This window comes from Curtobacterium sp. MCJR17_043, assembly GCF_003224315.2.
GTDB lineage: Bacteria > Actinomycetota > Actinomycetes > Actinomycetales > Microbacteriaceae > Curtobacterium.
On sequence record NZ_CP126259.1, the window covers coordinates 1 to 57,671 of the forward strand.

37 protein-coding genes, 1 tRNA gene, 16 pseudogenes and 1 riboswitch (1 of these 55 running past the window's edge) are annotated in these 57,671 nt (G+C 71.2%); of the genes and pseudogenes, 24 read left to right on the plus strand and 30 right to left on the minus strand.

What is annotated here, in order from left to right; genetic code table 11:
* Positions 1-1,335: 1,335 nt before the first annotated feature.
* The 5 genes and pseudogenes from DEJ15_RS00005 to DEJ15_RS00020 form a co-directional block, all read right to left on the minus strand.
* Entirely contained in the window at positions 1,336-1,809 is a 474-nt protein-coding gene (locus DEJ15_RS00005) for a hypothetical protein (protein ID WP_181419451.1), read from the minus strand.
* A 775-nt stretch (positions 1,810-2,584) separates the two neighbouring features.
* Positions 2,585-2,986 carry a hypothetical protein gene (locus DEJ15_RS00010; protein ID WP_110824131.1) on the minus strand — a complete coding sequence of 134 codons (402 nt, stop codon included), beginning with the start codon at positions 2,984-2,986 and terminating at the stop codon, positions 2,585-2,587.
* 389 nt (positions 2,987-3,375) lie between these two features.
* The gene (locus DEJ15_RS17150; protein WP_349814759.1) at positions 3,376-4,059 is read right to left on the minus strand and encodes an RHS repeat-associated core domain-containing protein; all 684 of its coding nucleotides are present in this window, start codon (positions 4,057-4,059) and stop codon (positions 3,376-3,378) included.
* Between the two features lie 1,099 nt (positions 4,060-5,158).
* Positions 5,159-8,377, minus strand: a pseudogene (locus tag DEJ15_RS00015) (DUF6531 domain-containing protein); the annotation flags it as partial.
* A gap of 182 nt (positions 8,378-8,559) precedes the next feature.
* Positions 8,560-8,841 carry a pyrophosphorylase gene (locus tag DEJ15_RS00020; RefSeq protein WP_110824133.1) on the minus strand — a complete coding sequence of 94 codons (282 nt, stop codon included), beginning with the start codon at positions 8,839-8,841 and terminating at the stop codon, positions 8,560-8,562.
* 211 nt (positions 8,842-9,052) lie between these two features.
* Here DEJ15_RS00020 and DEJ15_RS00025 point away from each other — a divergent pair.
* The 7 genes and pseudogenes from DEJ15_RS00025 to pstB all read left to right on the plus strand — a co-directional run bounded on the left by DEJ15_RS00025 (position 9,053) and on the right by pstB (position 16,846).
* Positions 9,053-11,220 (plus strand): annotated as a pseudogene (locus tag DEJ15_RS00025) (RNA degradosome polyphosphate kinase).
* Positions 11,121-11,546: pseudogene (locus DEJ15_RS17155) on the plus strand (NUDIX hydrolase); the annotation flags it as partial. The pseudogenes DEJ15_RS00025 and DEJ15_RS17155, both read left to right, overlap by 100 nt.
* A 178-nt stretch (positions 11,547-11,724) precedes the next feature.
* Positions 11,725-12,165 carry a SixA phosphatase family protein gene (locus DEJ15_RS17160; protein WP_349814760.1) on the plus strand — a complete coding sequence of 147 codons (441 nt, stop codon included), beginning with the start codon at positions 11,725-11,727 and terminating at the stop codon, positions 12,163-12,165.
* A 500-nt stretch (positions 12,166-12,665) separates the two neighbouring features.
* Positions 12,666-13,781: a phosphate ABC transporter substrate-binding protein PstS gene (gene pstS, locus DEJ15_RS00035; RefSeq protein WP_110824136.1), complete on the plus strand. Its 1,116-nt coding sequence runs from the start codon at positions 12,666-12,668 to the stop codon at positions 13,779-13,781.
* A 161-nt stretch (positions 13,782-13,942) separates the two neighbouring features.
* The gene (gene pstC / locus DEJ15_RS00040; RefSeq protein ID WP_110824137.1) at positions 13,943-14,893 is read left to right on the plus strand and encodes a phosphate ABC transporter permease subunit PstC; all 951 of its coding nucleotides are present in this window, start codon (positions 13,943-13,945) and stop codon (positions 14,891-14,893) included.
* A 19-nt stretch (positions 14,894-14,912) separates the two neighbouring features.
* Complete coding sequence (gene pstA / locus DEJ15_RS00045) at positions 14,913-15,992, plus strand: phosphate ABC transporter permease PstA (protein ID WP_110824138.1); 1,080 nt, start codon at positions 14,913-14,915, stop codon at positions 15,990-15,992.
* A 74-nt stretch (positions 15,993-16,066) separates the two neighbouring features.
* Positions 16,067-16,846: a phosphate ABC transporter ATP-binding protein PstB gene (gene pstB / locus DEJ15_RS00050; protein WP_110824139.1), complete on the plus strand. Its 780-nt coding sequence runs from the start codon at positions 16,067-16,069 to the stop codon at positions 16,844-16,846.
* Positions 16,847-17,661: 815 nt separating this feature from the next.
* On the opposite strand, the gene DEJ15_RS00055 is transcribed toward pstB, so the two are convergent.
* From DEJ15_RS00055 to DEJ15_RS00065, 3 genes and pseudogenes are all read right to left on the minus strand, one after another.
* A complete protein-coding gene (locus tag DEJ15_RS00055) occupies positions 17,662-18,096 on the minus strand; it encodes an anti-sigma factor (protein ID WP_502866131.1) in 435 nt (144 codons plus the stop codon).
* Between the two features lie 434 nt (positions 18,097-18,530).
* Positions 18,531-19,118 (minus strand): annotated as a pseudogene (gene sigK / locus DEJ15_RS00060) (ECF RNA polymerase sigma factor SigK); the annotation flags it as partial.
* 894 nt (positions 19,119-20,012) lie between these two features.
* Positions 20,013-20,643: pseudogene (locus tag DEJ15_RS00065) on the minus strand (DNA-directed RNA polymerase subunit beta).
* A 43-nt stretch (positions 20,644-20,686) separates the two neighbouring features.
* Here DEJ15_RS00065 and DEJ15_RS00070 point away from each other — a divergent pair.
* The 3 genes from DEJ15_RS00070 to DEJ15_RS00080 all read left to right on the plus strand — a co-directional run bounded on the left by DEJ15_RS00070 (position 20,687) and on the right by DEJ15_RS00080 (position 22,203).
* Positions 20,687-20,759: transfer RNA gene (locus DEJ15_RS00070), tRNA-Lys, on the plus strand.
* Between the two features lie 462 nt (positions 20,760-21,221).
* Entirely contained in the window at positions 21,222-21,722 is a 501-nt protein-coding gene (locus DEJ15_RS00075) for a TetR family transcriptional regulator C-terminal domain-containing protein (RefSeq protein WP_284175335.1), read from the plus strand.
* Between the two features lie 160 nt (positions 21,723-21,882).
* A complete protein-coding gene (locus DEJ15_RS00080; RefSeq protein WP_110824144.1) occupies positions 21,883-22,203 on the plus strand; it encodes a hypothetical protein in 321 nt (106 codons plus the stop codon).
* A gap of 187 nt (positions 22,204-22,390) precedes the next feature.
* Here the strand turns inward: DEJ15_RS00080 and DEJ15_RS00085 are convergent, their stop codons facing one another.
* Both DEJ15_RS00085 and DEJ15_RS00090 read right to left on the minus strand, forming a co-directional pair.
* Positions 22,391-23,191, minus strand: a complete 801-nt coding sequence (locus DEJ15_RS00085; protein WP_284175336.1) for an aldose epimerase family protein — start codon at positions 23,189-23,191, stop codon at positions 22,391-22,393.
* Complete coding sequence (locus DEJ15_RS00090) at positions 23,188-24,033, minus strand: DeoR/GlpR family DNA-binding transcription regulator (RefSeq protein WP_110824146.1); 846 nt, start codon at positions 24,031-24,033, stop codon at positions 23,188-23,190. Before DEJ15_RS00090 ends, DEJ15_RS00085 begins: the two co-directional genes overlap by 4 nt.
* Positions 24,034-24,096: 63 nt before the next feature.
* Between DEJ15_RS00090 and galT the strand changes: the two are divergent.
* Positions 24,097-25,195, plus strand: a pseudogene (gene galT / locus DEJ15_RS00095) (galactose-1-phosphate uridylyltransferase).
* Entirely contained in the window at positions 25,192-26,331 is a 1,140-nt protein-coding gene (galK, locus tag DEJ15_RS00100; RefSeq protein ID WP_110824148.1) for a galactokinase, read from the plus strand. The pseudogene galT and the gene galK overlap by 4 nt, the downstream one beginning before the upstream one ends.
* A gap of 301 nt (positions 26,332-26,632) precedes the next feature.
* Here the strand turns inward: galK and DEJ15_RS00105 are convergent, their stop codons facing one another.
* Positions 26,633-27,538: a tetrahydrofolate dehydrogenase/cyclohydrolase catalytic domain-containing protein gene (locus DEJ15_RS00105; protein WP_284175338.1), complete on the minus strand. Its 906-nt coding sequence runs from the start codon at positions 27,536-27,538 to the stop codon at positions 26,633-26,635.
* A gap of 15 nt (positions 27,539-27,553) precedes the next feature.
* Positions 27,554-28,847, minus strand: a pseudogene (glyA, locus tag DEJ15_RS00110) (serine hydroxymethyltransferase).
* Positions 28,848-28,914: 67 nt separating this feature from the next.
* Positions 28,915-29,000: riboswitch (ZMP/ZTP riboswitch) on the minus strand.
* Between the two features lie 38 nt (positions 29,001-29,038).
* On the opposite strand from glyA, the pseudogene clpS reads away from it, so the two are divergent.
* The 7 genes and pseudogenes from clpS to DEJ15_RS00140 all read left to right on the plus strand — a co-directional run.
* Positions 29,039-29,314: pseudogene (gene clpS, locus DEJ15_RS00115) on the plus strand (ATP-dependent Clp protease adapter ClpS); the annotation flags it as partial.
* Between the two features lie 9 nt (positions 29,315-29,323).
* Positions 29,324-29,857 (plus strand): DUF2017 family protein, encoded by a 534-nt coding sequence (locus tag DEJ15_RS19175; protein WP_502866178.1) that lies wholly within the window; start codon positions 29,324-29,326, stop codon positions 29,855-29,857.
* Between the two features lie 70 nt (positions 29,858-29,927).
* Positions 29,928-30,759: pseudogene (gene purU / locus DEJ15_RS00120) on the plus strand (formyltetrahydrofolate deformylase).
* A 143-nt stretch (positions 30,760-30,902) separates the two neighbouring features.
* Positions 30,903-31,178 (plus strand): annotated as a pseudogene (locus DEJ15_RS00125) (YrdB family protein); the annotation flags it as partial.
* Positions 31,175-32,338, plus strand: a complete 1,164-nt coding sequence (gene nagA / locus DEJ15_RS00130; RefSeq protein WP_181419454.1) for an N-acetylglucosamine-6-phosphate deacetylase — start codon at positions 31,175-31,177, stop codon at positions 32,336-32,338. The pseudogene DEJ15_RS00125 and the gene nagA, both read left to right, overlap by 4 nt.
* A gap of 355 nt (positions 32,339-32,693) precedes the next feature.
* Positions 32,694-33,125, plus strand: coding sequence for a peroxiredoxin-like family protein (locus tag DEJ15_RS00135; protein WP_284175341.1), 432 nt, complete (start codon positions 32,694-32,696; stop codon positions 33,123-33,125).
* Positions 33,126-33,178: 53 nt separating this feature from the next.
* Positions 33,179-34,153, plus strand: coding sequence for a GNAT family N-acetyltransferase (locus DEJ15_RS00140; RefSeq protein ID WP_110824155.1), 975 nt, complete (start codon positions 33,179-33,181; stop codon positions 34,151-34,153).
* 24 nt (positions 34,154-34,177) lie between these two features.
* Here DEJ15_RS00140 and DEJ15_RS00145 read toward each other — a convergent pair whose 3' ends face one another.
* Entirely contained in the window at positions 34,178-34,750 is a 573-nt protein-coding gene (locus DEJ15_RS00145) for an alpha/beta hydrolase (RefSeq protein ID WP_284175343.1), read from the minus strand.
* Between the two features lie 295 nt (positions 34,751-35,045).
* Complete coding sequence (locus DEJ15_RS00150) at positions 35,046-37,517, minus strand: GH92 family glycosyl hydrolase (RefSeq protein WP_220032656.1); 2,472 nt, start codon at positions 37,515-37,517, stop codon at positions 35,046-35,048.
* Positions 37,518-37,665: 148 nt separating this feature from the next.
* Between DEJ15_RS00150 and DEJ15_RS00155 the strand changes: the two genes are divergently transcribed.
* Positions 37,666-38,835, plus strand: coding sequence for a MalY/PatB family protein (locus DEJ15_RS00155; RefSeq protein WP_110824157.1), 1,170 nt, complete (start codon positions 37,666-37,668; stop codon positions 38,833-38,835).
* 11 nt (positions 38,836-38,846) lie between these two features.
* Here DEJ15_RS00155 and nagB read toward each other — a convergent pair.
* Positions 38,847-39,633: pseudogene (nagB, locus tag DEJ15_RS00160) on the minus strand (glucosamine-6-phosphate deaminase).
* Between the two features lie 84 nt (positions 39,634-39,717).
* On the opposite strand from nagB, the gene DEJ15_RS00165 reads away from it, so the two are divergent.
* Positions 39,718-40,197 carry an NUDIX hydrolase gene (locus tag DEJ15_RS00165; protein WP_110824159.1) on the plus strand — a complete coding sequence of 160 codons (480 nt, stop codon included), beginning with the start codon at positions 39,718-39,720 and terminating at the stop codon, positions 40,195-40,197.
* 119 nt (positions 40,198-40,316) lie between these two features.
* Positions 40,317-40,733: pseudogene (locus tag DEJ15_RS00170) on the plus strand (YdeI/OmpD-associated family protein); the annotation flags it as partial.
* A gap of 27 nt (positions 40,734-40,760) precedes the next feature.
* Here the strand turns inward: DEJ15_RS00170 and DEJ15_RS00175 are convergent.
* From DEJ15_RS00175 to DEJ15_RS00225, 12 genes and pseudogenes are all read right to left on the minus strand, one after another.
* Positions 40,761-41,624, minus strand: coding sequence for an NAD(P)H-hydrate dehydratase (locus DEJ15_RS00175; protein ID WP_110824161.1), 864 nt, complete (start codon positions 41,622-41,624; stop codon positions 40,761-40,763).
* Positions 41,617-42,363, minus strand: coding sequence for a histidine phosphatase family protein (locus DEJ15_RS00180; RefSeq protein WP_110824162.1), 747 nt, complete (start codon positions 42,361-42,363; stop codon positions 41,617-41,619). Before DEJ15_RS00180 ends, DEJ15_RS00175 begins: the two co-directional genes overlap by 8 nt.
* A 133-nt stretch (positions 42,364-42,496) precedes the next feature.
* Positions 42,497-42,646, minus strand: coding sequence for an LPXTG cell wall anchor domain-containing protein (locus tag DEJ15_RS00185; protein ID WP_110891115.1), 150 nt, complete (start codon positions 42,644-42,646; stop codon positions 42,497-42,499).
* 1 nt (position 42,647) lies between these two features.
* A complete protein-coding gene (locus DEJ15_RS00190) occupies positions 42,648-43,028 on the minus strand; it encodes an Ig domain-containing protein (RefSeq protein WP_284176252.1) in 381 nt (126 codons plus the stop codon).
* Positions 43,029-43,143: 115 nt separating this feature from the next.
* A pseudogene (locus DEJ15_RS17170) lies at positions 43,144-43,323 on the minus strand (ice-binding family protein); the annotation flags it as partial.
* Complete coding sequence (locus DEJ15_RS00195) at positions 43,272-43,802, minus strand: ice-binding family protein (RefSeq protein WP_284175346.1); 531 nt, start codon at positions 43,800-43,802, stop codon at positions 43,272-43,274. The pseudogene DEJ15_RS17170 and the gene DEJ15_RS00195, both read right to left, overlap by 52 nt.
* Positions 43,803-44,072: 270 nt before the next feature.
* Positions 44,073-47,121, minus strand: a pseudogene (locus tag DEJ15_RS00200) (alpha-mannosidase).
* Between the two features lie 46 nt (positions 47,122-47,167).
* Positions 47,168-48,067: a carbohydrate ABC transporter permease gene (locus DEJ15_RS00205; RefSeq protein WP_110824165.1), complete on the minus strand. Its 900-nt coding sequence runs from the start codon at positions 48,065-48,067 to the stop codon at positions 47,168-47,170.
* 2 nt (positions 48,068-48,069) lie between these two features.
* Positions 48,070-49,023, minus strand: coding sequence for a carbohydrate ABC transporter permease (locus DEJ15_RS00210; protein WP_502866132.1), 954 nt, complete (start codon positions 49,021-49,023; stop codon positions 48,070-48,072).
* Between the two features lie 100 nt (positions 49,024-49,123).
* Positions 49,124-50,480 (minus strand): annotated as a pseudogene (locus DEJ15_RS00215) (extracellular solute-binding protein).
* Between the two features lie 274 nt (positions 50,481-50,754).
* Positions 50,755-51,606 (minus strand): PhzF family phenazine biosynthesis protein, encoded by an 852-nt coding sequence (locus DEJ15_RS00220; RefSeq protein WP_110824168.1) that lies wholly within the window; start codon positions 51,604-51,606, stop codon positions 50,755-50,757.
* A 29-nt stretch (positions 51,607-51,635) separates the two neighbouring features.
* On the minus strand, positions 51,636-52,910 hold the full coding sequence (locus tag DEJ15_RS00225) for an ROK family transcriptional regulator (RefSeq protein WP_110824169.1): 1,275 nt from the start codon (positions 52,908-52,910) through the stop codon (positions 51,636-51,638).
* Between the two features lie 81 nt (positions 52,911-52,991).
* Between DEJ15_RS00225 and DEJ15_RS00230 the strand changes: the two genes are divergently transcribed.
* Both DEJ15_RS00230 and DEJ15_RS00235 read left to right on the plus strand, forming a co-directional pair.
* Positions 52,992-53,444, plus strand: a complete 453-nt coding sequence (locus tag DEJ15_RS00230; protein WP_110824170.1) for a GNAT family N-acetyltransferase — start codon at positions 52,992-52,994, stop codon at positions 53,442-53,444.
* An 8-nt stretch (positions 53,445-53,452) separates the two neighbouring features.
* Entirely contained in the window at positions 53,453-53,812 is a 360-nt protein-coding gene (locus DEJ15_RS00235; protein ID WP_110824171.1) for an MGMT family protein, read from the plus strand.
* On the opposite strand, the gene DEJ15_RS00240 is transcribed toward DEJ15_RS00235, so the two are convergent.
* The 3 genes and pseudogenes from DEJ15_RS00240 to DEJ15_RS00250 all read right to left on the minus strand — a co-directional run.
* Positions 53,809-54,222: a DUF805 domain-containing protein gene (locus DEJ15_RS00240; protein ID WP_284175349.1), complete on the minus strand. Its 414-nt coding sequence runs from the start codon at positions 54,220-54,222 to the stop codon at positions 53,809-53,811. The genes DEJ15_RS00235 and DEJ15_RS00240 overlap by 4 nt on opposite strands.
* Before the next feature lie 169 nt (positions 54,223-54,391).
* The gene (locus tag DEJ15_RS00245; protein WP_110824432.1) at positions 54,392-56,200 is read right to left on the minus strand and encodes an ABC transporter ATP-binding protein; all 1,809 of its coding nucleotides are present in this window, start codon (positions 56,198-56,200) and stop codon (positions 54,392-54,394) included.
* Positions 56,201-56,325: 125 nt separating this feature from the next.
* Positions 56,326-57,671 (minus strand): annotated as a pseudogene (locus DEJ15_RS00250) (ABC transporter ATP-binding protein); it runs 483 nt beyond the window's last position.

Consider the following 57,671-nt stretch of genomic DNA (forward strand, 5'->3'; position numbering starts at 1 on the left):
CCGCAGGCGTGCAGACCCTTGACCGATCTTGACGTCGTAACGCTCCCCCGCCCACGACTCCAGATGCTTTCTCCTCGGCTGCCTCGGCGGTGAGCCCTCCACTCAATACAAGCGTTCCACAATCCGGTGACCGGTACTCCACCTGGTTGGACGATGTGCCAACTCCCTGCAACGACCGACTTGAAGCGGAGCCGGCGTAGGCCGCCGTCACCTTGCAGTTGATCGTCGTGATGTGTGCGCGGTCGTAGTTCTCGAGCATCGCCGGCCCGATCGCGAACACGAAGAGCACGAGCATGAAGAGCGCCATCACGAGCAGCAAAACCAACCATCGCATCGGCCTCGACAACCTCCGCCCGCTGACCATCGACTGCCCGGAAAGCTCCACGTTTCCTCCTCTACTCGGTTACTCCCCTTGCCGTCGACTTCAGCGACGCGCCTCATGCACGTCGTCGATCAGGACACCGACCTTGCGTTCGCCTGCATGACCATAATCACCACGACGAACACCAATCGTCGCCGCTGACCTTTCCCGCTTCCGCTGTTCACCGCGTCCGGCGCTAGTGCACCTTCACGACCGCTGGAGTTCGCAGGACGCGAAGCACGCTTCGGAAGGACGCCTCTCCCATCTCGAACTCGTACTGCTGCCCGGCTCGAACTTCCGTGCGATCACATTGCGGTTCTTCGCAGTCACTCCACTTCGCACGACGAGCGCCCCGCGACAGACGGAGCGCACCACCACCCGGTCGTAGGACACTCCACGCCCCTCCCCGAGGTGGATGACCGCACCCCGCCCTCTGCTGAGATGACCCTGCCTCGCACGGCGATCGGATGTGTCCGGTCCCAGGCAGAGCCCCCGACTTGCACCACCAGGATCATGATCGGCATGAGCGCGAAGCGCCAGAACCCGGATCGCGCGCCTTCGCTTCGTGCTCCTCGTCGGAGGAACACCGTCAGGCACCCTGGTCCCACCATTCCTTATTCGTCGCCCGGCCGTCTTCAGTCAGCGGCTCCGTCGGTGACGCTACGCATCCCAAATGCAAGGGTCAGGGCCAGGGCAGGGCGAAGAATACGACCACGATCCCTGAGTTCCAGATTGCCGCGATCCGGGCCGTCCGGGCCATCTGGCTCGTTAGTCGCCGACGGTGTGGACTCAGCCGCTGAACATCTCCCAGGCAGCGTCGCCGATACCTCGGACAGCGACGCCGGACGCATTCGAGCCCCAAAAAAAGCGACCCTGCTGCTGCGTACTGAACAGTCCGTCAGCGGTTTGTGGCTGCGTATGAGGCATCTTCCCCAACTGTCGTCGGCTGTCACCCCTCGGCGGACGACGAGGGTTCAGGCTCGTTGGAAGTCCTGCACGAAGACCGCCTGACGGATGGTGTTCAGGAAGGGGTGCAGCCGGTACGAACCTGCACCGACATTGAACTTCCACGTCGTCCCGGGCGCGAAGCCGTCGGTGATTGATTCTTTGTTGTCCCTCGTCACGCCCCAGCGCAACGTCAACGTCCCGCAGCCAGAAGTCTCGATCACGACCTGATTGGTCGATGAACCGATGCCCCTGACCGAGTGCGACGAACCAACGCCGATCCGTGCCGAGAGCACTTTGCACGACACCTCGACCCGATGAGCCGCGTCGTAGACCTTCAGCGTGATCGGGCCGACGAAGATCACGAGCACTGGGACCAGGACGACCAGGACGACCAGGACGACCAGGACGACCAGGACGAGGATCCCGATCGCGACGAGACGATCACGTCGCTTCGAGCGACTCGGCTTCCCACTGGCATCGGTCTTCGTGAATACCGCCATGGTCGTTCCCCTCGCCGTTCGGATCAGCGGCGAACTGGGTGCAGCGGACCTGTTCGTCCGCTCGCGCCAGAGATCGCGCCGTTGATCCCGTCCTGCAGATAGTCTCGTGGATCCTTCCGAACGAGCACGTCGTTCACCACGCCGCCCGCCCCTCCCGCGACGTGGTCGACGACGGTGCTTCACCGGGCGACGTCCCGAGCCATGGCGTGGTCGCCGCTCTGGATGTGTCGTCCGGTGGGGATGGGAAGCCGGACCAAGCGGCGACCTCGGCGCAACAAGACATCAGCGCCTCGTCGCCTCTCGAGTACGAAGAGACCTGAGATGCCCTCCGAGCACTGCGCTGCCGAAAGCACTCAGGATGTAGCTGGGGATGAGGACCAACCAGATTCCGCCGATCTGGCGACTGATGAACATCAGAGCAATCATCGAGATCACCAGCACCGGCGTACCGATGCTCGCGCGGCAGAGATAAAAACCCCTCCGATGAAGATCAGACCGCCAGCGGCACCGGTCAGTGCGACGGGGAGAACGCCGCCAACGCGATCACCGACGGAAATAACGGGGAACAAGACTGCCGCCAGTACCGCAACAGATGCCAAAACGAGCGCACTTGACTGCTGGAAAGTGCCAGAGTCAAGCTTCGGACTCATCGTGCCGTTCCGATCCCGAAAATATCACGAATTGATCCTGGTCCCACCCCGGTCGCCACCCCAAGGTGGCCGACTTACTGAGTCGCTCAGCGCTTTCTCCTCGACTGAGCAGCGCTCCACTCGCTTCAAGCACGACGGTAGGAGAGCAACTCAGGCGAGGCCCCGAACAGCTTCAACAAACCGCGCACCTTGAGCGATCCATCCCCGGCCTCGAACTCGTACTCAGCTCCGGTCTCGAACCTGGATGCAACGTCGCGGCTGTTGTCCGCAGTGACGCCGGTGCGCAACACGAACTTGCCGCAATCGCTCGACTCGATGACGACTTGCGGGATGGACGCGCCGACCCCTTTCGCCGAGCGAGTGGAACCGGTGCTCGCTTTCGCGGAGGAGACCTCACAGGTCAACGTGACGTTGTGCGCGTTGTCGTATGACCGAAGCACCGCGGGGCCAGCGAGGAAGAACGCACTCACGAAGACGATCAGGAAAGCCCAGAGCAGGAACAATACCCATGCCTTGGTCTTCGACATCTTCCGTCTCGCTGCAGTCACCAATACGTCTCCCAAGAACTCGGTACGATCGCCCGTGCGTCCAGTTTGTCAGCCAGCGGAGTGAACGGGCTTCGTCGGCCCCTCCCCGCCGGACACAGCACCTCCGAAGAACGTTGTGCCGAAGTCCTGCGCGACACCGTCTCCGCCCGGGCGGACGGCCTCGTTCACGACAGCACCGACCCCACCGACGAAGCGGTCGGTGATGTCACCCGTCACGGCGTTCCACCGCGAGACGGCGCTGGGCAGCTCATGTCCGACCCATCCTTCGGGGACATCCGGGCCGATCGGCAGCTTCGAGACGAGAGGGCTGAGAGCGCTTGATGCAACGCTCGTTCCTGCGCCCACCCCGAACCCAGTCGCGGCGGCATTTACGTACCCCAAGGCGCTCTTGTCAGTGATCTGCGGGTCGATCGCATAGCTCCCGACGTTCGACGTTGCCCCCCGAAAGCCCCGACGCAACGGCAGCCCGACCTGTCGAGCCAATGGCTGTGGTCGCTGCTTGGCGGAGGGCAGGCTGCGAGATCCGAGCAATCTGCGGCGTGACGGCTTGCGTGATCTTCGGAGCCCACTGTGCAAGCTTCGCCGCGGCGCCACCGCCGACCGCCCCGGCGACTCCCCCCGATCACGGTGTCCAATCCGACCGCACCCCAATCAACCCTGCCGTCAGCTCCCTTGTTCGACTGGATCGAAAGCCCGCCGGAGAGGGCGGCTCCTGCACCAGCCGCCATCGCGATCGCGACGATTGGCCCGACCGGGGTCACCATCGACGCGATCGTCAGCCCGATCCCGACGCCGACCGCCACAGCTGCGATCTCGTCGGCGTGCTCATCCGCCCAGTCCTTGAGACCGCCCTGGTGCGCATCCCGGTACGCCTGCAGGTCCTTGTCCGTCGCCGGCCGCAGCCCGAGCGGGTCGACCGCGTGCAGCGGGTCGTTCCCCGCGTACGAGTAGGGGTTCCCCGACCACCCAGCTCCGACGACCGGCGCGAGCGGGTCCGTCGACAGGAAGCCCTTCGCCACGGGGTCGTACACCCGTGCCCCGAGCCACTCCATCCCCCCCGATGCTCAGGCTTCCGCCCGGGGTCAGCCCGACTCCGGACGGCAGCGCAGCGCCGCCGTCGATCCCGCTCGTCGATGCGAGGAGCGCCCAGGGATCGGTCGCGTCGGTCGCACGCGCCCCGCGCCAGTTCCCTGCTGTCCAGCTCCCGTCGACGGCGAGGATCCCGCCCGGGGCTTCCAGCACCGGCGTCGCGCCGACCGAGGTCAGGACCGGGACACCTGCTGCGGTGTCCCACCAGGTGTCGACTCCTCCGACTTCCGCGACCTCGCCCAGAGCGTCGGTCCACACCTCGAGCCGGCCGGTCTCGTCGTACGTCGCGTCCCGCTCGAAGACTCCGGCCAGGAACCCGAGGTCCGACCAGGCGTACTCGGTGGTCGAACCGTCCGGAGCAGTCCGCCGGACGCGCCGTCCGAGTCCGTCGTGCACGTACTCGGTCCGCGCACCGTCAGCACCGGTGGTGGCGACGAGTTGCCCGGCAGCGTCGTACTCGTGCCGGAGTTCCGCATCGTCGACGGTCTCGGCGACGAGGCGTCCTGCTGCGTCGTACCGCCAGGTCCGACCACGGCCGCCGTCGTCGAGTGCGCTGACGAGTTGCGCCGCGGCGTCGTGGACGTAGGTCCGGTGACCGTCCGCGCCGGTGATCGCCGCGATGCGGTCGTCCTCGTCGTGGTCGATGCGGGTCGTCGTGCCACCCTCCGGCGTGGTCACGGTGTGTTCGACGAGCGACCCGCGCTCGTACGACCACGACTGGACGACGTCACCGGTCGAGGCCTGGACGATGCGCCCGAGGGTGTCCAGGGTGAACGCGGCGGGCGCGAGTCCTTCCCGTTCGACGCCGACGACGCGGCCGGCGGCGTCCCTGCGCCATGTCGTGCGGTTGCCGTCGGGGTCCGTACGGGCAGCACGACGGCCGTCGACGTCGTACTCCCAGGACATCGCCTGCCCGCCCCGGCTCCGCCGGACGAGCAGACCCCGCCGGTCGAAGCACAGCTCGTGCTCGATGTCCCGACCAGGGCCACGCGTGTGGTCGGTGACGACGACGGTCCGTCGAGCTCTGTCGTGCGCGGTCTCCGCCACGAGGGCGCCGTCCACAAAGATCCGCTGTTCACGTCCTGCTGCGTCGTACGCCCACTCGACGACCCCGCCGTCGGGGTCCGTCTGCTGGATGCGGCGACCGGCGTCGTCGAGTCGTGCGGTGGTCGTCCTGCCCAACGGATCCGTGATGCCGATCAGCCGTCCGGCAGCGTCGTAGGCGTACCGGGTGACACCACCCACCGGGTCGGTCGCGCTGGTCAGGCGCCCGTCGGCGTCGTACGTGTAGGCGGTCACTCCGCCCAGGCCGTTCTCGGCCTCGACGAGCTGGCCCGCGGCGTCGTAGCGGAACCGACGTCGACCGTGACGTGCGTCGTGGACGGAGACGAGCCTCCCGGCCGCGTCCCAGCGGTAGCGAGCCGTTCCTTCTCCGGGTGCGGTCCGCGCGACGACGCGTCCGACGACGTCGTACTCGATGCGCTCGACGTCACCCGTCGGCAAGATCCGCGCGACGACCCGTGAGTCTGCGTCGTAGGTGATCGTCGTCCGCGCCCCGAGTGGGTCGGTGGCGGCCGAAGGCCGGCCACAGGCGTCGTACTCGTAGGTCGTCCGCCCACCGCTCGGCGACGTGATCGCGCTGATCCGGCCACTCGGGTCGCGCTCGATACGGGTGAGGCCACCCTCACCGTCCACCAGCTCGACCGGTCGGCCACAAGCGTCGTACGTCACGAGTTCGGAACCGGTCTCGTCGGACGTCACCTCGACGGGCCGTCCGAACTCGTCGGACCGGACGGTGGTCGTCGCGAACGCGTCCGACAACGTGGAGATGCCAGTGGCCGGGTCCTCCGAGAACTCCTTGCGGACTCCGGTGGGGTCGGTCACGGCGTGCAGGTCGCCGTTGACCCCGTACTCCCGGCGCCACACTGCGCCGGTGGGGTCGACGACGGACTGGAGGCGCGACAAGGCGTCGTGCGCGAAGGTCCAGGACGCGCCGCTCGGCAGGGTGACCTGCAGCGGGTTGGCCTGGTCGTCGTAGGTCCGGCGGGTGGTCCGTCCGAGCGCGTCGGTCGTGGAGGCGAGTTCACCGTCCGCCCCGTAGGCGAGGACGGTCCGCGCATCGATCGGGTCGGTCACGGCGCTGACGCGTCCACCCGCGGTGTACTCGACCGTCCACGTCGCGCCGTCGGGGTCACGGCGAGCGACGACCTGACCGGCGGCACCGTAGCGGTACTCCGTGCGGGCGCCGGTGGGGCTGATGGTCGCGACGGCGTGACCGGCGGCGTCCCGCTCGATCCGTGCGACGTGCCCGGCAGCGTTGGTCACGGCGACGAGCTCGCCCGACGCGTCGTGGTCGAGGCTGAGCGTGACACCGGTGGGGTCGACGACCCGGAGGAGCAGGCCGTGGTCCCACGTGAGTTCGGTTCGTCCGCCCATCGGGTCGATGACGACCGACGGGTCACGCTCGTCACCGTCGTACTCGTACGTGACGACGCTGCCGCTCTCCGTGACCACGGTCGTGACGCGGTCGGCGTCGTCGTAGCCGTACGTCAGGTCCCCACCGGTCGGCGTGACCGTCCGCGTACGGCGGCCTCGCGCGTCGTAGGCGTGCACGGTGACCGAACCGTCGCGTTCCGTCGCTGACACGAGGTTGCCGTGCGGGTCGTAGCTCATCGACTGTCGACGGTCATCCGAGTCGATGATCCCGACGAGTCGACCCTTCGGGTCCGCGATCCAGGCGTTCGAACGCGTCCCGTCCTGGTCGGAGACCACGGTCACGCGGCCGGGGAGGTAGGCGAACCGGACTCGGCGGCCGTGCGGGCTGGTCTGCTCGACGACACGACGCTGCGCGTCGTACACGTTGTCGACCTCGAGCACGCCGTCGGCACTCGTGACCGTCACGATGAGGTCGTCCTCGTCCCAGCCGTACGTCCTGGTCCCGAGCGGGGTCGCGGCCGAGACCAGGCGCCCTCGGTCGTCGTACCCGTACTCCACCCGACGTCCGTCGGAGGCCCGCAGCACGGCGACACGACCGTCGACGTACTCGATGTCCACGAAGCGACCGCGTTCGTGGCGGAGACGCACGACGGCGTCGGAAGCGTCCCGTTCCACCGCCACGGCTGTTCCGGGTCCGGCGCTCTCGCCGACCCAGAGACCAGTCGGGGTGAAGTCGATACGACCACCCTCGTTGTCCCGCACGACCAGGAGGTCTGCCTCCGTCGTGAGCCACCGGTTCTCGCCGACGCCGCGCGCCCAACCGGTGCCGGCCCGGGGGAAGCGGACGAGCCGGCCGTCGGCACCGACGAAGGACGCGCCCTCGTCGTCGAGGAGCAGGCGGGTCTCGAGGACGGACGCCCACCCCGGGCCGAAGACCCCGACCCGCTGGTCGAGGGAGTTGTACATGCGCGAGACCCTGAGGGACGCGGATGCGCCGTCGAAGGAGAGGTCGAGCTCTGGCTCGAGGAAGTTGCCGGTCGTCGTGTTGACCGGGTCCATCGAGTAACCGGTCGTCGGCTGCGCGCCGTAGGCGGTGGGCGGATCGATCTGCAGGTCGGTCCGGTTGGCCGACACGCCCGCGGCCTGCAGAGCTGCGCCGAGCGCTGCGTCGGACACGGTCGAGACCGCGCCTTCACCCCCGGCGGCGGCGAAGGCGTCGGCGATGGTCTTCGCCCAGGCGACGTCCTGGTCGTTGGCTGCGAGCCACCGCTCGAAGCCGGTGACGAGCCCGTCCGCGTTGATCGTGCCCCAGGAGCACAGGGACGCGAAGTCGGACAGCTTGCCCCGGAGCAGCCCGGGCTTCCCGGACAGCTCGGAGTTCAACGACGCCGAGCCCGTGGCGAAGGACCGGAGGTCTTCCGGCTTCGCGGACGACGTCCCGCCCCCGCCGCCGCCGGAACCCGGGGAAGGCGTCTGCCTCGGCTTCGGCTGCATCTCCGCGGGGCCGAACGGAGGCGCGGGCTTGTTCTCGATGTCCGGCGGGTTCCCGGTGCCGAACGTGTCGTCCCACCACTTCTCGAACCCGTTGCGTTCAGCCTGCTGCTCCTGCCACTCACGGGCCTGGCGACGCCGTTCGCGTTCTTCTGCGGCGAGCTTCTTCATCTGGTCGACCCACCCCGCGACCGTGCGCATCAGGTCTGAGAGGGTCGTACCGTCGCTCTTCGCGATCGTCGCGTTCTCGGTGAACAGCTGCGAGAAGTGGCCGCGGAACTCCTGCGAGGCCGTCGACACGTACGACTGACGACTCCCGATCTGACCGTCGATCGCACTCGCCGCGCCGCGCATGGCGCTGGCGAGCGCATCAGCGGTGGCGTCGTCGAACTCGATCGGATCGGTGTTGGCGTGCAGCTGTCCTGACACGGTTGTCGTCCCCCCCGGAAGAAGTGGTGCTGGTCGTGATGGTCCGCGTCGAACGCGGGAACCCGGGCCGTCGAACCAGTCGACGACCCGGGCGTTGTCGGTCGGTGTTACGCGCCGCCACCCGCGGTGAAGATGTCCTGCGAGATCTTGTCGAGCTGCGTGCGGAGCTGCTCGAGCTCCGTCTTCGCCTTGTCCAGCGCAGCCTTGGTCTCCGGCCACGTCGAACCACGGAAGTTCGACGCCAACGGGCCGTCCCACACGTTCGAGTCGGACAGGATGCGCCCCTGCGCATCGAGCTGCGAGATCTGGTCCGTGAACCCACCGTTCACGATGGACTGGATCTGACGGATGGCGGTCTTCGCCTGCTCGGTCGAAAGCACACGCGACATGGTGAACCCCTCTTCTCTTCGTACCTGCACCCCCCGCGCAGAAGATCCCCCCGGAGGCTCTGACGCGCACCACCATACCGAGTCGTCCACCCGCTCGTACCCTCCTGTGCACAGCTGATCCGCCGTCCCGACGACTGCCCGTTCACCCTCTGTCTCCACAGGCGCAACCCGGGCCGCTCCCGGTGCAGGGTGCTGGTGGCAGGATGTGGCCATGGACACCGAACCGCAGCTGGACGGCGACTCCGTCGCGAACGACCTCGACGACTTCGACGAGGTCGTGGAGATCGAGCACGAGTCGCTGCCCTCGGACCGGTACTTCGACCGTGAGCTCAGCTGGCTCCGCTTCAACCAGCGCGTGCTCGAGCTCGGTGAAGACCGGACGCAGCCGCTGCTCGAGCGTGCGAACTTCCTCGCGATCTTCGCGTCGAACCTCGACGAGTTCTTCATGGTCCGCGTCGCCGGCCTGAAGCGCCGCATCGACACCGGCATCGCGGTCCCCACCAACGTCGGTCGCGCGCCGAGCGACGTCCTGCGCGACATCGCGATGAAGGCGCACGAGCTGCAGGAACGGCACGCCAACGCCTTCATCGGGTCGCTCAAGCCCGACCTCGACGCCGCCGGCATCCACGTCGAGCACTGGTCCGACCTGGGCGAGGACGACCGCCTGCGGATGCGTGAGTACTTCAGCGAGCAGATCTTCCCGGTGCTCATGCCGCTCGCAGTCGACCCGGCACACCCGTTCCCCTACATCTCCGGCCTCTCGCTCAACCTGGCGGTGCGGGTGCGCAACCCGAAGTCGCAGCGGCAGGAGTTCGCGCGCCTCAAGGTGCCGCAGAACTACCCGCGCTTCATCAAGCTCCCGGACGACAACTCGGGGCGGCTGCGCTTCATCCCCCCTCGAAGACCTCATCGCGAACCACCTGCCGGACCTGTTCCCGGGCATGGAGGTCCTCGAGCACCACGTGTTCCGCATCACCCGCAACGAGGACGTCGAGATCGAGGAGGACGAGGCCGAGAACCTCATCCAAGCACTCGAGCGAGAGCTCCTCCGCCGTCGCTTCGGTCCGCCGATCCGGCTCGAGATCACCGAGGACATGGACCCGGTGACGCTCGACCTCCTGGTGCGCGAACTCGACATCACCGAGCAGGAGGTCTACCGCCTGCCGTCGCCGCTCGACCTCGGCGGGCTGTTCGAGATCGCCAAGATCGCCCGTCCCGACCTGCACTACCCGCGTCACGTCCCGACGACCCCGGTGCAGTTCCAGCCGGGCGAACCGAACACGAAGCCCGACCTGTTCCGCGCGATCGCCGCGCGCGACGTCCTGGTCCACCACCCGTACGAGTCCTTCGCGACCAGCGTGCAGGCGTTCCTCGAGCAGGCCGCAGCCGACCCGAACGTCCTCGCGATCAAGCAGACGCTGTACCGCACGTCGGGCGACTCCCCCCATCGTCGAGGCCCTCATCGACGCCGCAGCTGCCGGTAAGCAGGTCCTCGCCCTGGTCGAGATCAAGGCGCGCTTCGACGAGCAGAACAACATCACGTGGGCCCGCAAGCTCGAGAAGGCCGGCGTGCACGTCGTCTACGGCCTGGTCGGGCTGAAGACGCACTCCAAGCTGGTGCTCGTCATCCGCCAGGAGGGCGGGACGCTCAAGCACTACAGCCACATCGGCACGGGCAACTACAACCCGAAGACCTCGCGGATCTACGAGGACATGGGCCTCTTCACCGCGGACGACACGGTGGGCAAGGACCTGACGCGCCTGTTCAACGAGCTGTCGGGCTACGCCATCGAGAAGAAGTTCAAGCGACTGCTGGTCGCGCCGCTGCACCTGCGGAAGGGGCTGGTCAAGCGCATCCAGACAGAGGCGCAGAACGCCCGCGACGGGAAGCCCTCGGGCATCCGCATCAAGGTCAACTCGATGGTCGACGAGCAGATCATCGACGCGCTCTACCTGGCGAGCCAGGCCGGTGTCCCCGTCGACGTCTGGGTCCGCGGGATCTGCTCGCTGAAGCCCGGACTCGAAGGGGTCAGCGAGACCATCCGCGTCCGGAGCATCGTCGGACGGTACCTGGAGCACTCCCGGGCCTTCGCGTTCCACAACGACGGCGACCCGGTCGTCTTCATCGGCAGCGCAGACATGATGCACCGCAACCTCGACCGTCGCGTCGAAGCCCTGGTGCGGCTCACCGCTCCCGCGCACATCGACGAGGTCCAGGGGATGTTCGACCTGGCGATGGCCGAGACCACCAGTTCGTGGCACCTGGAGTCGGACGGCGAATGGACCCGCCGCTCGACGGACGAGGACGGTCGACCGCTCGACGACGCCCAGAACGTGCAGATGCGGACGATCTCGGCGCGGAAGCGCTCGACGCGGTGAGTGGAGGGCAGGCAGGCCCGGTCGTCGCGGCCGGGGCCGTGGTGTGGCGCGAGCAGGACGGCGTCCCGCTCGTGCTCCTCATCCACCGGGAGCACCACAAGGACGTCTCGTTCCCCAAGGGCAAGGTCGACCCGGGCGAGAGCGTGCCGGAAGCAGCGGTCCGCGAGATCGACGAGGAGACCGGGTACCGCGTACACCTCGGCGCTCCCCTCGGTCGCGCCGAGTACGTCCTGCCCAGCGGACGCGACAAGGTCGTGCACTACTGGTCGGCGCGGGTGAGCCGGAAGGAGTTCGAGCGGGCGGGGGTCTTCCGCCCGAACGACGAGGTGGCCGCCGTCGAGTGGGTGTCGATCGACGACGCCCGCGCGCGGCTCACCTACGAGCGGGACGTCGCGATCCTCGAGCGCTTCGCCGAGCGCGCGGCGGCAGGCGAGCACGACACCTTCGCCCTGATCGCCCTGCGGCACGCGAAGACCGTCCCCGGTTCGGACTGGGACGGGCCCGATGCGACCCGCCCCCCTCCTGCCGGTCGGACGGGCACAGGCGAAGTCCGTGGCGGCGCCGGTCGCGGCGTTCGGTCCGAAGAAGATCGTCAGCAGCACTGCCGCGCGGTGCCTCGCGACCGTCGAGCCGCTGTCCTCCAGGACGAAGCTCGGCGTCTCGAACACCGCCGACATCAGTCAGGACGCGCACGAACGTGGCACCGCCGACGTCAAGGGCGTCGTACGGAAACGCCTCGACAAGGGCAAGTCCGCGGTGCTGTGCTCGCACGGCCCCGTGCTGCCGGACATCATCTCCCGGATCGCGAACGACACCGCCGACGACCGGGCGCGGTTCGACCTCCGCCGGGCCGCCATGCTCTCGGTCGGGGACTTCGCCGTCATGCACATCGCCGGCCGCAAGCTCGTCGCGGTCGAGACGCACCGCAACACCGTCAGCGCCTGACGAAAGGCCCGAGCAGCCCGTCAGCGAGGAGTCCGCCGCCCGATCGGCGAGCCCGGCCGTCCGGCGGCCCGGCCACCGCCAGGACGTGCAGCCCGTCAGGACGGATGACCCGGAACCGGGCCGTCCGACAGGACGGGCAGCCTGGAACCAGCCGTCCGTCAGCACGGGCTGCCACCCGGCCGGGCCGTCGGGAAGCCGAAGAGATCAGCATGGCAGGACCCGCGTCCGGCACGGACGCCGACCATCGGGACCCACCTCAGCCGGTGACAGGCCCGCGGTGTCCCCCCGAGCCTCCCGGCCGGAGGGCAGCGTGCCCCTGATCCTGCCCGTGCACGCCGACCCGCGTCCGCCGACCCGCACCGGGTGAACCCCGCGTTCACCTCCCGTTCACCGGAGAGCGTCATCCCGGTCACCTCTCGTCCCTACAGTCGCTCCCGGGTCAGCACCGGCCCGGGGACCACACAGCGGTCCCACTGCACTCACCTCCCGAAGGGACCCCTGTGAACATCAAGCGAATCGGCTCGGTCGCGGCAATCGCGATCGCCGGCGCCGTCGTGCTCTCCTCCTGCGCGGCGAACGAGGACGCGGGCAACGGCGGATCGTCGTCGCCCTCCGCCGCCTCGGGTGTCGACTACTCGAAGCTCTCCGGCACCCTCACCGGCTCGGGCTCCTCCGCGCAGCAGACCGCCGAGGCCACCTGGGCCGCCGGCTTCCAGGAGCAGGCTTCCGGCGTCACGGTGAACTACACGCCCGACGGCTCCGGTGCCGGGCGCGAGAACTTCATGTCGGGTGCCGCTGACTTCGCCGGCTCCGACGCCGCGCTGAAGGAAGAGGAGCTCTCCGGCGAGTTCAAGAACTGCGCCGCGGACTCCAAGGGCATCGACATCCCCGTCTACATCTCCCCGATCGCGATCGCCTACAAGGTCGACGGCGTCTCGGACCTCACCCTCGACGCGAAGAGCATCGCGGGCATCTTCTCCGGCAAGATCACCAAGTGGAACGACGACGAGATCGCCGCGCTGAACGACGGTGTCGACCTGCCGGACTCGAACATCACGGTCGTCCACCGTTCGGACGACTCGGGCACCACACAGAACTTCTCCGAGTACGTCTCCGCGAACGCCGGTGACGTGTGGACCGAAGAGCCCAGCCAGACCTTCCCGTACGAGGTCGGCGACAGCGCGAAGGGCACCTCCGGTGTGGCCTCGGCGATGCAGGGCGCCTCGAACGCGATCACCTACATCGACGACTCCGGCGCCGGTGACCTCGACAAGGCCAAGCTCATGGTCGGCGACACGGCCACCGAGCTCTCGGCCGAGGGCGCTGCCCAGGTCGTCGCCGACTCCGACGTCGCCACGGGCCGCGAGGAGAACGACCTCGCGATCGACATCGACCGCAAGGACACCGCTGAGGGTGCCTGGCCGCTCGTGCTCGTCTCCTACGCCATCGCGTGCCAGGAGTACGAGGACAAGGACAAGGCCGACCTCGTGAAGGCGTACCTCGGCTACGTCGTGTCCGAGGACGCGCAGAAGGCCGCGGCGACGGAGGCCAAGTCGGCCGCCCTGTCGTCCGACCTCGCGGAGAAGGCCGCAGCGGCGGTCGCCTCCATCAAGTAAGTCCCGCTCGCGCCCGGACGCCGGTCCCACCCACCTGACCGGCGTCCGGGCTCTCGCCCGTCCCGACGCGAGCCGCCTCCGCGCCCGTCGCGATCCCCACGAACCACCTCTCCCCCCGAACCCTCGCGCTCACCCCGACGCGATCCTCCGACAGGAGCTCCATGACGACCGCACCGGTCCGAGACCAGGACACCGCCACCCCGTCGAAGCCCAAGGCCGTCGTCCGCATCGGCGATCGGGTGTTCTCCACCGCCTCCGTCGTGGCGGGCAGTCTCATCCTCTTCGTCCTCGCGCTCGTCGCGGCGTTCCTCATCTGGCAGAGCCTCCCTGCGTTCTCGGCGAAGGCCGGCGACCTGCCGAACGACGCCGCGAACTTCTGGGACTACGTCGGCCCGCTCGTCTTCGGCACGGTGTGGTCGGCGTTCCTGGCGCTCGTCATGGCCGTGCCGCTGTCGCTCGGCATCGCGCTCTTCATCTCGCACTACGCGCCGCGCCGCCTGGCACCGGTGCTCGGGTACGTCATCGACCTGCTGGCCGCGGTCCCGTCGGTCGTCTACGGACTGTGGGGCATCGTGGTGCTGGCACGGTTCGTCCGCCCGTTCTACGAGTTCCTCAACGAGCACTTCGGCTGGATCCCGCTGTTCTCCGGTCAGGTCTCCGGGACCGGGCGCACCATCCTCACCGCGTCGATCGTCCTCGCGGTCATGGCGATCCCGATCATGACCGCCGTCATGCGCGAGATCTTCTTGCAGGCGCCGACCCTGAACGAGGAAGCGGCCCTGGCCCTCGGCGCGACGCGCTGGGAGATGATCCGGATGTCGGTCCTGCCGTTCGCCAAGTCCGGCATCGTGTCCGCGATCATGCTCGGGCTCGGTCGTGCACTCGGCGAGACGATGGCGATCGCGCTGGTCCTGTCGGTGTCGACGAACATCACCTTCAACCTGATCGGGTCGCTCAACCCGTCGACCATCGCGGCGAACATCGCGCTGCAGTTCGCCGAGGCCTCGGGGACTGCGCTCAACGCCCTGGTCGCCTCCGGCCTGATCCTCTTCGTCATCACCCTGGTCATCAACATGCTCGCGCGGTACATCGTCCGCAAGCGAGTCTCCTGACGGGAAAGGTCGCACCCCGATGTCCCTCGCACTCCGTCAGCCCGCCGGCAACGTCTTCGCCAACGGGAAGCTCCACAAGTCCGTCCCGTGGCTGCTCCTCATCGGCAGCTGGGTCGCCCTCGGCCTGGTGTTCGCCCTGCTCGCCGCCAGCGGCGCCACGGAGGACTTCAACATCGTGGCCGCGGTCTTCCTCGGCACGGTCCTGTTCGACGTCCTCATCGTCGTCCTCTCCCGGATCGTCGAGGGTGGGCGGAAGGCCGTCGACCGGCTCATCACCTCGCTCGTCGTCACCGCCTTCGTGATCGCGGTGCTGCCGCTGATCTCCCTGCTCTACACGGTGCTCGCGAAGGGCCTGGCCCGCTTCGACGCCCAGTACTTCTCGTACTCGATGCGCGGGGTCATCTCCGAGGGCGGCGGCGCGGTCCACGCCCTCGTCGGCACCCTGGAGATCACGCTCTTCGCAGCGCTCATCAGCGTGCCGATCGGCCTCCTGACCTCCATCTACCTGGTCGAGTACGGCAAGGGTCCGCTCGCCCGAGGGATCACGTTCTTCGTCGACGTCATGACGGGCATCCCGTCGATCGTCGCCGGCCTCTTCGCCTACTCGCTCTTCGCGTTGATCCTCGGCCCGGGCTCGCGCTTCGGCCTGGTGGGCTCGATCGCCCTCGCGGTGCTGATGATCCCGATCGTCGTGCGCTCCACCGAGGAGGTCCTGAAGATCGTGCCGATGGAACTCCGCGAAGCCTCGTACGCGCTCGGTGTCCCGAAGTGGCTCACGATCGTGAAGGTCGTGCTCCCCACGAGCCTCGCCGGCATCACGACCGGTGTGATGCTCTCGATCGCCCGCGTCATCGGCGAGACCGCGCCGCTGCTCGTCACGGCCGGCTTCACCTCGAGCATGAACTACGACCTGTTCGGGGACCCGATGATGACGCTGCCGGTGTTCGCGTACACGCAGTACTCGCAGCAGGGCGCCAACCCGGTGCCGTTCGTCGACCGGGCCTGGACGGCAGCGCTGCTCCTCATCCTCATCGTGATGGTGCTCAACCTGCTCGCCCGCTTCATCACCCGCCTCTTCGCCCCGAAGCTCCCGCGCTAGCGCGGGACACCGGCATCCCCCCTCCACCCGACTTCCCGCCCCGGCGGTTCGACCACCCAACCAGAAGGATCCACGTGTCCAAGCGCATCGAGGTCGACGGCCTCAACGTCTACTACTCGAAGTTCAAGGCCGTCGAGGGCGTCGACATGACGATCGAGCCCCGCACCGTCACCGCCTTCATCGGCCCGTCCGGCTGCGGCAAGTCGACCTTCCTCCGCACCCTGAACCGCATGCACGAGGTCATCCCCGGTGCGTACGTCGAGGGTTCGGTCAAGGTGGACGGCGACGACCTGTACGCCCCCGGCGTCGACCCGGTCATCGTCCGTCGTCAGGTCGGCATGGTCTTCCAGCGCCCGAACCCGTTCCCGACGATGTCCATCAAGGACAACGTGCTGGCCGGCGTCAAGCTGAACAACAAGCGCATCTCGCGGTCCGAGGCCGATGACATCGTCGAGCGCTCGCTGCAGGGTGCCAACCTGTGGAACGAGGTCAAGGACCGCCTCGAGAAGCCCGGCATGGGCCTGTCCGGTGGTCAGCAGCAGCGTCTCTGCATCGCCCGCGCGATCGCCGTGCAGCCGGACGTGCTCCTCATGGACGAGCCGTGCTCAGCGCTCGACCCGATCTCCACCCTCGCCATCGAGGACCTCATCGAGGAGCTGAAGAAGGACTTCACGATCGTCATCGTGACCCACAACATGCAGCAGGCCTCGCGCGTCAGCGACAAGACCGCGTTCTTCAACATCGCGGGCACCGGTCAGCCCGGTCACCTCATCGAGTTCGACGACACCGCCACGATCTTCTCGAACCCGTCCGTCAAGTCGACCGAGGACTACGTCTCGGGTCGCTTCGGGTGATCAGCCGCCGGTCGGTCCGCTGACCACCAGCCGGGAGGCCCGGTGCACGTCCGCCACGGACGGCACCGGGCCTCCTGTCGTTGCGTCCACAGGCCCGGGCCCTGCGTCCCACGAGACACACCCGTTTGAGCGGCACGCCCCCCGTCGACACTCGACGCCCCCCGTCCCCACACGACGCCCCGTCTGCGCGGCACGCCCCGTCCCCACACGACGCCCCGTCTGCGCGGCACGCCCCGTCCCCACGCGACGCCCCCCGTCTGCGCGGCACGCCCCGTCCCCACGCGACGCCCCCCGTCTGCGCGGCACGCCCCGTCCCCACGCGACGCCCCCCGTCTGCGCGGCACGCCCCGTCCCCACGCGACGCCCCCCGTCTGCGCGGCACGCCCCGTCCCCACGCGACGCCCCCCGTCTGCGCGGCACGCCCCGTCCCCACGCGACGCCCCCCGTCTGCGCGGCACGCCCCGTCTGCACGACGCCGTCCCCACGGGACGCCCGCGTCTGCACGGCACGCCCCCGTCCGTACGAGACGCCCCCCGAGCGCAGCGAAGCGCCGCCGTTTTCGGCGGCGTCCGGCCCACTCGGCGGCGTCCGGCCCACTCCGGAGCGTCTGGCGCACTCGGCGGCGTCCAGCGCCCGGCGGCGTCCGGCTCACCCGGCGGAGTCCGGCTCACCCGGCGGCGTCCGACCCACTCGGCAGCGTCTCGCGTGCCTGGCGGCGTCTCGCCGCTCGGCGGACCGGCCGCACCACGAACGGACGGGAGGCTCCGCACCAGCTGGTGGGGAGCCTCCCGTCCGTGGCGCAGGTGCGCGGGCGCTCAGGCCTCCGACGTCGGCACGGCCACGACCGGCTCGGAGGTCGGCTGGTCCGACCCGCCCGCCGGCTCGACCGTGATGCCGATCGTGTCACCGGCGACCATGGTGCCGCGGAGCACCGCTGACCGAACGCCGCCGTCGACGTCGTGCATGAGCCCGGCTGCCTCGATGGTGCCGCCGGACTCCTGCGAGCCGATGTACCAGAGCTCGTAGGTCTTGCCCTTCGGCGCGGCCTTGACCCCGTCGAGGATGACCGCGGAGCGCCCGAGCTGCCCGGACCACACGACCGTGGCGGTCCCGCCGCCCTTGACCTTCGCCGAGCTGCGCTGGAAGTCCGGCGCCGCGTAGATCTGGTCGAGGCCGGAGGCAGCCTGCGTGGTGGCGGGGGGCGCCGCCGTCGTCCGAGAAGAGCGACGGGCCGACGCCGAGGCCGACACCGAGGAAGACGACGGCCACGGCGGCGGCGGCGCTGAGGGCGGCCGCGGGACGCTGGAACCAGCGGGCGCGGGCCTTCGTCGCGGCGCGACCGGAGTCGGAAGCGAGGTCGGCGACGGGCGCGGGCCGGGCCTCCTGGACGGGCTCGACGATGCCCTCCTCGTCGGAAGCTGACTGATCGAGCGCCGGCAGCTGCGGCGTCTGGGCGATCTTCGCCATGAGCGAGGCCTTGAGGTCGGCGCGGGGCGTGACCGGGGGGCACGGCGTAGGCGAGGGCGAGGGCGGTCTCGCGCAGCGAGTCGGCCTCGAGTCGGAGTTCGGGAGCGGTGCGGAGGGCCTGCTCGACCGAGTGGCGCTCCTCGTCACTGAGCGCGTCGAGGGCGTGGGAGCCGGTCATCAGCTCCGGGTCGTCGTGTCGTTCGGTCATGAGTTCACCCCCCATCTCGTCACGGAGTCGGATCATCCCGTCGCGGAGACGGGTCTTGACGGTGCCGATCGGCACCCCGAGTCGCTCGGCCATCTCGCTGTGCGAGAAGCCGCCGTAGTAGGCGAGTTGCACCGCCTGCCGCTGGAACTCGGTGAGTCGGGAGAGCGCCCGGCTGACGCGTTCGTGCTCGAGTCGGATCTCGACCGACTCGGAAACGGAGTCGAAGTCCGTCTCGAAGTCGCGGATGCCGATCTTCGTGTCCCGGTCGCGGGAGGACTGCGATGCCCGCACCCGGTCGACCGCTCGGCGGTGCGCCATCGTCAGCACCCAGCTGGCGGCACTGCCGCGGGCCTGGTCGAAGCGCGTGGCCTGCTGCCAGACCTCGAGGAAGACCTCCTGCGTGACCTCTTCCGACTGCGCCCGGTCCTTGAGGAGCCGCGTCACGAGTCCGAGGACCCGGCCGGACAGCTCGTCGTACAGGTCGGAGAACGCAGCCTGGTCGCCGGTCGCGACCCGGATGAGCAGGTCGTCCGCCGACACCGGTTCCGGGGCGGCGGGAGTCCAACCATCCATGTCGCCTTCCACGAGAGTGAGCATTGCAGGTTTTCCTCCTTCCCGGGTGGACGGCGTCCTCCGCGCGCACTGGACAGTGCGCTCGGCGACGGCGGTCGCGGTGGTCATCAGTCGGGTCCCGTTCGGATCGGGTGACGCAGCGGTCGCTACGCGGGTGGTGCCGTGTTCAGGTGCCGAGGCCCCGTGCGACCCACAGGGAATTGACCCGGGAGCGGGCCCGGGTCGCACGGGGACCTCGTGTGATCGTCGTGCGACGGTCACGCTGATGATTCGGCACCCTCGCGCCGTCGGTTTGGGTCAGGATCGCTTGGGATGTCCGCTGCGGTCGGCGGACAGTCTTGCGGGCGCCGCGGCGGTGGTCGGCGTGCTCTGGACGGGCGTCGGCCGCACCGCGCCGACGCGTCCGATGCAGGCCCGGATACGGGTGCTGACGGAAGGTCCGGTCACGGGTGCTGACGGGAGGCCCGGATGCGGCAACAGGCCGGGCACCGCGGGTGGGCGCGGGCTGGGCACCGCGAGTGGGTGCGGACCGGGCACCGCCACGGGGTGCGAGCGCGGCACCGCGACCGGTTGCGGGCTGGGAGCGCGAGCGGACCCGGAGCGCTGTCCACGGCGCGCGCGGTCGCGGATCTGTCCCCCCCCAGAGTGAACACCTGGGTACGGACGGGGAGGTGTCTCGTACACTTGATCTCGCCGGGCCGCAGCAAGCCCCGGGCTCCAATATTCGCCGCTCCGAGCGGCCTCGCGCCGAGAGGCGCTTCTGCGGCCCGGTCTTCTCATGTCCGGGCTCGGACCCGGGTGACCCGCGTCCGCCCGACGCGGCGGCGTCCTGACGGACGTCTCGACCGCCGAACGGTGCTCGTGTCCGTCACCGTGCAGTCCGACGACGCAGTGACCAGGCGGCTTGTCGGAGGGTGGTCAGTCCAGGCTGTCGCGACGCCACAGCGCCGCAGCGGCGGACAGGTCCTCGGCCAGCTCCGCGAGCCGGTACGCGCGCGTCGTCAGCGCCGATGCCCGCTCCTGGGCCGTGCGGTCCGAATCATCCGCGACCGAGGTCGCCCCCCGCGGCGGTCAGCCGCGCGAACGCGGCCCCGCGCTCGAGCGCCACCGCGAAGTCGCCCGTGTACAACCCGTGCAGGATCCGGTCGGACAGGGTGAGGATCTCCGCCGGGCCGGTCGGTTCCTCGGCACCCGCCACGGCCTGGTCGATCGTGCCGATGAGCTGCGTGCCGCGCTCGAAGAGGTAGGCGATCTCCTCGGGGTTCTGCCGGATGACGGTCCGCACCAGGTAGATGCGCCAGAGCGCACCCGGCAGGGTGTGTGCGCCGACGCGGGCCCACAGTTCGGCGATCGCGTCGATGCCGTGCACGTCCGTGTACGTGACCAGCCGCTCGACGACGGCGGGGTCCGGGTCCTCCCGCACGCGGTGGAGGAGCGCGTTCGCCGTGTCGTGCGCGACGCGGTTCACCAGCGCCGGGTCCTCACCGCCCTGGATGGCGGCGAACTCGGCGTCGGTGAACTGGACGGGTCGGTGGTGTTCACGAGGCACCGCGACAGTGTAGGCGCTGCTCTCCCGATACCCTTGGTCGCGAGGGCCTCTAGCTCAGTTGGTAGAGCACCGGACTTTTAATCCGAGGGTCGTGGGTTCGAGCCCCACGGGGCCCACCTCTGGTCGGGACGCCCACCGCCCTCTTCATCCGAGGGTCGTGGGTTCGAGCCCCACGGGGCCCACCTCTGGTCGGGACGCCCACCGCCCTCTTCATCCGAGGGTCGTGGGTTCGAGCCCCACGGGGCCCACCTCTGGTCGGGACGCCCACCGCCCTCTTCATCCGAGGGTCGTGGGTTCGAGCCCCACGGGGCCCACCTCCTCGTCGCCTCCCGTCCGACCGTGCCGCCCCGTTCTGGGGTCCGCGCCCGTCTCGCGAACGGGACATGATGCTCGTTGTGGGGGGTACCACGCCGCAGCGCGCCTGTGGTGTGGTGCTGTCATGCCCAGCGCCACCATGGACTCCGCACAGCACGACGACGTCTTCACCCGCACCCAGATCGTCGATGCGATGATCCGCGTACTCCACGAACTGCCCCTGCACGAGGTCACCCCCCGCTCGCGTCGCCGCAGAGGCCTCGATGAGCGTCGAGACGATGACCGGCTCGTTCCCGAGCTGGGACGGCCTCCTCCTCGCGAGCATCGACCGGTGGAACGATCAGCGCACGACGGGGCTGATGCCGATCGCCGCCGAGCTGGGCACGGTCCGGTTCCTCCGCGCGATCGTCATGAAGAACATCGAAGACCCGTCGCTCATGCGGTTCCTCACCGCGATGCTGAACATCGCCGCGGCACCGAACCACCCGCTCGCGCCGATGCTGCACAGCCGGTGGCGCCGGTTCCAGAGCTTCGTGCAGGAGTCCCTCGTGCAGGACATCACCGTCGGCCGCGAACCGCACACGATGGAGCCGGCTCGCGGTGCCGAGCAGCTGATCGCCACGTACGAGGGCCTGCAGCTGCAGTCGATGGTCCGTCCGGAGATGGACCTGCTCGAGTCCTTCGACCGAGCCGTGACGCGTCTCCGCGAGGGATGGTCCCGCGCCTACGTCCCGCCCGTGTGGGACCTCTCGCAGGCGAGCTGATCCCGGGGTACAGCTCGCCCCCCAGGTGATCCTTGGTCGCCGCACTGTCCACATCGGTGCCCCGCTCAGCAGTCTGTTGGATTCACCCGGATATGGTCGTTCTCGTTCCGCTCACCGCGGGACGTCAGCACTGAACGAACCACACCGAACGGGGTACACCGTGATCGAGCCCATCGACGCCACGCAGACCAGCTCCACCGGTGACGCGCGCCGCCTCGTGGAGCTCGCCGCCGCCACCGGGACGAGCATGAGCGACGAGCTCCTGTTGGACACCCTCCGACGCAACGCGAAGGTCAGCATCCGGCACATCCGTGCCGACTTCGCCGAGGTCGCGACCGGCACCGCCGTCCTCGGGTACGTCTGCCGACAGCGCAAGGACTTCCTCGCGCTGCGCGGTGACGACCCGGCATGGGCGCAGGAGATCGGCCGCTACCCGAGCGAGTCACTCGCGGTCGAGGCCCTGCGGATGCGTCGAGCCTGACCCGACCGCCGCAAGCGACCGGCCGGCCAGGCCGATCGCGTCACCCCGGTCAGGACCAGACGCGTCGGATCCCCCCACGAGCCGGTCCACGTCTCGTCGGCCTTGAGCCACCGCAACCCCTCCCCCCGAGTTGAGCGCGTCCGCGGGTGCGGTCATGGGCTCGACCGCCACGGCGAGCCCCTTCCCGTCACCGCGGGGGGAACTCGCGGGACGTGAAGACCTGCACGTAGGGGAACGACGCGTCCTGCCACAGCTCGACGCCGTCGCCCTCGGGCCCGTGCAGCGACGTCCGACGGATGCCGTCCGCGTCCGGCTGCACGTCCGTGTACGCCGTGTCCAGGTCCGCGTCACCGGCACGGAGCCCCTGGCGCAGGTCGACGTCCGTCCCCTCGACCGGGCGGGTGCCGTTCGGGATCTTCCGCTCGTCGACCGTGAAGGCGGTCGCGGCGTCGAGGCGGATCACCAGGTCCTCCGCCGGGGTGTCGCCGGCCCGGAGGTACGGGTGCGACCCGACCGCGAACGGCGCCGGGCGACCGGAGCGGTTCGTGATCGTGTGGGTGATGCGGATGCCGTCCTCCACGAGCTCGTGGTGCACACGCGTCTCGAGGGTGAACGGCCAGCCGTGCTGCGGGTGGATCGTCGCCTGCTGCTCGATCGACGACTCGGTCTGCTCGACGACGCGGTACGGCGCGAAGCGGAGCAACCCGTGCGAAGCGTTGCCGTACTTCGGCTCCGAGATGTCGAGCTGCTGCGCCGCCCCGTCCAGCTGCCACACGCCACCGGCCACGCGGTTCGGCCACGGCACGAGGACGATGCCGTTCGCCCCGGCCGGGGCCTCGCTCGCGGGGAAGGGCTCGGTGAGGTCGAACCCGGCGACCCGCAACTCGCGGATGCCGGCGGCGACCTCGGTGACGACGGCCTCGACGACGCCGTCGGGTCCCGCGTGCCGCAGGTGGTACTGACCGCCGGTGGGTGCCGCTGTGCTCATGGGTGCTGCTTCCTCTCCGATGTGCGGGTCGCGCCCGCTGGTCCGTCCGCGACCACCACGTGGACCCCGGCCGCCCGGATCCGGTCGACCGCGTCCGCGCTGGCTCCCGCGGTGACGACAACGTCGACGTCCTCCAGCGTGCTGACCACGCCGATGTCGGCCCGGCCGAACTTCGACCCGTCCGCGACCACGACGGTACGCCTGCCCGCCGCCGCGAGGACCCGCTTCGCCTCGGTCTCGGGCAGGTTCACGTTCGTCAGCCCGTGCTCGACGTCCAGCCCGGTCCCGCTGAGGAACACCAGGTCGGCGGACAGCATCGGCAGCACGGTGGCGTTGAAGGGCGCGACGAGCGAGTGCTGCATGGGCCGGAGCGTGCCACCGGTGACGACGACGGTGAAGCGCGGCACCGCCCGTTCGAGCGCAAGGGCGGTGGTGAGCGAGTTCGTCACGACGGTCAGGTCGACGAGGTCCTCGCGTGCGACGAGCGCCTCGGCGACGGCCGCCGGGGTCGTCCCGACGTCGAGGACGATGCACTGCCCGGAGCGCACGAGGTCAGCTGCGGCCCGGCCGATCGCGGCCTTCGCGGTGCTGTTCTCGACGGCCGTCACCTCGAGCGGACGCTCGCGTGAGCCGGCCCCGAGGCGGACCGCACCGCCGTGCACCCGGCGGATCCGGGCCTCCCGGTCGAGGGTGGCGAGGTCCTGCCGGACCGTCACCTCGCTCGTCCCCACCGCGGCGGCCAGGTCAGCGGTCCGGACCATGCCGCGGGCGCCGTCGAGGATCGCGACGATGCGCTCCTGGCGCAGCAGTGCGGGCAGCACGGGAGGCTCGTCGGTCGTCACGGGACGAGTTTCGTCTGCTTCCACTTGCTTTCGCAAGTCTTCGTACCGGAGTACAGTGATGCGGTGATCACGAAACGTGCGACGACGCTCGCGGACGGCCGCGACCTCTTCTACTTCGACGACGCGGACTCGACGCTCCCCGCCGAGCGGAGCATCGACCACCGCGTCCTCGACCCGCGGCCCGAGACCGCGCGGATGCGGCAGGACGTCCTGACCGGTGAGTGGGTCTCCATCGCGGCGAGTCGGCAGAACCGGGTGTTCCTGCCGCCGGCCGACCAGGACCCGCTCGCACCGCAGACCGCTGCGAACCCCTCCGAGATCCCGAGCCGGTACGACGTCGCGGTGTTCGAGAACCGGTCCCCGTCGTTCGGTCCGATGCTCGAGGCGGACGACGCTCCGGAGTCCCTCGAGTCCCTGTCCGATGTCGGTCTCGACCGTCAGCTCCGGAGCGTCGGCCGCTGCGAGGTCGTGTGCTTCTCCCCGGAGACGAGCGGCTCGTTCGCGTCGATCTCCGAGTCGCGGGCCCGGACGGTCGTCGAGGCCTGGGCCGACCGCACCGCGGCCCTCTCCGCCATGCCCGGTATCCAGCAGGTGTTCCCGTTCGAGAACCGGGGCGAGGCGATCGGCGTCACGCTCCACCACCCGCACGGGCAGATCTACGCGTACCCGTACGTCACGCCGCGCACGCAACGACTGCTCGCGTCGATCGAGCGCTTCGGGCCGGACCTGTTCGAGCAGCACCTCGCGAACGAGCGCGCGTCAGAGCGCGTGGTGCTGCAGGGCGAGCACTTCACCGCCTTCGTGCCGTTCGCCGCACGCTGGCCGATCGAGGTCCACATGCTGCCGCACCGCCACGTGCCGGACTTCGCCGGCCTGACCGAGGCCGAGAAGGACGAGCTCGCACACATGCACCTGCGGCTCACCCGCGGGCTCGACGCGCTGTACGACACCCCCCACGCCGTACATCGCCGCGTGGCACCAGGCGCCGGTGCACACCGCGCGCGACACCGTGCGGCTCATGCTGCAGATCACGTCCCCGCGTCGCGCGGCGGACAAGCTCAAGTTCCTGGCTGGCAGCGAGGCCGCCATGGGCGCCTGGATCGGGGACCTCGTGCCCGAGAAGGCGGCCGAGTTCATCCGAGGAGGGATCGAACGCGCATGACGTTCCAGCAGGTCTACGGGTACGAGCCGGCGGTGCGGTACTCCGCTCCCGGTCGCGTCAACCTCATCGGCGAGCACACCGACTACAACGACGGGTACGTGCTGCCCTTCGCGATCGACCGGCGCACGGTGGCGTCGATCGCCCAGCGCGAGGACCGGCTGATCCGGGTCGCATCGGCGTTCGAGCCGGACGCGGTGCACGAGCTCTCCCTCGACGAGCTGTCGCCCGAGAACATGGACGGCTGGTCGGCCTACGTGTTCGGCATCGCCTGGGCGCTCCGCGAGCAGGCCGGGGCCGACCTGTCCGACAGGACCGGCTTCGACGTGTTCATCGACTCGGACGTGCCCGTGGGCGCCGGCCTGTCGTCGAGCGCCGCGATCGAGTGCGGCGTCGCGCTGGCGTTCACCGACCTGTGGGAGCTCGGCCTCGACCGCAAGGTCCTCGCGAAGGTCGGGCAGTACTCCGAGAACCACGCCGTCGGTGCCCCGACCGGGATCATGGACCAGTCCGCGTCGCTCCTCGGCGAACAGGACGCGGTCGTGTTCCTCGACTGCCGCACGCTCGACACCGAGGTCGTCGACCTGGCGCTCGAGGCGAACGGCCTCGAGGTGCTCGTCATCGACACCCGCGTCGAGCACGCCCATGCGACCGGTGGCTACAAGGCCCGTCGGGACTCGTGCGAGCGCGGCGCCGAGGTGCTCGGCGTCCCCGCGCTCCGTGACGTGTCCGTCGAGGACCTCCCGCGCGCGCAGGAGCTCCTGGACGACGAGACCTTCCGCCGTGTCCGCCACATCGTCACCGAGGACCAGCGCGTCCTCGACACCGTGGAGACGCTCCGCGCGGACGGGCCCCGCGCGATCGGGTCCCTGCTGGTCGCGTCACACGAGTCGATGCGCGACGACTTCGAGATCTCGGTGCCGGAGCTCGACCTGGCCGTCGACACCGCGATGGCGAACGGTGCCGTCGGCGCCCGGATGACCGGTGGTGGCTTCGGCGGTTCGGCCATCGCGCTCGTCGACCGGGAGGCCCGTGAGCGCATCGCCGCGGCCGTCACCGCCGCCTTCGCCGACGCCGGGTACCGCGAGCCGACCGTGTTCACGGTGCACGCGGCGCAGGGCGCCCGGCGCGACGCGTAGCGGCGCGGCCGCGCGGCGCCCGGCGCGCGGAGCTGGCCGGGCGCGCTTCGCGCTGAGCGACAGTGCGCGGCCCGGCGGCCGCGCGGACTGTCGCTGACCGCGAAGGGCCATGCCGGCCGGCCGCGCCCGTCGGGCCGGCACCGGGCCTCCCGGCCGCCACGCTCCTGCGGACCGCGGCGTCACCTGTATCCACACAACGAGAACCGGCTCGCGCCACGGACGTCCGTGGCGCGAGCCGGTTCTCGTTGTGCAGGGCCGATCTGCGCCGACTGACGACGGCGGGCCTACCGCGTCCGCGCACCTACTTCAGGTGGCGCTCCGCGGCCTCGACGACGTTCTTCATGAGCATCGCGCGGGTCATCGGTCCGACCCCGCCCGGCGTCGGCGACAGGAAACCGGCGACCGACGCGACCGCGGGATCGACGTCGCCGCGGAGCTTCGCCTTCCCGGTCGCCGGGTCGACGATGCGACTGATGCCGACGTCGATGACCGCAGCACCGGGCTTGACCCAGTCCGGCTGCACGAGCCCGGCGACCCCGGCCGCGGCGACGATGATGTCGGCGCGGCGGCACTCGGCGGCGACGTCCTCGGTGAGCGAGTGCGTGAGGGTGGCGGTCGCCTCGAGCCGGGTGAGCAGCAGCCCGAGCGGACGACCGACCGTCAGCCCCTGCCCGATGATCGTGACGTGCTCGCCCCGGATCGGGACGCCGTACGCCTCGAGCATCGCGACGATGCCGCGCGGGGTGCACGGCAGCGGGGCGTCGATCGTGCCGGCGCCACCGGGGACGGCGAGCACGAGCTCACCGAGGTTCGTCGGGTGCAGGCCGTCGGCGTCCTTCGCCGGGTCCATGAGCTCGAGCATCGGGATCGGGTCGATGCCCTGCGGCAGCGGGAGCTGCACGATGAACGCGGTGACCCGCGGGTCGTCGTTCATCTGCAGGATCGCAGCCCGGATGTCGGCCGCACTCGCGGACGAGGGCAGGTCGATGCGGACCGAGTCGAGCCCGATCTGCGCCGAGTCCTTGTGCTTGCCGGCGACGTAGGAGACCGACCCGGGGTTCTCGCCGACCATGATCGTGCCGAGACCGGGACGGAAGCCGTGGTCGTGCAGGCGGTCGATGCGGACCTTCAGGTCGTCGAGCGTACGCGCGGCGAGGACGGTGCCGTCGATGCGGACGGCACTGCCCTCCCCCCGCCCAACGCTCACGAGGGAGCGCGGCGCTCACGCGTAGAGCGGGAACGCGTCGGTCAGGGCCTCCACCCGGGCCGAGAGCGCTTCGATGTCCGGGTTCGGCATGAGGGTCAGCGCGATGATGTCCGCCACCTCGGTGAACTCGGCGTCGCCGAACCCGCGGGTCGCGAGCGCCGAGGTGCCGATGCGGACACCCGAGGTGACCATCGGCGGACGCGGGTCGAACGGCACCGAGTTGCGGTTCACGGTGATGCCGACCTCGTGCAGCAGGTCTTCTGCCTGCTTGCCGTCGACCTCGGACTCGCGCAGGTCGACGAGCACCAGGTGCACGTCGGTGCCGCCGGTGAGGACGTCGATGCCCGCGGCCTTGGCGTCGTCCTGCGTCAGCCGCTCGGCCAGTGCCTTCGCACCGCGGAGCGTGCGCTCCTGGCGGTCCTTGAACTCGGGCGTCGCGGCGAGCAGGAACGCGGTGGCCTTGGCGGCGATCACGTGCATGAGCGGGCCGCCCTGCTGCCCCGGGAACACGGCCGAGTTGAGCTTCTTGAAGAGCGACTCCTCGTTGGACAGGATGATGCCCGAGCGGGGACCCGCGAGCGTCTTGTGCACGGTCGAGGAGACGACGTGGGCGTGCGGGAGGGGCGACGGGTGCAGGCCCGCGGCGACGAGCCCGGCGAAGTGCGCCATGTCCACCCAGAGCGTCGCACCGACCTCGTCGGCGATCTCGCGGAACTTCGCGAAGTCGAGCTGACGGGGGGTACGCCGACCACCCGGCGATGAGGACCTTCGGCTGGTGCTCGATCGCCTTCGCGCGGATGTCGTCGTAGTCGACCTCGAACGTCTCCGGGTCGACGCCGTAGGACACGGCGTTGTAGATGCGGCCGGAGAAGTTGAGCTTCATGCCGTGGGTCAGGTGGCCGCCGTGGGCGAGCTCGAGGCCCAGGATGGTGTCGCCGGCGGAGGCGATGGCGTGCAGGACCGCGGCGTTCGCGCTGGCGCCGGAATGCGGCTGCACGTTCGCGTACGCGGCACCGAAGAGGGCCTTCGCGCGGTCGATGGCGAGCTGCTCGGCGATGTCGACGAACTCGCAGCCGCCGTAGTAGCGCTTGCCCGGGTAGCCCTCGGCGTACTTGTTCGTGAGCACCGAGCCCTGCGACTCGAGGACGGCGCGGGGCACGAAGTTCTCGGACGCGATCATCTCGAGGGTGTCGCGCTGACGGCCGAGTTCCTGCTGGAGGACGGCCGCGATCTCCGGGTCGACCTCGGCGAGCGGGGCGTTGAAGGTGGTCCGGGCTGCGTCGGCGGACGCGGCGGCGGGGGGTGAGATCGGTGATGGACACGGGACTCCTCGTTGTCTGGCCGCCGCGCACACGCGTACGACGGGGTGGACGGGTGGGCGCGGCCCAGGCGTACGGCTGCGCTCCGTGTCAGGTGTCGCTCCCCGATGGTGACCCATCCAACGCCAGTCGCGACCGTTCGATCGTACCGAGGCCGCAGGTTCGTGTCACCCTTGTCCCCATGACCATGCTGAGTCCGGACCTCGACGAGCGCACGTCGGTGCGGGCCGACGTCCCGTGGACGACCGTGGTGTGGGACGACCCGGTGAACCTGATGTCGTACGTCACCTACGTCTTCGAGTCGTACTTCGGGTTCCCGCGGGCGAAGGCCGAGCGCCTCATGCACCAGGTCGACTCCGACGGTCGGGCGGTCGTCGCGACGGGGCACCGCGAGGAGATGGAGCGACACGTGGAGGCCATGCACGGGTACGGCCTGCAGGCGACCGTCGACCGGGCCCCCCGCCGCGTGATCCCCTTCGTCCGTCGCGCCGACGGCGTGCACCTCGGACTGGCCTCCGGCGAGCGCGCCGTGTTGACGTCCCTCGTGGAGCAGTTGCGCCAGGTCCTCGACCACGACCTGGCGACGGACCCGGTGGCGACGCGGATGTTCCCGGACGCCTACCCGGGGGGACGACGAGGCCAGCGCCGAGTTCCGCCGGTACACGCAGGACGACCTGCGCACCGCCAAGTCCGCCAACGCGGCCGTCGTGCACGAGTGGCTGACGGGCACCCGGGACGGAGCGCTCACCCGCGCCGACGAGCAGGCCTGGCTCCGGTCGCTGACCGACCTGCGGCTCACCATCGCGGACCGCCTGGGCATCGTGGACCGGGACACCGCGGACAACGGCCTGGACGGGGACGACGGCAGCATCGGCCTGCGGGACGTCTACGACTGGCTCGGGTACGTGCAGGAGCACCTGGTCGTCACGATCTCCTCCCGCTGACGGCCAGGAGGCCCGTTCCACCGCCGCCACGTGCCTCCCGTCCGGTCGCGCGCTGACGCGCGCACGCCCCCCGGTACCCTGATCCGGTGACGACCCCGACGCCCGAGACCCCCCACGCACTGGACCCTGACGCTGGTCTGCGACGACCAGCCCGGCATCGTGCACGCCGTCTCCGGAGCGGTCGTCGCGGCCGAGGGCAACATCACCGAGTCCCAGCAGTTCTCCAGCGCGGACACGGACACCTTCTTCATGCGCCTGCAGGTGATGGCACCGGTGGACCGCCAGACGTTCCAGGAGGCCCTCGCTCCCGTCGTCCAGCGCTACGGCATGCGCGTGCAGCTCGACATCGTCGGCCGGCCGATGCGGACGCTCGTCCTCGTGTCGAAGGCCGGCCACTGCCTCAACGACCTGCTGTACCGGCAGCGCGGCGGGCAGCTGCCGATCGACGTGCCGCTCGTGCTGTCGAACCACACCGACCTCGCCGAGCTGGCGTCGTTCTACTCGGTGCCGTTCGAGCACCGACCGGTGTCCGACGCCGGGTCGAAGGCCGCGATGGAGCGCCGGATCCTCGAGGCGGTCGAGGAGCACGACATCGAGCTCGTCGTCCTCGCCCGGTACATGCAGATCCTCTCCCCCCGAACTCTGCGCGGCGCTCGCCGGTCGTGCGGTGAACATCCACCACTCGTTCCTGCCCGGCTTCAAGGGCGCGAACCCGTACCGGCAGGCGCACGCCCGCGGGGTGAAGCTCATCGGCGCGACGGCGCACTTCGTCACGAGCGACCTCGACGAGGGCCCGATCATCGAGCAGAACGTCGTGCGGGTCGACCACACCAAGGAGCCCGCCGAGCTGGTGTCCATCGGTCAGGACGAGGAGTCCCGCACCCTGACCCAGGCCGTGCGCTGGATCGCCGAGGACCGCGTGCTCCTCGACGGCGCCCGCACGATCATCTTCAAGTAGGTCCGCCGATGCGCGACGCTCCCCCGCAGTCCGGTCGACCCTGGCGACGACCCCGTGCCCGCGCCGGCCCCCCACGCCGCATCCCCCCGGTGGACGTCTGGACCGTCCTCCGGTCCCTGGTGTGTGCCTTCGGCCTGCTGTCCCTGGCGTACTGGGGCTACCTGTCGTGGCCGTACCCGTTCCCGGCGGTGTTCTTCATCGTCGGCGCCCCGCTCTTCGCGGCCGTCGTCTGGTACCTCTTCCGGTCACCGCGCTCCCCGATCGAGACCGACGTGGTCGGGAAGACCGTCGTCGAGACCGCCCTCGTCGTCGCCGCCGGTGCCACCTGGATCTCGCTCGGCCACCCCGTCGTCGGGCTCGTGTTCGTCGTCGTCGCTGCGGTCAGCGGCGTGGTCGCGTTCCGGCGGGAGACCGCATGACCGACGCAGGCCGCGGGGACCGCGTGGAGGCCCGGACCACGCTGTTGCGCGCCGCCCGCCTGGTCGACGTGGCCGGGTCCGTCGAGGACGGATGGGTGCTCGTCGGCGGCGACACGATCCTCCAGGCCGGGTCCGGAGCCGCACCCGCGGCGGAGGAGGTCGTCGACCTCGACGACGCGGTCCTGACGCCCGGCTTCACGGACCTGCACGGGCACGGCGGCGCGACCGAGGCGTACGAGGACGAGTCCTTCACCCGTGCCCTCGCGGTGCACCGCTCGCACGGCACCACCCGGTCGGTCCTGTCGCTCGTCGCGAACCCCGTGCGCGCGTTGGTCGCGTCGCTGGCGCAGGTGCGTACCGTGATGGCGACGGACCCGCTCGTGCTCGGCGTCCACCTGGAGGGGCCGTTCCTCTCCCCGCACAACAAGGGCGCCCACAACGAGGACCACCTCATCGCGCCGACCCCGGCGGACGTCGACACCCTGCTCGAGGCCGGCGAGGGCGTCCTCCGGCAGATCACCATCGCGCCCGAGCTGCCGGGAGCGGTCGACGCCGTCCGCCGGTTCGTCGCCGCGGGCGTCACGGTCGCGGTCGGACACACCGTGGGGACGCTCGACCAGGCGCGTGCCGCCTTCGACGCCGGCGCCACCGTCCTGACGCACGCCTTCAACGCGATGCCTGGGCTACACCACCGTGCGCCGGGGCCGATCGGGGCGGCGGTGTCGGACGACCGGGTCACGCTCGAGCTGATCCTGGACGCGGTCCACGTGCACCCCCTCGTCGCCGCGACGCTGTTCCGCGCCGCCCCGGGTCGGGTCGCGCTCATCACCGACGCGATGGGTGCGGCGGGAGCGGCTGACGGCGACTACCGCCTCGGGTCCCTCGACGTCACCGTGACGGACGGGGTCGCGCGCGTCGCCGGGACGGACACCATCGCAGGGTCGACCCTGACGCAGGACGTCGCACTCCGGAACGCCGTGACCCTCGCCGGGCGGACGCTGCCCGAGGCCGTGGCGGCGCTCACGAGCACCCCGGCCGCGGCGATCGGGCTCGGGGACCGGCTCGGCCGACTCGCGCCGGGGTACGCGGCGGACCTCGTCGCGCTGTCGCCGACGCTCGAGGTGCGGCGGGTGTGGGGCGGCGGGCGCGAACTGCGCTGACGATCGGCGCTCCGGTCCGCGGACGTCTGTGACACTCCGTGACGGCATGCGGCGCCGGCCTCGACCCGGCTGCATAGGCTCCCTGCACCGGCGGACCCACCGCCGCCACCCGGAGGAGCACCGATGCCCGAGCAGTCCATCGCCGAACAGGTCGACACGTTCAACGAGGGCTTCATCGCCCAGATCGGCCCCGACCTGAGCGCGGTGTTCGACCGGGAGCAGGCGGCTCTCCGTGCAGCGGGTGTGCCGAGCACCGCCGCCGGCGTGGGCGACACCGTCCCCGACGCCGCGCTGCTGACGGCGACCGGCACCGACACGTCACTGGCCGCCGAGCTCGACGGCTCCCCCCGCCGTCGTGGTGTTCTACCGCGGCGCCTGGTGCCCGTACTGCAACCTGACGCTCCGCACGTACCAGCAGGACCTGCTGCCGGAACTCACCGCCCGCGGGGTCCGGCTCATCGCGATCTCACCGCAGACGCCCGAGGGCTCGGAGCAGGCGATCGCGAACGGCGAGCTGGCGTTCCCCGTCCTGTCGGACCCGGCAAATGCCCTGGCCGCGCAGCTCGGCATCGTCACCGAGCCGGACGGGCCCGCGCGGGAGGCGCACACGCAGCTCGGCTTCGACGTCGCCGACAGCAACGTCGACCACACGGCGCAGATCCCGTTCCCGTCGGTGTTCGTCGTCGACGGCGACCGGGTCGTCCGGTTCGCCGACGTGCACGTCGACTACACGACGCGCACCGAGGTGGCGGAGGTCCTCGACGCCGTCGACCGCGTCGCCGGGTAGCGGCTCGCCGGGTAGCGGGCGCTCGGACTTCGGGCCGCTCGTAGAGTGTGGCTATGGACCACTCCGACGTCGTGGACGCCCTCGGCACCTGGACACCGGACACGACGAAGGAGCGGGACCCTGCCTGGCGCGACGCGCTCGCGGGGTGGGTCGGACCGGCCCTCGACCTCGTCGGGGACGCCGCGTGGGGCGCGATGGTGCGGGACGCCGTCGGGCTGCCCGTGGCTGATCCCCTCGCTTGGGCCAACCGGCGGATCGACCTGCCGGGTGGCGGGTGGGCCGTCGCCGGCATCCGGTTCCGCGGGCGCGACGTCGAGAAACCCTTCGTCGACGTCATCGCGACGACGGCGACGCCGGACGGAGCGGGCCTCGACGACATCGCCGTCCTCATGGACCACTACGCCGCGTTCGCACCCCGGTGCCTGCGGGTCCACCTGCCGGGCGACGTCTCGACGCCCGGCGCCGCTGCTGCCACCCCGCGTGGTGCCACGCTGCGCGCAGACCTGCTGGTCGTCGCCGGCGGGGTCGACGAGATCACCGCGCAGCCGCCGACCCGTCGGTACGAGGACGTGACGCTCGTCCGGACGAGCCCCGAGGACGCCGCCGGACTGGTCGCCTCGGTCTACCGGGAACGCATCGCCGACCAGCCGACCTCCGCCGACTGGGCGACACCGGCCGACGCGGAGTCCCTTGCCGAAGCGGACGAGCAGGGCCTCCTGTTCGAGGTCGTCGTGGCGGGCACGGTGGCTGGCGTGGTCGCCGCCGAGCGGGACGACTCGTACGGGCTGACCGGGTTCAGCGTGCAGGAGATCGTGCTCGACGCCGGTCACCGGGGTCGAGGTCTCGGCACGGCGACCGGGCAGCACCTGGCTCGCGCGCTCCCGGCCAGCCCGACGGACGTCCTCTGGGGCCACATCCACCCCGGCAACCGTGCGTCCCTGGCGAACGCCCGGTCCATGGGTCGGCAGGTCGTGTCCTCGCTCGTCTGGGTCACGCCGTCCGGTGCGAGCGGCATGCCCGAGCGCTGAGCCCAGGAGCTGGTCCGGCCGCCCTCAGCGGTCGGCCGGCCCCGCCGTCCCGCGGATCCACGACGCGATCATCGCCGTGGCCGTCGAGAACTCCGTCAGCGCCGGACGGTTCAGGAAGGCATGGCGGGTACCCGGCAGGACGTGGTGTGCCACGTCGACACCGGCGGCACCGAGCTCCGCCGCGAAGAGGTCTCCCGAGGCCGCCATGTTGTCGTGCTCGGCGTTGATGAACAGCGCCCGCGGGAACCCCCCGACGTCGTGGCCGCCGGGGAAGGCGAAGCGGTCCGACAGCCCACCGCCCCGACCGACGTAGTTGCGGTTCATCACGTCCAACGCCCACGGCGCGTGGGTGATCCGCCGGTGCCGACGCGAGCGCCGCCGCGCGTCGTGGTGTCGGGGGTGGACCGGGTGGAAGAACCCGTAGGCGAACACCGCTCCGGCCGGCGGGGAGGACCCGTCGTCGAGTGCGCGGAGCGTCGTGGCGGCCGCCAGGCACGCTCCGGCACTCGCGCCGCCGAGGACCACGCCGTCCGGGGACCGGGCGGCGACCGTCCGGTACGCCTGCAGCACGTCGTCGAGGGGCAGCGGGAACCGCACCCGGGGGACGCCCCGCCCGCTGCCGGACCCATGCCAGGCCGGGGACCGGCGCCAGGCGGTGGTCCACCGTGGCCACCGGGACGCCGAGCCGGGCCAGTTCCTGCGCGACCGCGTGCGCCTCGGGCTGGTCGAGCCCGCCCCGGAAGAACCCGCCGCCGTGGAGCCAGAGGAGCGTCGGGGTGTCCGCGGTCCGGGCGGGGGGACGCCTCGTACCACCGGATCGGGACGGCGTGGTCGGACTGCCCGGTGGTGCCGCTGGCCGCAGGCCCCCCGGCGTGCGTCAGCTGGCGCCGCCTCACCGGTCGCGCGGCCGGTCGCGCTCCGCGGTCGCCCACGTCGTGTCGGCGGAGTCACCGACACGGAGCGACAGCGTGCCGCCCCGGTTGACGAACGATGCCGGCACCCACGACTTCGTGAGGGTCTTCCCGTCGAGCCGCGCGCCCTGCACGTACTGCTCCGTCCCCGAGGACCGGATCACGATCCGCTGCCCGCTCGACCGCCGGATGTCGACGGTGCTGAACGTCGGGCTCCCGATGAGCATCTCGGCCCGGCCGGGCGTCTGCGGGAACAGACCGATGGAGGCGAAGACGTACCAGGCGCTCATCGTGCCGAGGTCGTCGTTGCCCGGCAGGCCGCTCGGCCCGGTGCGGTAGGCGTCGTCGACGACGCGGCGCACGGTCTCCTGCGTCTTCCAGGGCTGCCCGAGCGCGTTGTACATCCACGGCGTGTGGATGTCGGGCTCGTTGGTCGGGTCGAACCGCGTCGCGTCGCCACCGGTCACGGCCCAGTTGCCCGAGGCGTCGTGGAAGAACGCGTCGAGCCGGGCGACCGCGGCGGCGTCCCCACCGAGGGCGGACGACAGCCCGCTGACGTCCTGCGGCACGAGCCACGTGTACTGCGCGCTCGTCCCCTGCGCGAAACCGGTGCCGGTCGACGGCGACCACCCGGGCGTCCACGACCCGTCGGCCTGGCGCGCGGCCTGGTACCCGACGGCCCCGTTGAACGTGTTCTCCCAGTACTTGCCCCGGGCGGCGAACATCCGGGCGTCGGAGCGCAGCCCGAGCGACGACGCCCAGTACCCGAGGGCGCTGTCGGAGATGGAGTCCTCGAGCGTCTCGGCCGCGCCGCCCCAGCACGAGCAGTCGTCGTTCGCGGCGTAGTGCCGCTGCAGGTACTCGTCGAGCGCGGGCCGCTGCGCCAGGCACTGGCCCGGGCACCCGATGTCGCTCTCGGCGTCGGCGTTCTCGACGGTCGCCTGCTTGCGGAGCGAGGCGTAGGCCGCACGGACGTCGAAGTTGCGGACGCCCATGGCGTACCAGGTGGCGAGGGTCGCGGCCGAGGGGTCGCCGGTCATCACGTGGGTCGGTGCGCCGAGGTGCAGCCACCGGTCCCACACGCCGCCGTTCTGCTCGGCGAACCGCAGCATCGACTGCGCCATGTCCCCGGCGACGTCCGGCCGCAACAGCGCGAGCAGCTGGATCTGCGCCCGGTACTGGTCCCATCCGGAGTACGTGCCGTAGACGGCGCGGTGTCCGCGGTCGATCTGGTGCACCCGCATGTCCGGCCCGAGGTACCGTCCGTCGCGGTCGTTCAGCGTGTTCGGCTGCATGAGTGCGTGGTACACGGCCGTGTACAGCTGCGTGGTGCGGTCCGCGGTGCCGCCGCCGACCCGGATGCGCGAGAGTTCGCGGTTCCAGGAGGCACGGGTGTCGGCCGCCACGCTGGCGACGGTGGCGTGCTTCCGCACCTCGGCGTCACGGTTCGCGACGGCGCCGGCGGCGCTGACGTACGAGATGCCGATCTTCGCGTGCACGGTGGCACCCCGGCGCGCGTCGAACCCGACCCACGCGCCGGAGCCGCGTCCGGCCCGGTCGGCGCCGGTGAGGTACCCCTCCCCGCCGGAGGCGCGCGTGCCTCCCGGCTGGACGGCACCGTCCTTCCAGGTGCCGGTGCTCGTGAACGGCTTGTCGAAGGTGGCCGTGAAGAACAGGCGGTAGTAGCTGCGCCGGTCGGGGTTCGTCGCGCCGCCGCCGTTCGCGCGGCGGCTGCAGAAGCCGCCGGTCAGGACGCTGCCGCTGACTGTGCGGGTGCGGGCGTCGACACGGGTGTCGGCGGCCTCGCTGCCGTTGATCGAGTTCGACGTGCGGAAGAGCAGGTTGGCGTCCTGCCCGGCCGGGAACGTGAACTCGCCGATGCCGGCGCGGGTGGTCACGGCGAGGTCGGTGCTGACGCCGTTGTCGAGCGTGACCCCGTAGCGGCCGGGGCTGGCGTGCTCCTGGTCGTGCGAGTACCCGGCGGCGTAGACGGCGTCGGTCGAGTCCGCGGAGGGCGAGGTCGTGACGGGCGTCGTGACCGGCATGATCGGCACGTCGCCCGCGGCACCCGGAGCGCAGCCGGCGCCGTTGAGGTGCGTGAGGCTGAACCCGCGCAGCCGGTTGACGTCGTACGAGTAGCCGTTCGCGACCGGGGTGGAGGTCTGGTCGCCCTTCGTGCCCGTCGGGCTCCACTGGAGCATGCCGAACGGTGCGGTGGCTCCGGGCCAGGTGTTGCCGTCGTGGTTGGTCCCGATGAACGGGTCGACAGACGCCGCCGGGTCGGCTCCGTGCCGGGAGGCCGTGGTCACGCCCGCCCCGGACGCTGCGGTCCCCGGGCTGGCTGCGGCCGGGGCGACCACCGCCCCGGTGCCGAGCAGTGCGGCGATCGTGGCAACCGCGGCGAGCGGGACCGGACGGAGGAGCGGGCGACGGTGCGCGCGGGAACGGGTCACGGTCGTGACGCTAGCCCCCCTCGGACGGGGGGACGGCACCACCGTCACCGGGAGGTCGGCGGCTGTTCACGTGGTGGTCGCCTCGAGCCGTCCGAGCCCGGGACCGGTCACCCTGGTCGCCGGACCCAGGTGCTGCGAGGATGACGACATGAGCGTCATGGTCTCCGTGTTCGATGCCCGCCGGACCCGCACGAGCGAGAAGTACACCGCGTTCGGCCCCGAGGTGCTGCCGATGTTCGTCGCCGAGATGGACTGCGCCCTCGCCGAACCCGTGCGGGACGCCCTGGTCCGGGCGGTCACCGACGGCGACACCGGGTACGTCGGGCATCACCGGGTGCTGCCCGAGGCCTTCTCCGACTTCGCCGCCGACCGGTGGGGCTGGTCGGTGGACCCCGACCTCGTCCGGACCACCACCGACGTCTCGGTCGCGGCGGTCGAGGTCCTCCGCCGGGTGATCGAGCCCGGGGACCAGGTCGTCATCATGCCGCCCGTGTACGCGCCCTTCTGGGAGTACGTCGGCGAAGCCGGCGGGTCCGTCACCGAGGTGCCGCTCCTCGCCCCCGAGGGCCCGGCCGACCCGTTCGACACGACGGCCGGCTGGCGGATGGACCTGGACGGCGTGCGGCAGGCCTTCGCGGACGGCGCCCGGACCGTGCTGCTGTGCAACCCGCACAACCCGCTCGGGCTCGTGCACGACCGGGAGTCCCTGGCGGCACTCGCCCGGCTCGCCGCCGAGTGGGACGCCGTGGTGGTGTCCGACGAGATCCACGCCCCGCTCGTGCACGCAGACGCCGTCTTCACGCCGTTCCTCGACTCGTGCCCGGAGGCCGCGGCCCTCGGGGTCGCCTTGACGAGCGCGAGCAAGGCGTTCAACCTCGCCGGCACGAAGTGCGCCCTCATGGTCGGCGCGTCGGACCGTGCCCGCGGGTGGTTCGACGGACTGCCGGGCGAGGTCGTCGAGCGCACCGGGATCCTCGGGTACACCGCGAGCGTCGCCGCGTTCACGGAGGGCGGCCCGTGGCTGGCGTCCCTGCTCGCCGAGCTGGCGGCGAACCGCCGGGTCCTCGCGGAGGAGCTCGGCGCCGCGCTGCCCGGCGCGGGGTACCGGCAGCCGCAGGCCTCCTACCTGGCCTGGCTCGACCTGCGGGCCCTGCCGTGGGGCGACGACCCCGCGCCGCTCCTGGTGGACCGGGCGCAGGTGGCGCTGTCGAACGGGCGGGACTTCGGGCGGCAGGGCATCGGGCACGTCCGGCTCAACTTCGGCTGCTCGGAGGAGACCCTGCGCGAGGGGCTCGCGCGCCTGGCCGCCGCCCGCTGACCTCCGCGGGGCTACTCGAACCGCTGCCACTCCGGCTTGTTCGCGTACGTGTACCGGTAGTAGTCGGCGAGCTGCAGGCCCGCGGCCGCTTCCTCGTCCACGACGACCGTGGCGTGCTCGTGCAGCTGCAGCGCGGAGCCCGGCACGAAGGACGACAGCGGCCCCTCGACGGCGGCGGCGACCGCGTCCGCCTTCGCCGCGCCCTGCGCGACGAGGACGAGCTCGCGGGCCTCGAGGATCGTGCCGAGTCCCTGCGTCATGCAGTGCGTCGGCACCTGGTCGAGCGAGTCGAAGAACCGTGCGTTGGCCTCGCGCGTGGACGGCGCGAGCGTCTTGATGCGGGTGCGGGACACGAACGAGGACGTCGGCTCGTTGAACCCGATGTGCCCGTTCGCCCCGATGCCGAGGATCTGCACGTCGACCCCGCCGGCAGCGCGGATCGCGGCGTCGTACTCCTTCGCGGCGAAGGCGAGGTCCCCCCGCGCGGCCGTCCGGCACGCGCACCCGGGTGGGGTCGAAGCCGAGGGGCTCGACGACGTCGCGGGCGATGACGCTGGCGTACGACTCGGGGTGCTCGAGCGGGATGCCGACGTACTCGTCGAGGGCGAACCCGCGCGCCTGCGCGAACGACAGCTCGCCGGCCTCGACCCGGCGGCGCAGGTCGGCGTAGATGCCCTGCGGGCTCGACCCGGTGGCGAGCCCGACGACCGCCGCGGGCTTCGTGGTGACGACCGACGCGATCTTGGCCGCGGCGACGCGACCGACCTCCGCCGGGCTGGGCAGGATGATGATCTCCACGTCGTCAGCCTACTGGTCATGACCAGTCACGGACAGGGTGAGCGCGGCGGCGGGAGGTGGGCCCGGGGCCGGTAGCGTGACGGCATGCCCACTCCCGACTTCGTCCTGTCCCTGCGCGAGAAGGTCGGGAACGACCTGCTCTGGCTCACCGGCGTCACCGCGGTCGTCACCCGCGGCGAGGGCGACGACCGCGAGGTGCTCGTCGTCCGCCGTGCCGACAACGGCGCCCTCACCCCGGTCACCGGCATCGTCGACCCGGGCGAGGAACCCGCCGTCGCCGCGGAGCGCGAGGTCCTCGAGGAGGCCGACGTCGTCGCCGTCGCCGAACGCCTGGCGTGGGTCCAGACGCTCGAGCCGATGACCTACCCGAACGGCGACCGCGCCCAGTACATGGACCTCGTCTTCGCCTGCCGCTGGGTCTCCGGCGACCCGTACCCGGCCGACGGTGAGAACACGGAGGCGTTCTGGGCACCGGTCACGAGCCTCCCGGACATGTCGGAGGACATGCGCCGACGGGTCGACGCGGCCCTCGCCGACGAGGTCGCTGCCCGCTTCGAGCGCTGACGGTCGGCGCCGGTGGCGGAAGGCCCCCGGCGCAGGTACCGTCGTGGGGATCCGCAGTGGTGCGTGACGCGCGTGCCGGAGACCGCGGCTGACGCCGCCGAGCCGCCCTGGAGGCCCGCATGGAGTTCACGACGACCGTCCGGCAGGCGCGCGTCAACGCGACCGGCCTGCCCGTCCCGGCCGAGGTCGTCGAGGAACTCGGGTCGGGCAGGCGTCCCGCGGTCGTCGTCACGATCGACGGCGGGTACACGTACCGGTCGACGGTCGGCGTCATGGGAGGGGAGTTCCTCGTCCCGCTGTCCGCGGAGCACCGGACGGCTGCCGGGATCGCGGCCGGGGACAGCGTGACCGTGTCCCTCGAGGTCGACTCCCTGCCGCGGACCGTCGACGTGCCCGCCGACCTCGACGCGGCGCTCAGCGCGGCGGGGGTCCGTGCGGCGTTCGACACCCTGTCGGGGTCGCGCAAGCGGGCGCTCGTCGACCCGGTCGAGCAGGCGAAGGCACCGGAGACCCGCGCGCGGCGCATCGAGCAGGCGGTGGCGTCGCTCCGGGGGGTGACCCGGTCAGGCGCCGAACTCGACCAGGACCCGCGGGATCTCGCCGAGCAGCTCGCTCGCCAGGTACCCCATCGGCCCGACCTGGACGGCCAGTCGGTCGCCGGCCGCCGCGTGCACCTGCGTCGCCCAGACGGTGGCCTGGGCGACGTCGGCCCCGCGTGCCAGCAGGCCGGTGATCGCGCCGGAGAGCACGTCGCCGCTGCCGCTCGTCCCGAGTCCGCCGGCACCGGTGCCCTTCGCCCACGCCCGGCCGTCCGGCGCGGCGACGACCCCGCCGAGCGACACGACGGCGCCGAAGCGCTCGGCGATCTCCGCCGCGTCGGTGTGGTCGTCGGAGCAGTCACGGCCGAGGAGCCGTTCCGCCTCGCCGGAGTTCGGGGTCATCACGAGTCGTCCGCGCAGGGGCGCGAGTTCGTCCACGAGGTCCGCCGCGACACCGAGCGCGAAGGCGTCGAGCACCACGATCGTGTCGTCACCGACCGCCGCGGCGAGTCCGGCGACGAGGTCACGGCTGCCGTCGGGTTCGTCCAGGCCCGGTCCGACGAGCACGGCGTCGGCGCTCTCGAGGTCGTCCGTCAGGGTGTCGACGGCGCCGACCGCGACGTGGCCGTCGTCGTCCTGGGGCAGCGGTTGCACGCCGGACTCGGGCAGGGCGACGGCGACGTGCGGGGCGACGCTCTCCGCGACGGCGAGCGTCAGTCGGCCACCACCGACGCGGAGCGCCGCGGTCGCGGACAGCATCGCGGCACCCGGGGTCTTGGCCGCGCCGCCGACGACGAGCACCTGCCCGCGGCCGTACTTGCTCCCGCCGACCTCCGGCAGGGCCCACTCGCGCAGCAGGTTCGGGGTGACGGGGGTGGGTTCAGACACGGGCGTCGTCCTTCCGGCCTTCGTGTTCGGTGACGGTGGCGCCCGGGTCCTCGTCGAGGTGGCCGGTGCCGGAGAACTCCTCGAGGGACCAGCGGCTCCCGAGGCCCTCGCGTCGGAGCCGGGTCAACGAGGCGTTCGCGACGGTGTGCGACTCGGCGAAGTCCATCAGCTCCGGCTCGTCGAGGTCGAGGCAGACGGCGATGACCAGCATGACGACGGCGTCGTGCGCGGCGATGACGAGACGGTCGGCACCGTCGAGCCGGTCCACGTCGGCCAACATCGAGCGCAGCCGGAGCATGACGTCGACCCAGGACTCCCCGCCCGCGGGTCGGTGGTAGTACTTGCCGAGCCACTGCCGGCGCTGCTCCTCGTCGGGGTGCAGGTTCGCCGAGCCGGTCCGGGTGAGCCGGTCGAGCACGCCGAGCTCCCGGTCGCGGAGTCGCTCGTCGACGCGGCGCGGGGGTTCGGCGAGGCCGCCGGCCTCGAGCGCGATGCCGATCGTCTGCTGCGCGCGTCGGTACGGGGAGACCCAGAGCACCACCGGGACGTCGTCGACCCCGCGTTCGGCGAGTTCCGCTCCGAGCGCTCGCGACTGCTCCTCGCCGAGCGGGCTCAGCGGGACGTCGGCGTCCCGGTGGTCGACCTCGATGACGTCGGCCCCGGCGGCCTCCGCCCGGGCTGCTGCGACGTTGGCGGTGGACTCTCCGTGGCGGACGAGCCAGATCTCGGTGACGGCCATGGCCGCGACGCTAGCCGGGAGGCGCTGGACCGGTTCCCGGGCAGAGGCGCGGCCCCGCCTCGACGCTCGGGCGCACACGGCACCGCCCGTCGGGGGGACGAGCGGTGCCGTGTGCGTTGGGAAGGGGTCGGGGTCAGACGCGGCCTGCGCGACGACGTCGGGCGACGACCGTCAGTCCGAGGCCCGCGGCCAGCAGCACGCCGGCGATGCCGAGCGGGAGCGTCGGGTCGCTGCCGGTGAAGGCAAGGGTCCCGGTGGGCGTCCGACCGGTGCCGGTGCCCACGTCACCGGCGGTCGGCGTCGTCCCGGTCGGCGTCGTCCCGGCCGGCGTGGTGGGGGGTCGGCGTCGGCGTGGTGGGCGTCGGCGTCGGGACCGGAGCGGCGGGCGCAGGGGTGGGAGTCGGGGTCGGCGTCGGGGTGGGCGCCAGGACCCGGACGGTGACGACCTGGGTGTCGGCCGGGCCGGTGCCGTTCGATGCGGTGATCGTCACGGTCGAGGACCCCGGCGCGGTCGGGGTGCCCGAGATGACGCCGGTGGTGCTGTCGATCGTGAGACCGGTCGGCAGGCCCGTGGCGGTGAAGGTCGGCGTCGGCGTCCCGGTGGCGGTCACGGTGTAGCTGTAGGGCTGTCCGGTCGTCGCGTCCGTGGGCGTGCCGGAGGTGATCGACGGCGCGACGGTCGGCGTGGGGGGTGGCGGGCGGCGGGCAGGTCTGTGACGGCGTGATCGTGTTCGTGTCGAGCGTCACCGCGCCGTTCAGGGCGAGCAGGCGGCCCTGGACCGTTGCACCGGTGACCGCGGTGACGGACTGCTGGGCGAGGACGGTGCCCTGGAACTGCGCACCGCTCTGGATGGTCGCGGAGCTACCGACCTGCCAGAAGACGTTGCACGAGCTCGCGCCGCCGGTGATCAGGATCCGGGTGTCCGTCCCCACGACCAGCGTGGACGCTGCCTGGAACACCCAGGTCGACTGCGCGTCGCCGTCCAGGGTGAGCGTGTTGCCGTCCGACAGGTCCAGTGCACCCCCCCGGAGTAGACCCCGGGGACGAGCGGCGCACGGTTGTCGAGGTCGGTGACGTCGACGCCGCTCGGTGTGAGTGCCGCGGCCGCGTCGTACGCGGTCCGGGCGTCCTGCTGCGCCTGCGCGGCCTCGGTGCGGGACCGGACCGTGCCGGTGACGACGCCGTCCGGTGCCGCTCCGAACCCGGTGACCGCGGTGCCGGGCGAGACGCCGAGGTCACCGTTGACGACGGTCGGTCCGGTGTTGGTGACGGCGCTGGCCCCGAGGACGCCGTAGGTGGCAGCGGTCCCGAGTGTGACGGGCCCGTCGATCTCGGTGGCCGCGGAGGCGCCGGATGACGCCGTGAGGACGAGCGACACTGCGAGGCCCAGACCGGCACCACCCGTCAGGACGCTGCGGAGGAACGGTGACGCGGCCATGGAGGCACCTGTCTGAGAGGGAGAGGCACAGTGCGTTCGTCGACGACGGACGCATGATCTCCGGTCTCCGGAGTATGCGTCACATCTGCTCGGAACGGGGTGGAGACGCCCGATCCGCCTCGCTCACGGCCGGACTCCCAGGTCGCACACACGCTCGGAGCGGTCACCGGCCGCCGCGGACCCCCCAGTGCAGGGGGGGCACACCATGCACGAGCGGCGCCGGACGGGTGCACCCAGAGCCCCGTCCGACGCCGCGGTCGTCCCGCCCGACTACGCCCGTCGCACCCGCAGGCTGACGATCTCGAACGGCCGGAGCGTCAGCACGACGGGTCCGCCGTCCTCCCACGTCCCGTCGTCGAGCGGTCGTTCGAGCAGGTCCACCCGGGTGACGCCGGCGACGTCGAACCCGAAGTCCACGCCGACGTCGGTCGCCCGACCGCCGAGCGCCTCGTACAGCCGCACGACGACGTCCCCGCTCCGGTCCTCGGCGAGCTTCACGGCCTCGACGAACACCTGCGGCGACGACACGGTGACGAGCGGTTCGACGGCCGTGTCGCCGGGCACCGTCCGCACCGGCAGGTTGAGCCGGTACCCGGAGTCGGCGGCGTCGAGCACCGAGGCGCCGACGCGCAGCACGGTGCGGAACACGTGGTGCCCCTGGTCGGCCTCGGGGTCGGGGAACTTCGGCCCGCGCACGAGGGACTCCCGCACCTGGGTGGTGGTCCCGCCGTCCGCCCGGGTGCTCCGCGTGACGTCGTGCCCGTAGGTCGAGTCGTTCGCGATCGCGACCCCGAAGCCCGGCTCGGCGACGTGCACCCACCGGTGCGCACTCGTCTCGAACCGTGCGAAGTCCCACGAGGTGTTCTGGTGCGTCGGCCGGTCGATGTGCCCGAACTGGATCTCGCTCGACGCCTGGTCGGCCTTGAGGTCGAGCGGGAACGCCAGCTTGAGGAGCTTCTGCTGCTCGTGCCAGTCGACCTCGGTCTCGACGACCAGCTCGGGCTGCCCCTCGGCCGCCGTGTACCGGGTGGTCACGGTCGAGCTGCCGAACGGACGGACGACGACGAGCGCGTCACCCTCGACCGTGACGCTCGTCGCGGTGAGCGCGGACCCGTGGCGCTGGTACGCCCGGTCGATGTCCCACGCCTCCCACTGGTTCGGGGTGTCGCGGAACACGGTGTACTCCGCCGCTGCGGCGCCCGGGGCGACGGCGTCCCGCCCGGAGGCCCGGTCCACGAACGACACGACGTGCCCGGCCGCGTCGACGGTCGCGACGACCGCACCGGTGTCGAAGACGAACCGGTCGCCGTCCGGCTCGGGAGGCACGGCCCGCGCCACGTCGACGGGCGCGGCTCCCAGCGCGGTCACGCCGTCGGCGACCACCGGGGACGCGTTGAACCGGACCTGCGGGGCGGACGCGGCCGGGCCTCCCGGCCGGTCCGCGGTGGCCGTACCGCCGGTGGCGAGTGCGGAGGTCGCCGTGCCGATCAGTTCCTCGAGGACACCTGCGACGCGGGCGTACTCGGCCTCCGCGTTCTCGTAGACCCAGGCGATGGACGAGCCCGGCAGGATGTCGTGGAACTGCTGGAGCAGCACGGTGTGCCAGGCCGACTCGAGTTCGTCGTACGGGTACGCCTGCCCGAGCCGGACGGCCGCGGTGGAGGCCCAGAGCTCGGCCTCGCGGAGCAGGTGCTCGGAGCGGCGGTTGCCCTGCTTCGTGCGGACCTGCGACGTGTACGTGCCGCGGTGGAACTCGAGGTACATCTCCCCGGACCAGACGCCGGGGGTGGGCAGCGCCCGTTCCAGCTCCTCGAACACCTGCGCCGGCGTGCCGAGGTCGACGCGGGGCGAGCCGTCCAGGTCGTGCTGGCGTCGGGCTGCGGCGACCATCTCGCGGGTCGGGCCACCACCGCCGTCACCGAAGCCGTAGAGCAGCATCGAGGTGTTCGCGACGCCGCGCTCCTTGTTCTGGCGCTCCCCCCCGGTGCAGGTCCGCGGGCGAGACGTCGGAGTTGTACGTGTCCGCCGGGGGGCAGGTGCGTGAGGACCCGGGAGCCGTCGATGCCCTCCCACAGGAACGACGTGTGCGGGATGACGTTCGTCTCGTTCCACGACGGCTTCTGCGTGACGAACCACTTCGACCCCGCGGCGCGCACGATCTGCGGGAGCGCGCCGGTGTACCCGAACGAGTCGGGGAGCCAGGCCTCGGGGGGTGTCGATGCCGAACTCCTCGAGGAAGAACCGCTTGCCGGCGACGAACTGCCGGGCCAGGGCCTCACCACCGGGCAGGTTCGTGTCGGACTCGACCCACATGCCGCCGACCGGGATCCACCGCCCCTCGGCGACGCGCTGCTTGATCCTGCCGAACACCTCCGGGTACTCGTCCCGCATCCAGGCGTACTGCTGGGCGGACGAGCACGCGAACGTGAAGTCGGGGTCGCGGTCCATCAGGTCGAGCACGTTGGAGAACGTGCGGGCGCACTTGCGCTTCGTCTCCCGCACCGGCCAGAGCCAGGCGGAGTCGATGTGCGCGTGCCCGACGGCGATCGCGCGGTGCGCAGCAGCACTGGCGGGCACGGCGAGCGCCGTCGCCAGCACGGCGCGGGCGTCGGCGGCGGTCCCGGCCACGTCGTCGGGGTCGAGTGCGTCCGCAGCCCGTTCGAGCACGCGGAGCACGTCGGCGCCGCGGGTGCCGTCGGTCGGGAGCTCGGCCATGAGACCGCGCAGCACCCAGAGGTCCTGCTGCAGCTCCCACACGGTGTCGTCGCGTTCGACGACCTCGAGTGCGCGCAGGCGGTAGATCGGGACGTCGCCGGCGGTGTGCTTCGAGCCGAGCGGGGTGGCGCCCTGGAAGTCGTCGCCGCCGATGTCGGGGTTCGCGCCGGCCTCGACGTAGAGCTCGAACGACTCCCCCCGGGCCGACCTGCAGCGGGACGGTGTCGTTGCGCGGCTCGATGGCCTTGATGGTGGAGCCGTCCGGGCGGAACGCGAGCCCTTCGGCCTGGAACCCGGGCTGGCGCTTGCTGAACCCGAGGTCGACGAGGAGCTCGGCGGTGGTGCCGTCCGCCGTGCCGAAGTCCGCGGGCACGGTGCCGGTGACCCGGAACCACGTGGTGCCCCACGGTCGGGCGCCCCACGGCTCGCCGACCGTGAACGGCGTGTACGTCTGCTGCACGGCCTCGGCGAAGGGCACCGGTTCGTCCGGCACCTGCCAGGCCTCGATCGTCACCGGCGATGCCCGTCGGTGGACGTTCGGGTCGACGCGGTCCCGCACGAGTCGCGCGATGCGGGCCTCGACGAGCGGTTCGTCCTGGTGCATGAGGGTCCTTTCGTTCCGCGTGGTGAGCGCGGCTGGGGTGCGGTGGTCAGCCCTTGATGCCGCCGGCGAGGGCGTTGCCCCCGCCGAGGCCGCGGGACACGAGCACGTAGAGGGCGATGACGGGCACGGAGTAGACGATCGAGAACGCGGCGAGCTGCCCGTACGCGACGGCCCCGTTCTGACCGAAGAAGTTGAAGATGCTCACCGCGGCGGGCACCTTGTCGGGCGAGAGCAGCAGGACGAAGGGGACGAAGAAGTTCCCCCACGCCTGGATGAACACGAAGATGAACACCACGGCGATGCCGGGTCGCATGAGCGGCACGACGATGCGGGTGAGCGTCGTGAACATCGAGGCGCCGTCGGTCCAGGCCGCTTCCTCCAGCGAGATCGGCACCGAGTCCATGAAGTTCTTCGCCATCCAGATCGCCATCGGCAGGCTGGTCGCGGCGAGGAAGAAGACGCAGCCCCAGATGTTGTCGATGAGGTTGAGCGACACGAAGAGCGCGTAGACGGGGACCATCATCGCGGTGATGGGCAGACCGGTGCCGAACAGGATGCTGTACAGGAACGGCTTGTTCACGCGCAGCTTGTACCGGGACAGCGGGTACGCGGCGAGGAGCGCGGCGACGACCGTCGCGACGGCCGTGCCACCGGAGAGCAGCAGACTGTTCGCGAGCGGGATGAACGACAGCTCCGGGGTGAGCACCTGGGTGAAGTTGTCGAGCGTGAACTGCGACGGCAGCTTCACCGACAGCGACGCCTGCGTGTCCACCGATGCGAGCACGAGCCAGAGCAGCGGCACCGCGAAGCACACCGCGATGACGAGCAGGACGATGTTCGACACCCACCGGAGGGTGCGACCCCGGGGCGAGGTCATGTGGACCGCGCCCGGGGCGGTCACCGAGCGGGTGACGTTCGAGACCGGACGGTCAGCGGTGAGGGCCATGGTCAGTCCACCTCCGGCTTCAGTGCCTTGATGTAGATGATCGAGAAGACCGCGCCGACCACGAGCAGGATGGTCGCGATCGCCGTCCCGAAGCCGAGCTGCGAGAACTGGAACGCCTCCTGGTACGCCAGGATCGGCAGGGTCGACGAGTTCGTGCCCGGTCCGCCGCCCGTCATCACGAAGATGAGGGTGAAGACCGACAGGGTCTGCAACGTCGTGAGCATGAGGTTCGTCGAGATGCTGCGGCGGATGACCGGCAGCGTGATGTAGACGAGACGCTGCCAGCCGGTGGCGCCGTCGACCTCGGCGGACTCGGTGATCTCCTCGGGGACCTCCTGCACGGCGGCCGAGTAGACGAGCATCGAGAACGCCGTCCCGCGCCAGACGTTCGCGAGGATGACCGCGATCATCGGGTACGTGTAGAGCCAGTTCGGCCCGCTGACGCCGAGCGACGCGAGGAACGTGTTCAGCGTCCCCTCGTCGTGGAAGAACGCGTACGCCGCGAACGAGGCGACGATCTCGGGCAGCACCCACGCGGCGACGACGAAGGTGCCGACGACGCCGCGGACGACCCGGTTCGCGCTGCGCATGAGCAGCGCGAGGCCGAGGCCGAGCACGTTCTGCCCCACCACCGCCGAGGCGATGAGGAACACGATCGTCAGGACCACGGACTTCGGGAAGTCCGGGTCCTGGAAGAGCTCGACGTAGTTCTGGAAGCCGACGAACTGCTGGTCCGCGGCGTCGATGCCGGTCAGCGCCGCGTTCGTGAAGGAGCCGTAGAACGACGAGATGACCGGCCCGAGCAGGAACACGACGAGCAGGACGACGGCGGGCAGGAGCGGGACGACGCGCGTCGCGTTCCGCATCGGGCGCCGCTTCCGCGGCGAGGGTGGGTCGGCGCGGTTCGGCGAACCGGGGGCCGACAGCGTCGGCGCGAGGGGGGGGGTGCTGGACACGGTGGATGCCTTCCGGGTGCGGAGAGGGTTCCGGAGATGGGGGCTGTCGGGAGGCGCGGGGCGGACGGGCACCGCGCCTCCCGTCAGGTGGTGCGGGCGGTCAGCCGGCGACGGTGGCGTCCTTGCCGACGACGCCCTCGACGGCCTTGTCGTAGACCGCCGCTGCCTCGGCGGGCGACTGCTGACCGGTCATCACGGACTCCATCGCGACCTGGATGGCGTTCGAGACCTGTGCGTACTCGCTCGTCGCCGGACGGAAGTTCGTGTGCTCCACGAGCCCGGAGAAGAACTCGAAGGTCGGGTTCGCGCCGGTGTACGCCGGGTCCTCGGCGACGTCCTTGCGGACGGCGATCTGGCTGTTCTCCGAGTCGTACTTGATGGAGCCGTCCTTGTCGAGGAACATCGTGATGAAGTCGAACGCGTCCTGCGGGTTCCCCGACTTCGAACCGACCGCGAGCGTCCAACCGCCGGACATCGAGTTGTAGCCCGGTTCCTGGCCGTTCTGCGTCGGGAAGGGCGCCTGACCCATCACGTCGTTCCACTCGGCCCACGGGGCGGTGCCGGACTCCAGCCAGGTGCCGGACTGCCACGAACCGTCGAGGTCGATCGCGAGCTTGCCCTCCGGCAGCCACGTCTGCGTGATCGTCGTCCCGATGTTGGTGTCGAGGGCCTGCTGCGGCGTGGGCCCGAGGTCGCCCTGGTAGACGTCCTCGATGAACTGCAGCGAGTCCTGGAACTGCTCCGAGCCGACGACCCACTTGCCGTCGCGGTACAGCGTGTTGCCGTCGCCGTCCGCGCCGTAGAGCAGCATCTCGAAGCCCTGCATGGTCGAGGCCTCGCCCTGCGCCTTGCCGGAGTAGATGTTGAACGGGATGACGTCCGGCTGCTGCTCCTTGATGGTCTTCGCGGCGGCGAGGACGTCGTCCCAGGTCTCCGGCTTCCACGGCACGGGCAGACCGGCCTTCTCGAAGATCTCCTTGTTGTACCAGAGCGCACGGGTGTCGGTGCCCATCGGGACGCCGTAGATCTTGCCGTCCTCCCCCCTCACCCGCCTGCTTCGCGTTGTCGTAGAACTGGTCCCACTCGTCCCACTTCTCGGTGAACCGGTCGATCGGCTGCAGGTAGCCGGCATCGGCGTCGGCCTTGATGCGGAACGTGTCCTCGTAGATGACGTCGGGCGCGGTCGCGGGTGCCCGGTTCATCAGCGCGAGCTTCGTGGCGTAGTCGTCCTCCTGCGCCTGGATCGGGACGAGTTCGACCTCCTTGCCGGGGTTCGCCTCCTCGTACTCCTTCTTGACGACCTTCATCTGGGCGTCGAGCTGCTGGAAGGCGCCGAACTTCTGGTAGGCGATCTTGATCGTGTCGCTCGAGGCGGACCCCGAGCTCGAGCAGCCGGCGAGTCCGACCGAGGCGACGGCCACGGCGGCGAATCCGGCGATGATGCGGGTGCGTTTCATCGGTGCTCCTTTGCACGGGTGAAGGTCGCGGACTCCGTTGCCCGCGTTGCCGGTTTAGTCCATCGTATGGATTTGAACGTTGTCAAGCGTTCGACGGGAAGCGCGTCCGGTTCGTGACCTGCGCGTGGCGGGGGGCGGTCCGGTCCGGCTTGGTTCGCGCTGCGCGACGTTCTCCGCGTCAGCGAGCACGAACGGTGTCGCTGCGCGCGAAGCGGCCCGTCGGCTCGACTGCGACCGGCCCGGGTCCGTGCCGGGCCCGGGCCCGGGTGCGCGGCTACCGGATCGGGGTCGCCCCGCCGGTGACGGTGACGCCGCCGCTCGCAGGCACGTCGACGAGCAGCACGCTCGGCCGTCCGACGTGCCGCCCCTGCCGGATCACGACCCGGTCACCCGGCACGGCTACGCCGGTCTCCTGCAGGTACGCCCCGACGGATGCGGCGGCCGATCCCGTCGCCGGGTCCTCCGTGATGCGGCCGACCGGGAAGAGGTTCCGCGCCTCGTACTCCCCCGGTGTCACCGGGTGCAGCACGGTCACGGTCGCCGGCCAGCCGCTCTGTCGCATGAGGTCGGCGAGCGCCTCCGGGGCGAACCGGAACTGGTGGAACAGGTCCGCGTCGGCGAGGACGAGCACGGGGTGCCAGTTGCCGGCGAAGGCCTCGAGGGGCGGGTGCGCCGCGTCGAGGTCGTCCGGCACGAGTCCGAGCAGGTCGAGCAGCGTCAGCAGCCGGTCGTCGGGCAGCGGCCGGGTCGCGGGCTCGACGCTCGTCATCGCGACCTGTACGACGCCCGCGGACAGGACCGTGTCGAGCACGACGTCGCCCGACCGTGTGACGAACACCCGCTGCCCGGGCCCCTGCCGCTCGGCGATCGCCACCGCGAGCGCGACCGTCGCGTGGCCGCAGAACGGCACCTCCGCGGCCGGGGAGAAGTAGCGCACCCGGACCCGGTCCCCGTCCGACCCGGTGACGAAGGCGGTCTCGGAGTACCCGACCCGCTGCGCGATCGCGAGCATCTCGTCGTCGGTGAGGGCCGCGGCGTCGAGGACGACCCCGGCCGGGTTGCCGCCGTGCGCACCGGCCTGCGGGTCGGCGAACGCGGTGTACCGGAGGACCTCGACGTGCTGCACGGTCCGAGGCTACCGAGCGTGCGCGACCCTCAGTGCGCGATGAGCAACGTGCTCGCGCGCGGCGACAGCGCCGCGTCGAGCACCAGGCAGGCCGCCCCGACCGCGGCCACGTCCGCCCCGCGCTGGCTCTCGACCACGGTCACGGGGTGCTTCGGGACGAGGATCGGCGACCCGGCGATCGCCGCCGTCGCCGCCGGGAGGGCAGCGGGTGCGATCCGCGACCAGAACGGCCCGCCGAAGACGACCCGGTCCACGTCGAGGAGGTTGACGATGACGACCACCGCCCGTCCCATCACCGTGCCGACCTCGGCCGCGAACGCCGACGCGACCGGGTCGCCGGCCGCGACCGCGTCCCCGAGCGCGTCCCACGCCCGGTCGACGGCCGCGAGGTCGACCCCGGCGTCCACCCCGTCGCCCGCGAGCTCGTCCACGGCCCCGAGCGGGACGCCACGATCCGCCGCGATCCGCACGAGCCGGTCGGGCGTCACGGTGGCTCCGACCTCGCCACGCGCACCCTCGCCGTCGGGCGTGCCGGCGAGGCTCCCCTGGTCGACCATGATGTGTCCGGCGTCCCCGGCGTTCGCCCCGGACCCGCGGACGGGCTCGTGGTCGATGACGAGCCCGACGCCGAACCCGGTGCCGAAGTACACGAACGCGAAGTCCCGCGCCGCTGCCTCCCGCGCCAGGAACAACTCGCCGACCGCCGCGGCGGTGACGTCCTTCTCGAGGAGCACGGGGTACCCGGTCGCGTCCCCGAGGGCGTCCCGGAGCGCCACGTCCCGCCACCGCGGCAGGAACGGCGGGTCGAGCACGATGCCGGCGGCCGCGTCGATCGGCCCCGGCGAGGCGACCCCGACCCCGAGCACGTCGTCGGGGTCGACGTCGGCGCGACGGACGAGTTCGTCGACCGCGGACGCCATCGTCCGGATCACCTGCTCCGGGTCCTCGGCGCTCGGGGTCGACGTGGTGGCCTCGGCCACCACCGCACCCGCCAGGTCGAGCAGCACGTACGTGACGACCGCGGGGTCGACGTGCACCCCGACGGCGAAGCGGCTGCGGGCCTCCAGACGGAGGATCGTGCGCGGCTTGCCGCGCCCGGACACCACCGTGCCGGACTCGACGATCATGCCGCCGTCGATGAGGTACCGGGTGACGTTCGAGACCGTCTGCGGGCTGAGGCCGGTGCGGGCCGCGAGTTCGACGCGGCTGAGCCCGTCGGGTGAGCGACGGACGGCGTCGAGCACGACCGTGCGGTTGAAGCCGCCCAGCGACGGCAGGTTCGCCCCACGTCGATGCTCCGCCACCCGAGCGACGATACCGCCGGAGCACGCTGCCTCCGTCGCACCGCTGGCATCCGACCCGCCCGCACCGTTAGCCTGACCGACATGACGGACCTCCGCCTCGAAGAACTCTCCGCAGCGACCGCCGCAGCGGCCAACTCGCTGACGCTGAAGCCGGGGCAGGAGCAGTTCGTCCAGCCGACCTCGTACGCGCAGGCCGAGTCGGACGTGAAGCCGAGCGCCTCGTGGCCGCGGGTCGTCCTGGACGGGGACGAGGTCGTCGGGCTCATCATCGGCAGCTTCGACGCCGACAACGCGCAGGAAGAACTGCGCAGCTGCATCTGGCGGGTCAACGTCGCCGCGAACGCGCAGGGCCGCGGTGTCGGCCGGTTCGCCGTGCACGGTCTCGCCGAGGAGGCCCGCAAGCGCGGCTTCGAGCGCCTGACCGTGGTCTACGAGCCCGGTGCTGGCAGCCCGGCGGCGTTCTTCGAGGCGATCGGCTTCCGGGTGATCGGCGAGACCCAGTACGGCGACCACTTCGCGGCGCTGACGCTCTAGGCGCCGTCGTGTCGGCCCCGTCGTCCCGCGAGGGCGCGGACGACTTCGGTGCCGCCGTCGCGGCGGTCGTCCGTGCCATCCCGCCGGGTCGCGTGATGACGTACGGCGACGTCGCCGCCGTGCTCGGCTCCCGTGCCTCCCGTGCGGTCGGCAAGGTGATGGCCCACGAGGGCGTCGACCTGCCCTGGTGGCGGGTCGTCCGGGCCGGCGGGCTGCCACCGGTCCGCCACGAGGCACGCGCCCTCGAGCACTACCGCGCCGAGGGCACGCCGCTGCGCCCGACGCGTGCGGTCGACGACGACGCGGCCTGGAGGCTCGACATGCGCCGTGCGCGCTGGTCGCCGACCGCGGACAACCGGTCGGACTAGCGCCGCGCGGACGTCCCCGAGCCGGGCGTCGCCGGGCCGGGCGTCGCCGGGCCGGGCGTCGCCGGGCCGGGCGTCGCCGGGCCGGCCTGCAGGTCGAACCGCGTGCCCTTCGGGTTGGACGGCAGCAGGAAGAACACGAAGAGCACGAGCGACCCGATGCCCGGGAGCACGTGCAGGAACTGCCAGAAGCCGGACAGGTTCGCGTCGTGCAGGCGCCGCGCCCCGAGGGCCAGCCCACCGACGAGCGTCACGAGGGCCCAGAGCACGAACAGGTAGGACCCGACGGGGTTCTCGAGCAGCGGGGCGTCCGGGGTGAACGCCTGCGGCACGAGCTGCAGCACGAGGCCGACCGCGAACGACGTGAGCCACCACCACCAGAACTCGGAACGGGACGCCCGGCCGGTGAACACCGTGTACTTCCGCCAGAACCGCCGGACGGCCTCGGCGAAGGGGGGCGCCGACGAAGGGGTCGCGCAGGGCGACGCCTCCCGGCTGGACGTCGTTGCTGCTCATCCCCCCCAGCAAACCACGGCGTCCGGTCCCGCCCCGGACGGGACGCACCCCCCTTCACGGACATCACTAGACCAGCGAGTCCCGCCAGGCCGCGTGCAGCTGCGAGAACCGCCCCGTCCCGGCGATGAGGTCGGCGGGCGTGCCGTCCTCGACGATGCGGCCGTACTCCATGACGAGCACCCGGTGGGCGATCGCGACGGTCGACAGCCGGTGCGCGATGATCACCGCGGTCCGGTCGGCGAGCAGGGTCTCGAGCCCCTCCTGCACCAGCCGCTCCGACGGGATGTCGAGCGACGCCGTGGCCTCGTCGAGGATGAGCACCTTCGGGTCCGCCAGGAACGCGCGGGCGAACGACAGCAGCTGCCGTTGCCCTGCCGACACCCGGCCGCCGCGCTTGTTCACGTCGGTGTCGTACCCGTCCGGCAGTGCCGTGATGAACGCGTGGGCACCGACCGCCTTCGCCGCCGACACGATGTCCGCTCGGGAGGCTCCCGGTCGACCGAGCTCGATGTTGTCCGCCACCGAGCCGGAGAACAGGTACGCCTCCTGCGTCACCATGACGACCGCCCGGCGCATGTCCTTCGGGTCGAGGTCCCGCAGGTCGACGCCGTCCAGGGTGACCGCGCCCGAGGTCGGGTCGTAGAACCGCGCCATGAGCTTCGCGAGCGTCGACTTGCCGGCACCGGTGGACCCCACGAGCGCGATGGTCTGCCCCGCCGGGATGTGCAGGTCGAACTCCGGCAGCACGACGCGGTCCTCCTTGTAGGCGAACGCGACGTGCTCGAAGTCGACCCGGCCGGCCGCGTCCGGCAGCTTCACCGGCTTCGCCGGATCCGGGACGCTCGGCTGCTCCTCGAGGACGCCGGAGATCTTCTCCATCGCGGCCGAGGCCGACTGGTAGCTGTTGTAGAACATGGCGAGTTCCTGCGCCGGGTCGAAGAACCGCTTGGCGTACAGCGCGACCGCGAGCAGCGCGCCGATCTCGAGCGACCCGCCGACGACCCGGAAGCCGCCGACGATGACGACCGCGGCGAGCGTCGCGTTCCCGATGAGCACCAGACCCGGGTCGAAGATCCCGAACAGGTTGAACACGCGGGCGTTCGCCTGCCGGTTCTGCTCGACCTGCTCGCCGTACTCGACCTCGTTGCGGGACTCCTTGCGGAACGCCTGCACCGCGCGGATGCCGGTCATCGTCTCGACGAAGTGCACGATCACGCGGGCACTCGTCGTCCGGGTGGACCGGAAGAGCTGCTGCGAGCGCTGCTGGAACCACCGGGTCAGGAACCACAGCGGCACGAGGGCGACCGCGAGCACCAGGCCGGAGGTCGGGTCGAGGAGCACGAGCGCCGCCGCGGTGAAGAGCATGTACAGCACGCCCTGGATGAGCTGGTTCAACCCGGAGTCGAGCAGTTCCCGGATCGAGTCGAGGTCGCTCGTCTGGCGGGAGATGATCCGGCCCGAGGTGTAGGTCTCGTGGAACTCGAGCGAGAGCCGCTGCGTGTGCAGGAACACCCGCTTCCGCAGGTCGAACAGGATCGCCTGGCTGATCCGCGCGGACAGCACGGTGTACCAGGCGGTGAGGACGGCGCCGACGACCGCGATCGTGATGTACGACCCCACGACGAGGAACGCCGGCGACCAGTCGTCCCGGTCGAGCACGGTGGGCAGGGCGTGGTCGATGCCCCAGGCGATGAGCGCGGGTCCGGCGACCTGCCCGGCGGTCGCGAGCACCACGACGACGGCGATGCCCCAGAGCCGGGCCCGCAGCGGCGCGGTGAGCGAGCCGAGCAGTCCGAGCGACCGGCGCCGCAGGCGGCGGCTCTCGGCCTTCGTGAAGTCCTCGCGTTCCTCGCCGCGCACCCCGTGCACGGTGATCGACGCGGTGACCGGGGCCGCTGCCTCGGCTGCCTGCGTGCCGGTGCCGACCTGCGCCACCGGCACCGATCCGCCCGTGGGTTCCTGGTCGACGGTCACGCGCGCGTCCTGGTCGGTCTCGTCGCTCATGCCATCGCCTCCTCTCGGTCGTCTGCGTCGTCGTCGTCGAGCGACGAGATGACGGCACGGTAGTGCTCGTTCGTGGCCATCAGCTCGGCATGCGTGCCGACGGCGGTGACGCGGCCGTCCTCCATGAGCGCCACCCGGTCCGCGAGCGTCACGGTCGACGGACGGTGGGCCACGATGAGCGAGGTCGTGTCGGCGAGGACCCGGCGGAGACCGGCCTCCACCCGGGCCTCGGTGTCGACGTCGAGCGCCGACAGCGGGTCGTCGAGGACGAGCACGCTCGGCCGCGCCGCGATCGCCCGGGCGAGCGCGAGTCGCTGCCGCTGCCCGCCGGACAACGACAGCCCTTCTTCTCCGACCCGAGTGTCGACGCCCTCGGGCAGGTCGTCCACGAAGGACGCCTGCGCGATGTCGAGGGCCTCGCGCATGATCCGCTCGGCCTCCGGGCCGGTCAGGTCCGGGCGGCCGAGCAGGACGTTGTCGCGCACGCTCGACGAGAACAGGGTCGCGTCCTCGAAGGCGACCGCGACGTGCCGTCGGAGTTCGGCTCGGGTGAGGTCCCGCACATCGACGCCGTCGATCGTGACGGACCCGCCGGTGACGTCGTACAACCGGGGCACGAGCGACAGCAGGGTCGTCTTGCCGGAGCCGGTGAGTCCGACGAGCGCCATCGTCTCGCCGGGCTGCAGGTGCAGCTCGACGCCGTCCACCAGGTCGGGGAACTGCGGCGGGGGAGTCCTGGTAGCGGAAGTGCGTCGCGTTGAACGAGAGCGCACCGTGCGGCTCGGTGATGGTCTTCGGCTCCGCGGGGTCCGTGATCGTGTTCTCGGAGTCCATGACCTCGAAGTACCGGTCCACTGCGGTGCGGGTGTCGAACGTCATCGACAGGAAGAACCCGATCGACTCGATCGGGAAGCGCAGCACGGTCGCGGTCGCGAAGAACGCGAAGAGCTGCCCGACGCTGAGGTCCCCCCTGGCTGGCGAGCCAGATGCCGGCGAGCAGGCAGAGCGCGAACGCCACGTCCGGCACGAGCAGCAGCCACAGCCAGATCGCCGCGATCGCCTTGGCCTTCTCGATCTCGGTGCCGCGCAGCTGCTCGGCCTGCTCGGCGAACTCGTCGAGCTTGTACCGGCCCCGCCCGAACGCCTTGAGCACGCGGATGCCGTGCACCGACTGCTCGACGCTCGTCGCGAGGTCGCCGACCTGGTCCTGGCTGCGGCGGGCGACGATCGAGTACTTCCGCTCGAACAGGACGCTGTTCACCCACACCGGGATCGACGCCACCAGGAAGATGAGGCCGAGCTGCCAGCCGAACGTGAAGAGCACAGCGAACCCGATGACGAT

Coding starts and splice junctions, on each gene's coding strand:
- DEJ15_RS00005 (WP_181419451.1), bottom strand. CDS start 1,809: ATGGCGGTATTCACGAAGACCGATGCCAGTGGGAAGCCGAGTCGCTCG.
- DEJ15_RS00010 (WP_110824131.1), bottom strand. CDS start 2,986: ATGTCGAAGACCAAGGCATGGGTATTGTTCCTGCTCTGGGCTTTCCTG.
- DEJ15_RS17150 (WP_349814759.1), bottom strand. CDS start 4,059: ATGGAGTGGCTCGGGGCACGGGTGTACGACCCCGTGGCGAAGGGCTTC.
- DEJ15_RS00020 (WP_110824133.1), bottom strand. CDS start 8,841: ATGTCGCGTGTGCTTTCGACCGAGCAGGCGAAGACCGCCATCCGTCAG.
- DEJ15_RS17160 (WP_349814760.1), top strand. CDS start 11,725: ATGCGACCCGCCCCCCTCCTGCCGGTCGGACGGGCACAGGCGAAGTCC.
- pstC (WP_110824137.1), top strand. CDS start 13,943: ATGACGACCGCACCGGTCCGAGACCAGGACACCGCCACCCCGTCGAAG.
- pstA (WP_110824138.1), top strand. CDS start 14,913: ATGTCCCTCGCACTCCGTCAGCCCGCCGGCAACGTCTTCGCCAACGGG.
- DEJ15_RS00075 (WP_284175335.1), top strand. CDS start 21,222: ATGAGCGTCGAGACGATGACCGGCTCGTTCCCGAGCTGGGACGGCCTC.
- DEJ15_RS00085 (WP_284175336.1), bottom strand. CDS start 23,191: ATGAGCACAGCGGCACCCACCGGCGGTCAGTACCACCTGCGGCACGCG.
- galK (WP_110824148.1), top strand. CDS start 25,192: ATGACGTTCCAGCAGGTCTACGGGTACGAGCCGGCGGTGCGGTACTCC.
- nagA (WP_181419454.1), top strand. CDS start 31,175: ATGACCGACGCAGGCCGCGGGGACCGCGTGGAGGCCCGGACCACGCTG.
- DEJ15_RS00140 (WP_110824155.1), top strand. CDS start 33,179: ATGGACCACTCCGACGTCGTGGACGCCCTCGGCACCTGGACACCGGAC.
- DEJ15_RS00155 (WP_110824157.1), top strand. CDS start 37,666: ATGAGCGTCATGGTCTCCGTGTTCGATGCCCGCCGGACCCGCACGAGC.
- DEJ15_RS00165 (WP_110824159.1), top strand. CDS start 39,718: ATGCCCACTCCCGACTTCGTCCTGTCCCTGCGCGAGAAGGTCGGGAAC.
- DEJ15_RS00180 (WP_110824162.1), bottom strand. CDS start 42,363: ATGGCCGTCACCGAGATCTGGCTCGTCCGCCACGGAGAGTCCACCGCC.
- DEJ15_RS00195 (WP_284175346.1), bottom strand. CDS start 43,802: ATGGCCGCGTCACCGTTCCTCCGCAGCGTCCTGACGGGTGGTGCCGGT.
- DEJ15_RS00205 (WP_110824165.1), bottom strand. CDS start 48,067: ATGGCCCTCACCGCTGACCGTCCGGTCTCGAACGTCACCCGCTCGGTG.
- DEJ15_RS00230 (WP_110824170.1), top strand. CDS start 52,992: ATGACGGACCTCCGCCTCGAAGAACTCTCCGCAGCGACCGCCGCAGCG.